This is a genomic window from Streptomyces sp. NPDC001348 (genome assembly GCF_053597535.1).
Genome location: NZ_JBSFIK010000049.1, coordinates 1 through 56,323, shown reverse-complemented (window position 1 = coordinate 56,323; position 56,323 = coordinate 1). Strand labels below are relative to the sequence as shown.

The 56,323-nt window shown below is 71.1% G+C and carries 53 protein-coding genes and 1 pseudogene (1 of these 54 cut by a window edge); 25 read left to right on the top strand and 29 right to left on the bottom strand.

The features are described from left to right. On the bottom strand, positions 1-398 hold the 5' portion of the coding sequence (locus ACWC21_RS35650) for a TetR/AcrR family transcriptional regulator (RefSeq protein ID WP_450888114.1). The gene continues 190 nt to the left of window position 1, outside the view; only the first 398 of its 588 coding nucleotides appear in the window; its start codon is at positions 396-398; the stop codon falls past the left edge of the window. 98 nt (positions 399-496) lie between these two features. Here ACWC21_RS35650 and ACWC21_RS35645 point away from each other — a divergent pair, with 98 nt between their 5' ends. Further along, the gene (locus ACWC21_RS35645) at positions 497-1,252 is read left to right on the top strand and encodes an SDR family oxidoreductase (RefSeq protein WP_450888112.1); all 756 of its coding nucleotides are present in this window, start codon (positions 497-499) and stop codon (positions 1,250-1,252) included. 25 nt (positions 1,253-1,277) lie between these two features. Here the strand turns inward: ACWC21_RS35645 and ACWC21_RS35640 are convergent, their stop codons facing one another. Together ACWC21_RS35640 and ACWC21_RS35635 are read right to left on the bottom strand one after the other, a co-directional pair. Next, complete coding sequence (locus ACWC21_RS35640; protein WP_450888110.1) at positions 1,278-4,721, bottom strand: nSTAND1 domain-containing NTPase; 3,444 nt, start codon at positions 4,719-4,721, stop codon at positions 1,278-1,280. A 170-nt stretch (positions 4,722-4,891) separates the two neighbouring features. Next, positions 4,892-6,466: an MDR family MFS transporter gene (locus tag ACWC21_RS35635; protein ID WP_450888108.1), complete on the bottom strand. Its 1,575-nt coding sequence runs from the start codon at positions 6,464-6,466 to the stop codon at positions 4,892-4,894. 120 nt (positions 6,467-6,586) lie between these two features. Here ACWC21_RS35635 and ACWC21_RS35630 point away from each other — a divergent pair, with 120 nt between their 5' ends. Together ACWC21_RS35630 and ACWC21_RS35625 are read left to right on the top strand one after the other, a co-directional pair. Then, positions 6,587-7,189, top strand: a complete 603-nt coding sequence (locus ACWC21_RS35630; RefSeq protein ID WP_450888106.1) for a TetR/AcrR family transcriptional regulator — start codon at positions 6,587-6,589, stop codon at positions 7,187-7,189. A gap of 105 nt (positions 7,190-7,294) precedes the next feature. Further along, positions 7,295-7,981 carry an HdeD family acid-resistance protein gene (locus tag ACWC21_RS35625; RefSeq protein ID WP_450888104.1) on the top strand — a complete coding sequence of 229 codons (687 nt, stop codon included), beginning with the start codon at positions 7,295-7,297 and terminating at the stop codon, positions 7,979-7,981. A 135-nt stretch (positions 7,982-8,116) separates the two neighbouring features. Here ACWC21_RS35625 and ACWC21_RS35620 read toward each other — a convergent pair whose 3' ends face one another. Then, a complete protein-coding gene (locus tag ACWC21_RS35620) occupies positions 8,117-8,716 on the bottom strand; it encodes a M23 family metallopeptidase (protein ID WP_450888102.1) in 600 nt (199 codons plus the stop codon). A gap of 363 nt (positions 8,717-9,079) precedes the next feature. Next, complete coding sequence (locus ACWC21_RS35615; RefSeq protein WP_450888100.1) at positions 9,080-10,000, bottom strand: alpha/beta fold hydrolase; 921 nt, start codon at positions 9,998-10,000, stop codon at positions 9,080-9,082. 119 nt (positions 10,001-10,119) lie between these two features. Here ACWC21_RS35615 and ACWC21_RS35610 point away from each other — a divergent pair, with 119 nt between their 5' ends. Next, positions 10,120-10,734, top strand: coding sequence for a TetR/AcrR family transcriptional regulator (locus tag ACWC21_RS35610; RefSeq protein WP_450888098.1), 615 nt, complete (start codon positions 10,120-10,122; stop codon positions 10,732-10,734). 260 nt (positions 10,735-10,994) lie between these two features. Further along, complete coding sequence (locus ACWC21_RS35605; RefSeq protein WP_450888096.1) at positions 10,995-11,504, top strand: DinB family protein; 510 nt, start codon at positions 10,995-10,997, stop codon at positions 11,502-11,504. Here the strand turns inward: ACWC21_RS35605 and ACWC21_RS35600 are convergent. Next, a complete protein-coding gene (locus ACWC21_RS35600; protein ID WP_450888094.1) occupies positions 11,501-11,908 on the bottom strand; it encodes an ATP-binding protein in 408 nt (135 codons plus the stop codon). The two genes, ACWC21_RS35605 and ACWC21_RS35600, sit on opposite strands and share 4 nt — an antisense overlap. A gap of 285 nt (positions 11,909-12,193) precedes the next feature. Here ACWC21_RS35600 and ACWC21_RS35595 point away from each other — a divergent pair, with 285 nt between their 5' ends. The 7 genes from ACWC21_RS35595 (at position 12,194) to ACWC21_RS35565 (ending at position 18,248) form a co-directional block, all read left to right on the top strand. After that, complete coding sequence (locus ACWC21_RS35595) at positions 12,194-13,096, top strand: helix-turn-helix domain-containing protein (RefSeq protein WP_450888092.1); 903 nt, start codon at positions 12,194-12,196, stop codon at positions 13,094-13,096. Beyond that, positions 13,093-13,290 (top strand): DUF397 domain-containing protein, encoded by a 198-nt coding sequence (locus ACWC21_RS35590; protein ID WP_450888090.1) that lies wholly within the window; start codon positions 13,093-13,095, stop codon positions 13,288-13,290. Before ACWC21_RS35595 ends, ACWC21_RS35590 begins: the two co-directional genes overlap by 4 nt. A gap of 46 nt (positions 13,291-13,336) precedes the next feature. Further along, positions 13,337-13,543, top strand: a complete 207-nt coding sequence (locus tag ACWC21_RS35585; protein WP_450888088.1) for a DUF1016 N-terminal domain-containing protein — start codon at positions 13,337-13,339, stop codon at positions 13,541-13,543. Positions 13,544-13,623: 80 nt separating this feature from the next. Then, complete coding sequence (locus tag ACWC21_RS35580; protein WP_450888086.1) at positions 13,624-13,857, top strand: DUF1016 N-terminal domain-containing protein; 234 nt, start codon at positions 13,624-13,626, stop codon at positions 13,855-13,857. Continuing rightward, on the top strand, positions 13,854-14,405 hold the full coding sequence (locus tag ACWC21_RS35575) for a PDDEXK nuclease domain-containing protein (RefSeq protein WP_450888084.1): 552 nt from the start codon (positions 13,854-13,856) through the stop codon (positions 14,403-14,405). The genes ACWC21_RS35580 and ACWC21_RS35575 overlap by 4 nt, the downstream gene beginning before the upstream one ends. 114 nt (positions 14,406-14,519) lie before the next feature. Beyond that, positions 14,520-15,128 (top strand): HAD family acid phosphatase, encoded by a 609-nt coding sequence (locus tag ACWC21_RS35570; protein WP_450888082.1) that lies wholly within the window; start codon positions 14,520-14,522, stop codon positions 15,126-15,128. A gap of 60 nt (positions 15,129-15,188) precedes the next feature. Continuing rightward, positions 15,189-18,248 carry an NACHT domain-containing protein gene (locus ACWC21_RS35565; RefSeq protein ID WP_450888080.1) on the top strand — a complete coding sequence of 1,020 codons (3,060 nt, stop codon included), beginning with the start codon at positions 15,189-15,191 and terminating at the stop codon, positions 18,246-18,248. 68 nt (positions 18,249-18,316) lie between these two features. Here the strand turns inward: ACWC21_RS35565 and ACWC21_RS35560 are convergent, their stop codons facing one another. Then, on the bottom strand, positions 18,317-20,839 hold the full coding sequence (locus ACWC21_RS35560) for an ATP-dependent Clp protease ATP-binding subunit (protein WP_388805277.1): 2,523 nt from the start codon (positions 20,837-20,839) through the stop codon (positions 18,317-18,319). A 457-nt stretch (positions 20,840-21,296) separates the two neighbouring features. Between ACWC21_RS35560 and ACWC21_RS35555 the strand changes: the two genes are divergently transcribed. After that, positions 21,297-21,914: an SCO3374 family protein gene (locus ACWC21_RS35555; RefSeq protein WP_450888077.1), complete on the top strand. Its 618-nt coding sequence runs from the start codon at positions 21,297-21,299 to the stop codon at positions 21,912-21,914. On the opposite strand, the gene ACWC21_RS35550 is transcribed toward ACWC21_RS35555, so the two are convergent. From ACWC21_RS35550 to ACWC21_RS35505, 10 genes are all read right to left on the bottom strand, one after another. Next, entirely contained in the window at positions 21,893-22,228 is a 336-nt protein-coding gene (locus tag ACWC21_RS35550; protein ID WP_388805272.1) for a histone-like nucleoid-structuring protein Lsr2, read from the bottom strand. The genes ACWC21_RS35555 and ACWC21_RS35550 overlap by 22 nt on opposite strands. Before the next feature lie 207 nt (positions 22,229-22,435). Continuing rightward, a complete protein-coding gene (locus ACWC21_RS35545) occupies positions 22,436-22,969 on the bottom strand; it encodes an amino-acid N-acetyltransferase (RefSeq protein ID WP_388805269.1) in 534 nt (177 codons plus the stop codon). A gap of 9 nt (positions 22,970-22,978) precedes the next feature. Then, entirely contained in the window at positions 22,979-23,395 is a 417-nt protein-coding gene (locus ACWC21_RS35540) for a BlaI/MecI/CopY family transcriptional regulator (protein ID WP_450888075.1), read from the bottom strand. 157 nt (positions 23,396-23,552) lie between these two features. Continuing rightward, positions 23,553-23,732, bottom strand: coding sequence for a hypothetical protein (locus ACWC21_RS35535; RefSeq protein ID WP_450888073.1), 180 nt, complete (start codon positions 23,730-23,732; stop codon positions 23,553-23,555). Between the two features lie 47 nt (positions 23,733-23,779). Then, on the bottom strand, positions 23,780-24,403 hold the full coding sequence (locus ACWC21_RS35530; protein ID WP_450888072.1) for a hypothetical protein: 624 nt from the start codon (positions 24,401-24,403) through the stop codon (positions 23,780-23,782). 319 nt (positions 24,404-24,722) lie between these two features. Further along, a complete protein-coding gene (locus tag ACWC21_RS35525; RefSeq protein ID WP_450888070.1) occupies positions 24,723-25,520 on the bottom strand; it encodes a type III pantothenate kinase in 798 nt (265 codons plus the stop codon). A 4-nt stretch (positions 25,521-25,524) separates the two neighbouring features. Further along, a complete protein-coding gene (gene nadC, locus ACWC21_RS35520; protein WP_450888068.1) occupies positions 25,525-26,502 on the bottom strand; it encodes a carboxylating nicotinate-nucleotide diphosphorylase in 978 nt (325 codons plus the stop codon). 5 nt (positions 26,503-26,507) lie between these two features. Further along, entirely contained in the window at positions 26,508-28,265 is a 1,758-nt protein-coding gene (locus tag ACWC21_RS35515; protein WP_450888128.1) for an L-aspartate oxidase, read from the bottom strand. Between the two features lie 23 nt (positions 28,266-28,288). Continuing rightward, on the bottom strand, positions 28,289-29,290 hold the full coding sequence (gene panC, locus ACWC21_RS35510; RefSeq protein ID WP_450888066.1) for a pantoate--beta-alanine ligase: 1,002 nt from the start codon (positions 29,288-29,290) through the stop codon (positions 28,289-28,291). A 70-nt stretch (positions 29,291-29,360) separates the two neighbouring features. Next, positions 29,361-30,317 (bottom strand): Rossmann-like and DUF2520 domain-containing protein, encoded by a 957-nt coding sequence (locus tag ACWC21_RS35505; protein ID WP_450888064.1) that lies wholly within the window; start codon positions 30,315-30,317, stop codon positions 29,361-29,363. A gap of 173 nt (positions 30,318-30,490) precedes the next feature. Between ACWC21_RS35505 and ACWC21_RS35500 the strand changes: the two genes are divergently transcribed. Then, the gene (locus ACWC21_RS35500; protein ID WP_450888062.1) at positions 30,491-31,708 is read left to right on the top strand and encodes a threonine aldolase family protein; all 1,218 of its coding nucleotides are present in this window, start codon (positions 30,491-30,493) and stop codon (positions 31,706-31,708) included. Positions 31,709-31,774: 66 nt separating this feature from the next. Here the strand turns inward: ACWC21_RS35500 and ACWC21_RS35495 are convergent, their stop codons facing one another. Together ACWC21_RS35495 and ACWC21_RS35490 are read right to left on the bottom strand one after the other, a co-directional pair. Next, positions 31,775-32,446 (bottom strand): response regulator, encoded by a 672-nt coding sequence (locus ACWC21_RS35495; protein ID WP_450888061.1) that lies wholly within the window; start codon positions 32,444-32,446, stop codon positions 31,775-31,777. A gap of 74 nt (positions 32,447-32,520) precedes the next feature. Then, complete coding sequence (locus tag ACWC21_RS35490; protein ID WP_450888059.1) at positions 32,521-33,726, bottom strand: sensor histidine kinase; 1,206 nt, start codon at positions 33,724-33,726, stop codon at positions 32,521-32,523. A 118-nt stretch (positions 33,727-33,844) separates the two neighbouring features. Here ACWC21_RS35490 and ACWC21_RS35485 point away from each other — a divergent pair, with 118 nt between their 5' ends. Continuing rightward, entirely contained in the window at positions 33,845-34,888 is a 1,044-nt protein-coding gene (locus tag ACWC21_RS35485) for an SAM-dependent methyltransferase (protein WP_450888057.1), read from the top strand. Here the strand turns inward: ACWC21_RS35485 and ACWC21_RS35480 are convergent. After that, positions 34,853-36,013: an NADH-quinone oxidoreductase subunit D gene (locus ACWC21_RS35480; protein WP_450888055.1), complete on the bottom strand. Its 1,161-nt coding sequence runs from the start codon at positions 36,011-36,013 to the stop codon at positions 34,853-34,855. The two genes, ACWC21_RS35485 and ACWC21_RS35480, sit on opposite strands and share 36 nt — an antisense overlap. 31 nt (positions 36,014-36,044) lie before the next feature. On the opposite strand from ACWC21_RS35480, the gene ACWC21_RS35475 reads away from it, so the two are divergent. Both ACWC21_RS35475 and ACWC21_RS35470 read left to right on the top strand, forming a co-directional pair. Continuing rightward, the gene (locus tag ACWC21_RS35475) at positions 36,045-36,545 is read left to right on the top strand and encodes a PH domain-containing protein (protein ID WP_450888053.1); all 501 of its coding nucleotides are present in this window, start codon (positions 36,045-36,047) and stop codon (positions 36,543-36,545) included. Further along, a complete protein-coding gene (locus ACWC21_RS35470; protein WP_450888051.1) occupies positions 36,542-37,888 on the top strand; it encodes a PH domain-containing protein in 1,347 nt (448 codons plus the stop codon). The genes ACWC21_RS35475 and ACWC21_RS35470 overlap by 4 nt, the downstream gene beginning before the upstream one ends. Before the next feature lie 256 nt (positions 37,889-38,144). Here the strand turns inward: ACWC21_RS35470 and ACWC21_RS35465 are convergent, their stop codons facing one another. After that, positions 38,145-39,254, bottom strand: a complete 1,110-nt coding sequence (locus ACWC21_RS35465) for a hypothetical protein (RefSeq protein WP_450888049.1) — start codon at positions 39,252-39,254, stop codon at positions 38,145-38,147. A gap of 77 nt (positions 39,255-39,331) precedes the next feature. Continuing rightward, positions 39,332-40,459 carry an alpha/beta hydrolase gene (locus ACWC21_RS35460; protein ID WP_450888048.1) on the bottom strand — a complete coding sequence of 376 codons (1,128 nt, stop codon included), beginning with the start codon at positions 40,457-40,459 and terminating at the stop codon, positions 39,332-39,334. Between the two features lie 229 nt (positions 40,460-40,688). Between ACWC21_RS35460 and ACWC21_RS35455 the strand changes: the two genes are divergently transcribed. The 6 genes from ACWC21_RS35455 (at position 40,689) to ACWC21_RS35430 (ending at position 45,786) form a co-directional block, all read left to right on the top strand. Beyond that, the gene (locus ACWC21_RS35455; RefSeq protein WP_450888046.1) at positions 40,689-42,509 is read left to right on the top strand and encodes a phosphatidylglycerol lysyltransferase domain-containing protein; all 1,821 of its coding nucleotides are present in this window, start codon (positions 40,689-40,691) and stop codon (positions 42,507-42,509) included. A gap of 101 nt (positions 42,510-42,610) precedes the next feature. After that, complete coding sequence (folP, locus tag ACWC21_RS35450; RefSeq protein WP_450888044.1) at positions 42,611-43,471, top strand: dihydropteroate synthase; 861 nt, start codon at positions 42,611-42,613, stop codon at positions 43,469-43,471. Further along, a complete protein-coding gene (locus ACWC21_RS35445; RefSeq protein ID WP_450888042.1) occupies positions 43,468-43,971 on the top strand; it encodes a nuclear transport factor 2 family protein in 504 nt (167 codons plus the stop codon). The genes folP and ACWC21_RS35445 overlap by 4 nt, the downstream gene beginning before the upstream one ends. Positions 43,972-44,245: 274 nt before the next feature. Beyond that, positions 44,246-44,605 (top strand): dihydroneopterin aldolase, encoded by a 360-nt coding sequence (folB, locus tag ACWC21_RS35440; RefSeq protein ID WP_450888040.1) that lies wholly within the window; start codon positions 44,246-44,248, stop codon positions 44,603-44,605. Then, positions 44,602-45,213: a 2-amino-4-hydroxy-6-hydroxymethyldihydropteridine diphosphokinase gene (folK, locus tag ACWC21_RS35435; protein ID WP_450888038.1), complete on the top strand. Its 612-nt coding sequence runs from the start codon at positions 44,602-44,604 to the stop codon at positions 45,211-45,213. Before folB ends, folK begins: the two co-directional genes overlap by 4 nt. 84 nt (positions 45,214-45,297) lie before the next feature. Further along, positions 45,298-45,786, top strand: coding sequence for a DUF3180 domain-containing protein (locus ACWC21_RS35430; protein WP_450888037.1), 489 nt, complete (start codon positions 45,298-45,300; stop codon positions 45,784-45,786). Positions 45,787-45,795: 9 nt separating this feature from the next. Here the strand turns inward: ACWC21_RS35430 and folE are convergent, their stop codons facing one another. From folE to dacB, 6 genes are all read right to left on the bottom strand, one after another. Continuing rightward, positions 45,796-46,401, bottom strand: coding sequence for a GTP cyclohydrolase I FolE (gene folE, locus ACWC21_RS35425; protein ID WP_450888035.1), 606 nt, complete (start codon positions 46,399-46,401; stop codon positions 45,796-45,798). 114 nt (positions 46,402-46,515) lie between these two features. Continuing rightward, a complete protein-coding gene (gene ftsH, locus ACWC21_RS35420; protein WP_450888033.1) occupies positions 46,516-48,555 on the bottom strand; it encodes an ATP-dependent zinc metalloprotease FtsH in 2,040 nt (679 codons plus the stop codon). Between the two features lie 195 nt (positions 48,556-48,750). Continuing rightward, positions 48,751-49,311: a hypoxanthine phosphoribosyltransferase gene (gene hpt / locus ACWC21_RS35415; RefSeq protein WP_450888031.1), complete on the bottom strand. Its 561-nt coding sequence runs from the start codon at positions 49,309-49,311 to the stop codon at positions 48,751-48,753. Between the two features lie 69 nt (positions 49,312-49,380). After that, positions 49,381-50,421 (bottom strand): tRNA lysidine(34) synthetase TilS, encoded by a 1,041-nt coding sequence (gene tilS, locus ACWC21_RS35410; protein ID WP_450888029.1) that lies wholly within the window; start codon positions 50,419-50,421, stop codon positions 49,381-49,383. Between the two features lie 193 nt (positions 50,422-50,614). Beyond that, positions 50,615-51,757, bottom strand: coding sequence for a zinc-dependent metalloprotease (locus ACWC21_RS35405; protein ID WP_450888028.1), 1,143 nt, complete (start codon positions 51,755-51,757; stop codon positions 50,615-50,617). 125 nt (positions 51,758-51,882) lie between these two features. Next, positions 51,883-53,490, bottom strand: coding sequence for a D-alanyl-D-alanine carboxypeptidase/D-alanyl-D-alanine endopeptidase (gene dacB / locus ACWC21_RS35400; protein ID WP_450888026.1), 1,608 nt, complete (start codon positions 53,488-53,490; stop codon positions 51,883-51,885). 79 nt (positions 53,491-53,569) lie between these two features. Between dacB and ACWC21_RS35395 the strand changes: the two genes are divergently transcribed. Together ACWC21_RS35395 and ACWC21_RS35390 are read left to right on the top strand one after the other, a co-directional pair. Next, positions 53,570-54,061, top strand: a complete 492-nt coding sequence (locus ACWC21_RS35395; protein WP_030342671.1) for an inorganic diphosphatase — start codon at positions 53,570-53,572, stop codon at positions 54,059-54,061. Between the two features lie 116 nt (positions 54,062-54,177). Further along, on the top strand, positions 54,178-55,836 hold the full coding sequence (locus tag ACWC21_RS35390) for a threonine/serine ThrE exporter family protein (protein WP_450888025.1): 1,659 nt from the start codon (positions 54,178-54,180) through the stop codon (positions 55,834-55,836). Between the two features lie 4 nt (positions 55,837-55,840). Here the strand turns inward: ACWC21_RS35390 and ACWC21_RS35385 are convergent. Then, positions 55,841-56,323 (bottom strand): annotated as a pseudogene (locus tag ACWC21_RS35385) (hypothetical protein); the annotation flags it as partial.

Genomic DNA, 56,323 nt, shown 5'->3' with positions numbered 1-56,323 from the left:
GTGAAGTCCCGCAGCAGCTGGGCCAGGTGGGCGTCACGGGCGGCCTCGGTGACGAGGGTGCGCAGGGCCGGCGCCGAGGGGGCGCGCTGGGACGCCTCGAAGGTGGCCGCCGCCAGGGCCCGTAGGTCCTCACGCAGGCTGCCGGTGTCCGGTGTGGGCAGTTCCTGGGCGGCGTATTCGGTGAGCGCGTCCAGCAGGACGGCGCCCTTGGAGGGCCACCAGCGGTAGAGCGTCTGCTTTCCGACCCCGGCCGCCCGGGCGATGGTGTCCACCGTCACCGGGGCGCCGTCGGCGTCGGAGAGCAGGTCCAGGGCGGCCTCGAGGATCGCCCGGCGGACGGCTTCGTTGCGGCGGCGCCCGGTGTGCGGGCGAGGTTCTCTGGTGTCCACGGGACTCATCCTCTCCGACGGTTCCTCCGGCCCCCGAAATCCCTTGACGAGACCGACGTTCTCGGCAAGGGGTCGAGGCCCGGTGAATCGCAGGAGAGAAGCCACTCATGAGCACTCCGAACCACGTCAACTCCCCCGCCCTGGCCGGTCGGCGCGTCGTCGTCATGGGCGGCAGCTCGGGCATCGGCGAGGCGGCGGCCGCGGCCTTCGCGGCGGACGGCGCGGAGGTGGTCATCACCGGCCGCGACCGGCAGCGGCTCGACGCGGCCGCGTCCCGCATCGGCGGCAAGACATCGGCGTACCGCCTGGACGCGGCCGACCGGACCGCCGTGGACGCCTTCTTCGACCAGTCCGGACCCGTCGACCACCTGGTCCTCGCCCTCAGCGGCGCCAAGGGCGGCGGCCCCTTCGCCGAACTCGACCTGGCGGACCTGGCCGCGGGCTTCGACGGCAAGTTCTGGCCGCACCTGCGCGTCCTGCAGGCGGCCCTGCCCCGGCTGCGCACCGACGGCTCGGCGACCCTGGTGACCGCCGCCTCCGCGCGGGCCGCGATGCCCGGCACCGCCGGCCTCGCCGCGATCAACGGCGCCCTGGAGGCGATGGTCCCGCCGCTCGCCGTGGAGCTGGCCCCGCTCCGGGTCAACGCGGTCTCGCCGGGCGTCGTCGACACGCCCTGGTGGGACGCCGCACCGGCCGAACAGCGCAGGGCCGTCTTCGAGGGGGTCGCGGCCACGTCCCCGGTGGGCCGGGTCGGCCGCCCCGAGGACGTCGCCCGGGCCATCCACCTGCTGGCCACCAACACCTTCGTGACCGGCGTGGTCCTGGACGTCACGGGCGGGGTGAACCTGGCGACGGGCCGCTGACGGCGCGGCCCGTGCGCCGGGCGGCTCAGGCCGGTGCCCGGTCCGGCAGCAGGAAGGCGCGCCGCTCGTCCGGACCGAGTTCGCGCAAGACCCGCTTCCGGGCCCGGCGCAGCAAGCCGTCGACGTCGTGATCCGCCAGCGTCCAGACACGTACGGTCCGGTCGCGGGAAGCGGTGGCCAGCCGTGTGCCGTCGGGGTGCCAGGCGAGGCCGTTCACCCAGTCGGCGTGGACGCCGAGGACGGCGACCTGGGCGGCGGTGTCCGGGTCCCAGAGCCGCACCGTCCGGTCCCGGGACACGGACGCCACGCGCGTTCCGTCCGGCGACCAGGCCACGCCCTGGACCCTGTCCTCGTGCCCGGTCATGACGGCGAGTCCGGTGCCGTCGGCGGGGTTCCACAGGCGGATCGTCCGGTCACGGGAGCAGGTGACGAGACGGCGGCCGTCGGGCGACCAGTCGGCCTTCCAGACGTAGTCCTCGTGGCCGCGCAGGGTGGCGACGACCGTGCCGTCGGCGGCGTCCCAGACGACGGCGGTGCGATCGGTGCTCGCCGTGGCGAGCCGGTGACCGTCCGGGGACCAGGCCACACCGCCGACCCAGTCCTGGTGGCCGCGCAGGACATGGACGGTGGCACCGGTGGCCGCTTCCCAGATGCGGGCCGTGCCGTCGCGGGAGGCGGTGGCCACACGGGTGCCGTCGGGGGACCAGGCCACGTCGGACAGTTCCCCGCCGTGCCCGGTCAGGAACATCCCGTCGTCACCGCCGTCCGCCCGCCATACGAAGGCCGCGCCGTCCCGCAGAGCGGCGACCAGGCGGGTGCCGTCGGGCGACCAGTCCACGTCGGACGTCTCGTGCACCTGCCGGCCGCCCGTCGTACGGCCGGTGGCGACGTCCCGGACGCGCACGGTGCCGTCCCGGGAGGCGGAGGCGATGAGCCTCCCGTCGGGTGACCAGGCGACGTTCACGACCGAGTCGTCGTGGCCGCCGAAGAGGTCCGTCCGCTCGGTGACGTCCCACACGGCCACGGTCCGGTCACGGGAGGCCGTTGCCAGCCGCTCGCCGTCGGGCGACCAGGAGATGCCGTAGACGGTGTCGGTGTGGCCGGTGAGCCGGAGCTCGCCCCCGGTGCCGCCGAGGCTCCAGACGCAGACCGTACGGTCCGCGTCGCCCCCGGCGAGGCGGGTGCCGTCCGGCGACCAGGCCAGGGAGTTGATGACGTCCGGGCCCCGCAGCGTCCGCTCCGCCTCCCAGCTGCCGGTGTTCCAGAGGAGCACCGTCCGGTCACCGGAGGCCGATGCGAGCCGGCTGCCGTCCGGCGACCACCGGACGGACTCGATGTTGCCCCGGTGGCCGGTGAGCGTCCGGACGACGGATCCGGCGGCCACGTCCCAGACCCGTACCGTGCCGTCCTCCCCGCCGCCGGCCAGGCGTGCCCCGTCCGGGGACCACGTCACGCTCCACACCATGCGCTCGTGCCCGCGCAGCACGGCCGTCTCGGTGAAGGAAGCGGCGTCCCAGATCCGTACCGCGCGGTCGCTGCCACCCGAGGCCAGGCGGCTGCCGTCGGGCGACCAGGCCACCGCGCCGACCCCCTCCTCCCGGTCGCCGGCCGCCGCCGCATGGCGCAGGACCGCCCGTTCGGCCCAGGTGTCGGTGGACCAGACGCGGACGGTGGTGTCCCTGCACCCGGCCGCGAGCAGGCGCCCGCCGGGAGACCAGGCCACCCCGAGCATCCAGGCGCCCTCCCCGGCGAGCACGACCGGCCGGTCGTCACTGTCCGGAGACCACACCCGTACGGTCCCGTCGTCGCTGGAGGCGGCCAGTCGCCGCCCGTCCGGGGACCAGGCCACCCCGGACGCGCCGCGTTCGAAGCCACGCAGCACCGCCCGCATCCGTGACGCGCCCAGGGCCGTGTGCAGCGCCTGGATCGCGCCCGGTGTGGGCGCGCACTCCTCGACCGCCGCCAGCGCGGCCGGCACCGCGGGTTCCGGCTCCCGGTCGACGCTCTCGAGGACCCGCACGGCCACCGCGTCCGCCACGCGTTCCATCGTCGCCCGGTCCGCCCGGACCGACCGGTCCACGAACGCGGCGATCAGCGGGTCCCTGCCGTCCTCCGCCCGCCATGTGCGGGCGGCGGCCAGCCGCTCTCCGGCGAGCAGGTAGGAGTCCGGCCGTCCCGCGTGCTCCCAGTCCTGTGCCCAGCGTTCCAGCTCCGTGCGGCGGCGCAGCTCCTCCAGGTGGGCGGCGACCGCCCGGCGCAGGGGCGCCCACTGACGGAACAGCGCCTCGTGGGCGACGCTCAGCACACCACCGTCGCTGGTGAGGAGGCGTCCGGCGACGAAGGCGTCGGCGACCTCCCGCTCCTGCGCGGTGAGGTCGGCGCGGCGCACACTGCGGCGGGTGGCCTCGTTCCGGTCGACGGTGACGAACCGCAACAGGGCGGAGATCACGGGTGCGTCGGCGAGTTCGGCGGCGATCCGGTCGGCCCGGTCGGACAGTGCGCCGGCGACGCCGCCCAGCGCGCGGTACATCTCGTCGCTCACCGTCCCACCCGCCCCTCCGGCGCGCAGGTACAGCTCCTGCAGGGTGTACGCGAGCAGCGGAAGCGCGTCGCCGCCTCCGCAGTCGTCGACCATCCGGGCCACGAGGCCCGGGGCGAAGGTCAGTCCGGCCTGCTCGGCGGGCTTCTCGATGACCTCGTACAGCTCGTCCCGGCCGAGCGCGCCGACCAGAGCCGGCTCGCGCACCAGCTCGGCGAAACCGGAGTCCAGGAACTGGGTGAGGAAGTCCGAGCGCAAGGTGGCCACGAACCACAGCCGCGGGTCGCCGCGCAGGGCGTCTCGTACAGCGGTGAGGAACGCCCTCCGTTCCTCGGGCCCGGCCAGGGTGAAGAGCTCCTCCAACTGGTCGACGACGACCAACGCGGGCCGGTCGTCGGGAAGTCGGCGCAAGCGCCCCTCCAGGGCACGGACCGGGTCCGCGCCGGGCGAGAACGGGGCCGCCACCGCCCACCGCCCGCGCCTGCGCGCGAGCGCGGGCAGCAGCCCGGCCCGTACCAGGGACGACTTGCCGCTGCCCGACGGACCGACCACCGTCACGAACCGCTGCGCCCGGTCCGGCACCACCGGGTGCAGTCGTCCGACCAGCTCGGCGATCTCCCGGTCGCGGCCGAAGAAGACGGCCGCGTCGTCCTCCGTGAACGATTCGAGCCCCGGGAAGGGCGGTTGTTCGGAGTCCCACGCTCCGCGCACCAGGGGCACCGGCCGGTCGAGGTGGTGCAACAGGACCTGCCCGGCCACGAGCAGCACCAGGGCGACGCCGATCAGCGGCACCGACCACTGCCGCAACAGGCGCAGAACCAGCGGGGCATGACCCGACTCGCCGGTCGCGTAGTTCGTCGCGATGCCCAGCATGGTGCCGACCAGCATGAGTGAGACATCGACTATGAGCTTGAGTGGCCGTCGGTCCATGGATCGACAACCTATCGACCGGAGTTGACCCGGAAGGACGTGTACCGGCACGGGAACCAGCGGCCCTGCGACCGGCCGGCCCGCTCCTCGGCCGGCCCGGCAGGCGCGGCACATGGCGAAGGCCCCCGGGGCGGACACCATCCGGGGGCCTTCGCTCCTGCACGGCAGGGTCACACAGCCGGTTCGGCTTCCGGCTTCTGCGGGCCGCCCCGGAGCGGGACCTCCTTGACGAAGACGGCCGCCACCAGCACGACCACGGCGACGATCGCGCCCAGCAGGAACGCCGAGTGCGTGCCCGAGGACACCGCGTGCTGGTACGCCTCGCGCGCCACGGCCGGCAGCTTCGCCAGGCTGGCCGCGTCGAGCTGGGCGGACTGCTCGGTCACCTTGGAGCCCAGCGCCCCGGCCCGCTCCGACATGACGTCCTGGACCCGGTTGTTGAACAGCGCGCCCATGATGGCGACGCCGAAGGAGGAACCGAGCGTACGGAACAGGGTGGTGGACGAGGACGCCACGCCCATGTCCTTCATCTCCACGCTGTTCTGCGCGACCAGCATGGTGATCTGCATCAGGCAGCCCATGCCGAGGCCGAGGACGGCCATGAACACCCCGGAGGTCAGCCGGGAGGTGCCCGTGTCCATCGTCGACAGCAGATACAGGCCGACGATCATCAGCGCGCCGCCGGCGATCGGGAAGACCTTGTAGCGCCCGGTGTTGGTGGTGACCCGGCCGGCGACCATCGAGGTCACCAGCATCGCGCCGAGCATCGGCAGGAGCAGCAGCCCGGAGTTGGTGGCGGACGCGCCCTGCACGGACTGCTGGTACAGCGGCAGGAAGAGCGTGGCGCCGAACATCACGAAGCCGGTGATGAAGCCGATGACCGACATCAGGGTGAAGTTGCGGCTGCGGAAGATGTGCAGCGGTACGACCGGCTCGGCGGCCCGGGTCTGCCAGAACGCGAACCCGACCAGTGCGGCGACACCGATGCCGATCAGCTCCATGATCCTGGCGGAGGTCCACGCGTACTCCGTGCCGCCCCAGGTGGTGACCAGCACGATCGAGGTGATGCCGACGGTCAGCAGCGTGACACCCAGGTAGTCGATGCGCGCCTTCGCCCGCTTCTTCGGCAGGTGCAGTACGGCACTGACCAGCGCCAGCGCGACCACGCCGAGCGGCAGGTTGATGTAGAAGGACCAGCGCCAGCCCCAGTTGTCGGTGATGGTCCCGCCGACCAACGGACCGCCGATCATCGCGAGCGCCATGACACCGGCCATCATGCCCGTGTACTTGCCGCGCTCCCGGGGCGGGATCAGGTCGCCGATGATCGCCATGACACCGACCATCAGACCGCCGGCCCCGAGTCCCTGAACGGCCCGGAACCCGATGAGCTCACCCATGTTCTGCGCCATGCCGCTGAGCGCGGACCCGATCAGGAAGATCACGATCGAGGCGAGGAAGGTGGCCTTCCGGCCGTACATGTCGCCGAGCTTGCCCCAGATCGGGGTCGCCGCGGCGGTCGCCAGTGTGTAACCCGTCACCACCCAGGACAGGTGTTCCAGACCGCCCAGTTCGCCCACGATCGTCGGCATCGCCGTGCCCACGATCATGTTGTCGAGCATCGCGAGCATCATCGCGATCATCAGAGCGAGCAGGACGACCCGCACACTCCTGGGCTTCTTGCCTTCTGTTTCCTTGCTCCGCGCTTCGACGCTCTCCGCGACTGGCGCGCTCTGCGTGTCCGCCATCGTCCCCACTCCCCGCGGGCCGCTTACTTGCCGCCCGGCTAGTTTTCACTACACTGCAAGGTAGCGATTTCACTAGCCGGGCGTCAAGTAAGTTTCCGAGGGAGTACGAGGAGTACGAGGATGGGCGTCACCATGGACGGCACCAAGCAACCGCGCCGCGGCAACACCCGCCAGCGCATCCAGGACGTGGCCCTCGAACTCTTCGCCGAGCAGGGCTACGAGAAGACATCACTGCGCGAGATCGCCGAGCACCTGGACGTGACCAAGGCAGCGCTCTACTACCACTTCAAGACCAAGGAAGAGATCATCGTCAGCCTCTTCGAGGATCTGACGCAGCCGATCCTGGAACTGATCGAGTGGGGCGCCGAGCAGCCGCACACGCTGGAGACCAAGCAGGAGATCGTACGGCGCTACAGCCAGGCCCTGGCCAGCGCCGAACCGCTCTTCCGCTTCATGCAGGAGAACCAGGCGACGGTGCGCGAACTGCGCATCGGCGACACCTTCAAGGACCGCATGCGCGGCCTGCGCGACATCATCATCGACCCCGACGCGCCGCTCGTCGACCAGGTCCGCTGCGTCAGCGCCCTGTTCACGCTGCACGCGGGCATGTTCATCATGCAGGACGTCGAGGGCGACCCCGACAAGAGGCGCGAGGCGGTTCTCGAGGTCGCCGTGGACCTGGTCACCCAGGCGCACATGGGGGCCCGGGAGGCGGGGGCCTAGCTTGTCCCGCACCCGGGGCGGGCTCGCCAGGCGAGGCCGGGCCGAACGGGGTGAAGATGGAGAAGAACCGATTCACCCACATCGCTACCGGAAGGGTGAGCTGGTATGACGTCTCCCTCCGATTCCCCGTCAGGGACCGGCGCCGCACCTCCGCACGGCACGCAGGCACAAGACACCTCCCTCGGCGGAAGCATGACGGCCTTGGCGAACATGGGCTGGCAGCTCGTGCTCACCGCGGGTCTCGCCGCCATCGCGCTCGGCATCGTGGTCCTCGCCTGGCCGGCGGAGACACTTCGGGTCGTCGGCGTGCTCTTCGGCATCTACCTGCTGCTCATCGGTGTCTTCCAGCTGGCCGCCGCCTTCGGCACCCACGTACCCGGACACCTGCGGGCGCTGCACTTCCTCACGGGTGCGCTCTGCGTCCTGGTCGGGCTGGTCTGCTTCCGCGGCACCCTGCAGTCGATCCTGCTGCTCGCCCTGTGGATCGGCTTCAGCTGGCTGCTGCGCGGCACCATGGTGACGGCCACGGCGGCCTCCGCTCCGGACATGCCGGGGCGGGGCTGGATGCTGTTCAGCGGGATCATCGGCATGCTGGCCGGCATCGTGCTGATCGTCTCCCCGTTCACCTCGATCGGTGCGCTGACCCTGGTGGCGGGCATCATGGCCATAGTCCTCGGCGTGACCGAGGTGTTCCACGCCATCAGGATGCGCATGGACGCCGGCCGCCTCGCCGCGGGCACCCCTACCGGGCGGCGGCCCATGTTCCGCGGCCAGCCGCATCCTCAGCACTGATCACGGGGCCCTCCCGATGGCCGGCGCTCGGACGCGCGCCCGGGCGGTGATCGTGAGCGATCCCCGCTCGGGCGGCGCGTCTCGTGAAGCGGCGCGGCTTCCGCTCCCCCTGGCAGTCGTGCCGGAGCGCGCGGCTCAGACCTTCACGCCCATGGCTCGCAGGAAGGCGACCGGGTCGATCGCGGAGCCGTAGTTCGGGGTCGTACGGATCTCGAAGTGCAGGTGCGGGCCGGTGGTGTTGCCGGTGTTGCCGGACTTGGCTATGTGCTGGCCGGTGGTGACGACCTGGCCGATCCTGACGTCGATCCGCGAGAGGTGGGCGTACTGCGAGTACTGCCCGTTGGCGTGCTTGATGACGATGGCGTTGCCGTAGGCGGGCCCGTCGCCGGCACCCCAGCCGCCGGCCTTGACCACGGTGCCGCCGTGCGCGGCGACGACGTCGGTACCGATCGGCACGGCGAAGTCCTGCCCGCTGTGCCGGTGCATCCAGTGGGAGCCGGCCTGGTCGAAGCCCGCGGTGAGCGTGTAGTTCTTCACGGGGTCGACCCAGGCGACAGCCTTGGCGGCAGGCTTCACGGCGGCGACCGTCGCGGCATGAGGGGCGGCGTGCGGGACGGCGGCACTGGCGACTCCGACCCCCAGCACGACCGAGGCGCCCACACCGGCGGCCAGGGCGGCGGCTCGGGTGCGCAGCGAGGAGGTACGGGGGAAGCGGAACGGGACGCGCTGGGACATCGAAACCTCGGGGAGTCGGGGACGGAAATCCACCCGACGCGACTGGCGTCCGCCGGGTGGGCGATCCCTTGCTACCCCGAGGGTTCATTCATCCCAAAACGGGCTAATTACTGCCGCGCGTAGTACTGAGCCGCGAAACTTTCACGCCTCTTGACAGGTCGGAGGCGTGACGAAAGCACGCTTTACCCATAGCCCCATGTCCGACTATCTATCCTAGTAACGGACATATCGCCTGTGCGGCATATCACTGACTTCCGAGATCGCCGAGCAAGCGAAAGTGAGAGGGGTCACGTACGCGCCAGAGCCCGGCTCCGTGCCGAGGGCCCCAGGGCCGTTCCTCGAACCCGCCGATCGAGGAGGCTGTCAGTCGACGGAGTCGACGGAGTCCATGAAGCTCAGCATGCGGCGGTTGATCTCGCCCGCGTGGTCGATCTGGGGTCCGTGGCCGGTGTCGGAGATGATTTCGGCGCGCGCGCTCGGCATCAGGCGTGGGACGCGCTCGACCTGCCTGTGCGGGTGCACGAGGAGGCTTCGCTCGCCGAGCGCCAAGTAGAGCGGCGTGCGGATGGTGGACAGTTCACCCTCGGACAGAGGCAGTGGGGCGGGACGGCGTATGCGGTAAGCGCGAGCGCCCACCCTGATCATGCTGCGCAGCTCCGGCATGACGAGGACCGGCTGTTGCAGCCACGCCGCCAATCGTGGGCGTAGCGCCTTGGGCGCGAAGGTCGCGAACAGGCTGACGAAGATCCACACGAAGAAGCGCAGACCCACTTTCTCCAGGCCGCCGGGGTCGAGGAGGGTGACCGAGGCGAGGCGGTCGGGCCTGCGATGCGCTTGGTTCAGAGCGAGCCATCCGCCATAGGAGGTGCCGACCAGGTGCACGCGTTCGAGCCCCAGCCCGGCAAGCGTCTCGTCCAACCACTGTGCGGCGCATTCGGGTTGGTGGATGGGTGCACGCTGGACACTGCGGCCGGGATCGCCCGGGGTGTCGATCGCGTAGACCTGGCGGGCGGCGCTGAAAGCAGGCGTGTTCGGGTACCACATGGCAGAGCAGGAGCCTGCTCCGTGCACCAGAACGACGGGGGTGCGCGACTGGGCGACCGGGTCCGTGGGGCCGTACTCGTAGACGTGCGTGGTACCGAAGGAAGTTTCCACGTCCGATTCAGCGCGAGCGGGAGCTCCCAGCGCGTACACCGCGTCGCAGGCCGCGAAATAGCGGTCACGCCAGGCATCGCTCACATAGCGGCCGACATCGGCCTGGGCGCGGGTCGCGGTCTGGGACATGCCCACCTCCGGGTGTCGATTCTTTGTGGTACGAACGTATCACGTTGATGATACAGCTGTATCATCACGATGGGCGGGACGAACCCGACCGGTGGAGACGGCGAGCGGAGATGCGGTCGATGCCCAAGCGCGTAGACCATGCAGAGCGGCGCACCGAGATCGCCGAGGCGCTCCTTCGGGTCGCGGCACGACGCGGCCTGCATGCCGTGGGCATGCGTGATGTGGCAGCGGAGGCAGGCATTTCGCTGCGACTGGTGCAGTACTACTTCGAGACCAAGGAGAAACTGCTGCTCTACGGGCTGCAGCAGCTGGCCGAGAGATTCGGGGAGCGGGTCACAGCCCGGATTCGGGCCGCCGGCCACGATCCGGGTCCGCGCGCGATGATCGAGGCGATGCTGACGGCGGCGTTGCCGACCGACGAGGAGAGCCGTGCCTTCCACCTCGTCTACACCTCGTACGCCGTTCTGTCCGTCACCGACAAGGCGCTCGCCGCCCAGCCCTTCATCACGAACCCCGATGCCGCCGAGAGCGCCCTCGCCGAGCTCCTCCAGCAAGCAGAAGAAAGCCATCTCATGCAGCCCGGCGTGGACGCGCGCCTGGAAGCCGTCAGCCTGCTCGCCATGTCCGCGGGACTCGGCACCAGCGTCCTTGTCGGCCAGCGCAGCCCGGAGTCGGCCGCCGAAGTCCTGGCCCATCACCTGGACCGGATCTTCCGAGGCAGCCTTGCCCGATGAGTACGGGGACTTCCGCCTCTGGTTGCGGGTGAATGCGGAACCGTCCGTTCTGCGGGGTGCCGGGCGTGACCACGGCCGGGCCGGCACTGAAGCGGAGTCGATTCACCGCAACAGGTCGCGATGAGTTTTCGGGGGCGCAGGCGGTCACAGCACTGTTGCTCACGCCCCAGGAGGAAGGTATGGCTCAACAGGCCCTGCCAACCCGGCCCGGCCCGAGCGGCGTGACAACCCATCCGTCCCGGGAAAGTGACGAGGCGAGCATGAGCGAGACAACTCCCAGCAGTGAGATCACGGCCCTCCTCAGGGTCTTGGACGGACAGCGGCGCCACGTCCTCGGCATCCTCGACGGGCTCACCCCAGAGGCTTTGCGGCAGCCCGTACTGCCCTCCGGATGGCACTGCCTGGGACTGGTCCAGCACCTCACGCTGGACGTCGAGCGCTTCTGGTTCCGCGCGGTCGTCGCCGGGGACGAGGAGACGATCCGCGACCTCACGAGCGGCGACGAAGCTTGGCGGGTGGCCCCGGAAGTACCGGCCGCCGACGTGCTCGACCGGTACCGGCAGGAGACGGGACTCGCCGACGCCGTCATCGCGACGACGCCCGCCGACGCCCCCCTGGCCTGGTGGCCGCACGACCTGTTCGACGAACCGCACCTGCACACCCTGCGCGACGTCCTGCTGCACGTCATCACCGAGACCGCGTGCCACGCCGGCCACCTGGACGCGGCCCGCGAACTCCTCGACGGGCGCCGCTGGCTGGTCCTGACCTAGGGGCGAGGCTGCACTTGCGGCTCGCCGGCGTCGAGCCGGAACCAGACGCCTTTGCCCCGCTCGGCCCCGGTCACCCCGAACCCGTCGGCGAGCGAGGCCACCAGCAGCAGCCCGCGCCCGGACTCGGCGTCGCCGCCGACCCGCCCCTGCGGACGGGGCGGCAGGTGACTCCCGTCGTACACGGCAACACGAACTCCCGCCGCTTCGACGGTGGCTCTCAGGTGCACTTCGCCTCGCACGTGCTGGTGCACGTTGGTCACCAACTCGGAGGTGCACAGGGCTGCCGTGTCGGCGAGGTCGCCGAGCCCGAGCGTCTGCAGCGTGGACCGGACGAAGTCCCGGCAGACCTTGGGTGAGGTGGCGACGGCAGGGGTGAAGAGGGTGTAGGTGAGCGGACGTTGCACGGCGGACGCCTCCAAGGCGCGGAGCGGTACTGATACGTGGGTGTCGAAGAGCCCGGTCGACGAGTGCCGCTCGCGGTGTCTCTGCCGCCCCTCCGGCGGTGCGCTTCCGCGACGCGGGGTGTGTGCGCATACGTCGACGGCGAGGCTTCCGGCATCTCTGCGTGAGCGTCGCCACACTCAAAGTAGCGGCTCAGGGATGACTTGTTCAACCTGAAGTCCAACCTCAGTGGACCTTGCCGCCCCCTCAGGGGCAAACTGACCTCCACCCGCGAAGGAGAGAGCCCGTTGGCACTGCGAACTATGCCCACCGAGCGGCAACTTCGCCTCGGCGCAGAGTTGAAAAGGCTGCGAGAGCTCAGCGGGCTGACCGTGCAGGACGCCGGGGCCGCCATCGGCATGGGGCGCGTACACCTCACTCATGTCGAGAACGGGCGTACCGCGATTTCCGCCGACCGGATCCGCACGCTCTGCGAGGCCTATGGGGGCACTAGTTCAACCTACGTTGAGGCCCTGGTGAGTCTGGCGGAGTCCTCCGGAAAAGGCTGGTGGAGCGAATACAGACATCAACTACCGGCTTCCGCATTGGACTTGGCCGAACTCGAAGCACGAGCGACCCATCTACGCTCGTACGAGTCACTGTTCCTGCCCGGCCTCTTCCAGGTGGCGGGCTACACCCGCGCCATCTTCCAGGCGAGCGACGCTGTGAGCACAGCAGAGGAAATCGACGCCGCTGTCCGCTTCCGCGGCGAACGCCAGCGCATCCTCACCGCCGACAACCCGCCACAGGTCCACGCGGTCATCCACGAAGCAGCGCTGCACATGCGCTTCGGTGGCACGGACATCATGCGCCAGCAGCTCCTGCGCCTGGTCGAGCTCGCGGAGCTCCCACACGTCACGATCCAGATCATGCCGTTCACGGCAGTGGCGGTGTCGGCGCTCACGACACCGTTCTGCCACCTCGCGTCACACCACGGCGCCCTGGAAACGGTGCTGATGGAGCACCCGGCACGGTCGGCCTACCTGCACGGCGAAGACGACGTGGCCAAGTACCGCCACCAGTTCAGCCGACTCGGCAACGCGGCGCTGCCCGCCGTCGACGCCACCGTCATCCCCGTCAAACACTCGACCCGGGACTCCCTGGGTCTCATCCAGCACATCCTGTACACCCTTCAGGGAGTATCTGCATGACTGTCCTCGACTGGCAGAAATCCTCCTTCAGCGGCGACCAGGCCAACTGCCTGAACCTCGCCGCCCCCACCCCCGCCGGTCCCATCCACCTCCGCGAAAGCGACCAACCCGACACGATCCTCACGACGACTCCCGCCGCCCTGGCCGCCCTCATACAGGCGCTCGCCCCAAACTCACACGTTCGGATGACCTGAGCGGATTCACCCGCGCGCGAAGATCACCTGCGCAACCCTCACGGTCATGAACAGCAGCACTGAGGCGTCCAACGCCACCGTCCCCACCCAGCTCGGATCGCTCCCGTCCTGGTACGGCGATCTCCTGGGCGAGATCAAGGAGACGGTCTCCGGCGCACGCCTGCGCGCCCAGCGGGCCGTGAACACCGAACTGGTCCGCATGTACTGGCAGATCGGCAAGCTGATCCTCGCCCGGCAGGAACAGAAGGGCTGAGGCACGAAGGTGGTGGCCCGGCTCGCGGCGGATCTGAAGGCGGCCTTTCCGGGGCAGCGCGGCTTCTCCCGACGCAATCTATGTATATGCAGAAGATGGCCCGAACCTGGCCGGAGCCAATTGTGCAACAGCCTGCTGCACAATTGCCGTGGGGCCACGTCACCGTCCTCATGGACAAGCTCGAAACCCGCTCCGAGCTGGACTTCTACGCCACCGAAGCCGTCCGCAACGGCTGGTCCGCGCCCTGCTGGACCGCTTCATCCACCAGGGCCTGCACCGCACCCAGGGCTCCGCGGCCACCAATGTCGCGGTGACGGTCCCCGACGAATCGGCCGTGCTGAAGGAACTGGCCCGGGACCCCTACCGTCTCGACTTCCTGGGCCTTGACGAACACCACGCCGAGCACGAACTCGAAGAGGCGATCGTCGCCAACATGGTCCGCTTCCTCACGGAACTCGGCGTCGGCTTCGCCTTCGTCGGCCGCCAGTACCCAGTGCTCATCGACGGCGAGGAATACCGCATCGACCTGCTCTTCCACCACCTCAAGCTGCATCGCTACTTCGTCTTCGAGCTCAAGACGAAGGACGTACGACCGGAGCACGTCGGCAAGCTCAACTTCTACGTCAGCGTGGTCGACCGGATGGTCCGCGACCCGGAGCGCGACGACAGCACCATCGGCTTCCTGATCGGGGCCCACCACAACAAGGCCGCGGTCCAACTCGCCCTCGACGCGAGCAACAACCCGCTGGCCATGGCCAATTACTCGACGCTCTCGCCCGCAGGGCGTCGACTCGTCCCCACCGAAGAGGACTTGTCCCGAGTGGTCCAGCAGGCCATCGACGGAATTCACGGCGGGATGTGACGCACACCTCTGTACGCCTACCCCCCAGTAACCCTACGGTTCCCCTCGCGCCACCCTCACGCACGATCATGCCCACGACATCGGCAGCGTATGGAGTGAGAGGACCCCCCACCGATGAGCAGACCACGCCCCTGGGCGCTGCGCGTTTCCGCGACCGCCGTATCCGCGGCCGCCCTCGTCGCGATGGCCGCCCCGGCCGACGCCGCGACGACGAGCACCACCGCCGCCAAGGTGGACTACGCGACCTGGCAGAAGGACTGCCAGGCGGTGATGGACCAGGCCCTGCCGTACCTGGAGCAGCGCATCGCCGCCGCCAAGCCGGGTGAGAAGCAGGCCATCGTCTTCGACATCGACAACACCACGCTGGAGACCGACTTCGGCTTCAGCTATCCGTCCCCGGCCAACAAGCCCGTGCTGAACGTCGCCGAGTACGCCCAGGAGCACGGCGTCTCCCTCTTCTTCGTCACCGCCCGCCCCGGCATCATCAAGGCCGCCACCGAGTACAACCTCGAGCACGACGGCTACGACGTCTCCGGGCTCTACGCCCGCGGCCTGCTCGACCTGTTCAAGGACGTCGCCGCCTACAAGACGGCCCAGCGCGTCGACATCGAGAACAAGGGCTACACGATCATCGCGAACATCGGCAACAGCGCCACCGACCTCTCGGGCGGCCACGCCGAGAAGACGTTCAAACTGCCCGACTACGACGGACAGTTGTCCTGACCCTTCCGGGCGAGTCCAGGTAGCCTCACCTCCGTTCGCACGCGTACGGGGGTGAGGCGGATGGATCCGGCGTTCATCGGCGGAAAACTGGCGGGGGCCCTGATGGGCCCGCTGGCGAAGAAGGTGGTTCCTTCGCAGCAGCCGGGCGCCGGGCTGGTCGACAAGCCCGTACGGCTGACGGATCTCGTTCCGCTCCCGGGTGAGAAGCGCGTTCTGCGCGAGAAGGAACTGCGCCGGCTCGCCGAACGGCTGGTCGGCCAGGCGGTGGAGCGGCCGGGCGAGTCGCCCTTCCCGCCCGACGAGCGGGCCGCCGTCGCCGAAGCCCTGACCCGTCGCCTCCTCGCCCTCGGCGACCTGGACATGGACGCCGTGCACGCCGTCCGCCTGGGCGAGCGGGAGCTGGCCGTACGGCTGCGGCGCGGCGCCCCGGCGGCCGACGGGCTGTCCACGGACGCCTGCCTCTTCCTCGACTCCGCGACCGAAGCGGCGTGCCTGCACATCCTGGAGTTCTTCACTCGGCGGTCGGCCTTCGTACCGCGTGCCCTGGTCGAACAGGCCCGGGGGCAGGCCGAGACGGACCGCAAGGTCGACGAACTGATCGCGCGGACCCCGCGCCCCGGTGACCGTGACACCGCCTTCGAGCACCGCTACCTGTCGTACGTCGCCGAGCACCACAACCACATCACCATCTACGGCATCGACCTGCGCGACTCCCCCGACCGCTGGCCTCTCGAAGTGGCCTACCTCAGCCTGGAGGCGACCACCGCGGAGGAGGTGTCGCGCGACATGTCCCCGGACGAGCGGCCACCCGCGGCGGCAGGCCGGCTGCCCGCCGAGGAGGCGCTGCTCACCGACTCCCGCGTGCTGTTGCGCGGCGACGCCGGATCCGGGAAGACGACCCTGGTGCAGTGGCTGGCGGTCACCGCGGCCCGGACCGGCGACCGCGTCCCCTACGTCCTCCCCCTGCGCACCCTGATCCGCACCGGCCCGCTCCCGACCCCTGCCGACTTCCTCAAGCCGGTGAGCTGTCCGCTGACCCCGCCGGAGGGCTGGGCCGAACGCGTCCTGACGGCAGGCCGCGCCCTGGTCCTCGTGGACGGCCTGGACGAAATTCCGGCCGCCGACCGCAACCGCACCCGTGACTGGCTCCGCGCCCTGCTCCAGGCCTACCCCGGCAACCACTGGCTCGTGACCTCCCGCCCGACGGCCGTACGCCCCGACTGGCTGGCCCAGGAGGGCTTCCGGGAACTGGCACTTGCTCCGATGCGCCGCTCCGAGGTCAGGACGTTCGTGCGGCGCTGGCACAAGGCGGCACAGGCTGCTGAGTACGAGACCGCTCTTCTGGACGCCCTGCGCACCAAGCGCGACTTGGCCCGGCTCGCCACCAACCCCCTGATGTGCGGCCTGATCTGCGCGCTACACCGCGAGCGTCGTGGTTATCTTCCCACCGGACGGAAGGAGTTGTACGACGCTGCCCTCGCGATGCTCCTCGCCCGCCGCGACCGGGAGCGAGGCATGAGCGCAGTGGACGGCGTGGAGCCGGGCGAAGAGGCCCGACTGGAGCTGTTGCAGCGACTGGCCTACGCGCTGGTGCTCAGCGGCCGTACCGAGATGGCCCTGGAGACGGCCGAGGGGATCGTGGAGCGCTCACTGCCCACGGTAGCGTCGGCGGCAGGGCAGGGTGACGCGGCGACGGTACTGCGGACGCTGCTGCTGCGCAGCGGCCTGCTCCGGCAGCCGGCCGAGGGGGTCCTGGACTTCGTCCACCGCACCTTCCAGGACTACCTGGGCGCGCGCTACGCCGTGGAGGAGGGCCACCTCGACGTCCTCGTCAGCCACGCCGACGACGCCCAGTGGGAGGACGTCATCCGCATGGCGGTGGCCCACGCCCGGCCCCGTGAACGGGCCTCGGTACTACGGCAACTGCTGGCCCGGGACACTCCTCGGCTCACCTTGCTGGCGCTGGCCTGTCTTGAGCATGCGGCGGCTCTTGATCCGATGGTCCGGGCGGAGGTGGAGTCGCGGGCCGCCGCGCTGATCCCACCGCGCACAACGGAGGATGCGCGGGCTCTCGCCGAAGCCGGACCGCTGGTGCTGGAGCTGCTGCCGGGGCCCGGCGCATTGACGAACGAGGAGGCCCGGGGCGTTACGGTCACGGCCTCGATCCTGGGCGCCGAGGAACCGGAGGGGGCGCTGGCGGTCCTGCGGCGGTTCCGGGAGCATCCGGACCTCGACGTACGAAGCCAGCTCGTGGGGACCTGGGGGCGCTTCGCCACCGAGGAGTACGTCGCCGAGGTGCTGGACCACCTGGACACGACAGACCTGCTGCTGACCTGCGAGTCGGCCGAACAGCGCCGGGCCCTGGCCGGGATGCGTCCTTGGCCCCGGCTCTCCTTCCAGGGCCCGCATCGGATGGAAGACATTCTGGCCGTCATACCGGTACCCGAAGCGGTGACGGCGATCGATCTGCAGAAGAATCCACACCTCACCGATCTGGGCGCCCTGCTGCCCTTCAGCTCGCTTGATCAACTGTGGCTGAGCGAGTGTCCGGCGGCAATGGGCTTGGAGAGCCTGTCCGCGCTGCCACTGCGCGGTCTCTCCTGCGACGGCATCAACGAGTTGAGAGGGCTTCGATCCTTGCGGTCACTCGCCCGCCTCTCCATGACCCAGGAGCTGTCAGGCACCGAACTGACGGACACCCTGCCGGTCGACGCACCGTTGGAGTTCCTGTACCTGGGCGGCAACAGCATCGACAACACGGGGCTGCGCGGACTACCGCACTGGGCCGGTTTGCAGACGCTCAGCCTGGGACCGCTGAAAAACGAACTGACGGCCGCCGACTGGCAAGCCGTCGCTGAACTACCCGAACTCACCGATCTGTATCTGAACGGATGGATCATCAGGGAATTCCCGCACTGCATCGAGCTGATGCCCGAAATGCCCAGTATCAAGTTGCTACGGGTCTACGCGATGCACGGAGCCGAGGATCTTTCGGCCTTGGCGCCTAAGCTGCCGGGACTGCGCTCGGTGATCCTGAGTGGCCAGGGCGGGCACTCCTTCCCGGTCTCTCGCTTCGAGAGAGTCTTCCCCGGGGTGCGAATCAGGCTCTACCGGAACTGAGAACGCGGAGAGGGGCCGGTGCTGTCCAAAAGCACCGGCCCCTCTCATTCAGCCAATCCGCCGGAGGCCTACTCCTTGCTCAGGTTGGGCCCAGCCCCACCCGCGGCCTGCTCGATCGGCGGGACGTCCGGGAGGGCCGACTTCTCCTCGCCGCGGAAGGTGAAGGTCTTGGTCTCGCCCTCGCCCTCGGTGTCCACGACCACGATGTGGCCGGGGCGCAGCTCGCCGAAGAGGATCTTCTCCGACAGGGAGTCCTCGATCTCGCGCTGGATGGTGCGGCGCAGCGGCCGGGCGCCCAGCACGGGGTCGTAGCCCTTCTTGGACAGCAGCTCCTTGGCGGACTGGGAGAGCTCGATGCCCATGTCCCGGTCCTTCAGGCGCTCGTCCACCTTGCCGATCATCAGGTCGACGATCCGGAGGATGTCGGTCTGGGTCAGCTGCGGGAAGACCACCACGTCGTCGACGCGGTTGAGGAACTCAGGGCGGAAGTGCTGCTTGAGCTCGTCCGAGACCTTGTTCTTCATGCGCTCGTAGTTGGTCTTCGTGTCGCCCGAGGCCGCGAAGCCCAGGTTGAAGCCCTTGGAGATGTCCCGGGTGCCGAGGTTGGTCGTCATGATGATGACCGTGTTCTTGAAGTCCACGACCCGGCCCTGGGAGTCGGTCAGGCGACCGTCCTCCAGGATCTGCAGCAGGCTGTTGAAGATGTCCGGGTGGGCCTTCTCGACCTCGTCGAAGAGGACCACCGAGAACGGCTTGCGGCGGACCTTCTCGGTCAGCTGGCCGCCCTCTTCGTAGCCCACGTAGCCGGGGGGCGAACCGAAGAGCCGGGACACCGTGTGCTTCTCGCTGAACTCCGACATGTCGAGGGAGATCAGCGCGTCCTCGTCGCCGAAGAGGAACTCGGCGAGCGCCTTGGACAGCTCCGTCTTACCGACACCGGACGGGCCGGCGAAGATGAACGAGCCACCCGGACGCTTCGGGTCCTTCAGACCGGCACGGGTGCGGCGGATCGCCTTGGACAGCGCCTTGACGGCGTCGTCCTGGCCGATGACCCGCTTGTGGAGCTCCTCCTCCATGCGCAGCAGGCGGGAGGACTCCTCCTCCGTGAGCTTGAAGACCGGGATGCCGGTGGCCGTGGCGAGGACTTCGGCGATCAGCTCGCCGTCGACCTCGGCGACGACGTCCATGTCGCCGGCCTTCCACTCCTTCTCCCGCTTGGCCTTGGCGGCCAGGAGCTGCTTCTCCTTGTCGCGCAGGGAGGCGGCCTTCTCGAAGTCCTGCGAGTCGATCGCGGACTCCTTGTCCCGGCGGACGGCGGCGATCTTCTCGTCGAACTCGCGCAGGTCCGGCGGCGCGGTCATCCGGCGGATGCGCATCCGGGAGCCGGCCTCGTCGATCAGGTCGATCGCCTTGTCGGGGAGGAAGCGGTCCGAGATGTAGCGGTCGGCCAGGGTGGCGGCCTGGACCAGCGCCTCGTCCGTGATGGAGACGCGGTGGTGCGCCTCGTACCGGTCGCGCAGGCCCTTGAGGATCTCGATCGTGTGCGGCAGGGACGGCTCGGCGACCTGGATGGGCTGGAAGCGGCGCTCGAGGGCCGCGTCCTTCTCCAGGTGCTTGCGGTACTCGTCCAGCGTGGTCGCACCGATGGTCTGGAGTTCGCCGCGGGCCAGCATCGGCTTCAGGATCGAGGCGGCGTCGATCGCGCCCTCGGCGGCGCCCGCACCGACCAGCGTGTGGAGCTCGTCGATGAACAGGATGATGTCGCCGCGGGTGCGGATCTCCTTCAGCACCTTCTTCAGGCGCTCCTCGAAGTCACCGCGGTAGCGGGAGCCGGCGACCAGCGCGCCGAGGTCCAGGGTGTAGAGGTGCTTGTCCTTGAGGGTCTCGGGCACCTCGCCCTTGACGATGGCCTGGGCGAGGCCCTCGACGACGGCGGTCTTGCCGACGCCGGGCTCACCGATCAGGACCGGGTTGTTCTTGGTACGGCGGGACAGCACCTGCATGACCCGCTCGATCTCCTTCTCGCGCCCGATGACCGGGTCGAGCTTGGACTCACGAGCGGCCTGGGTGAGGTTCCGGCCGAACTGGTCGAGGACCAGGGACGTCGAGGGCGTGCCCTCGGCAGGCCCGCCGGCGGTGGCGGTCTCCTTGCCCTGGTAGCCGGAGAGCAGCTGGATGACCTGCTGCCGCACCCGGTTGAGATCTGCGCCCAGCTTGACGAGGACCTGGGCGGCGACGCCCTCGCCCTCGCGGATCAGGCCGAGCAGGATGTGCTCCGTGCCGATGTAGTTGTGGCCCAGCTGAAGGGCCTCGCGGAGCGACAGCTCCAGGACCTTCTTGGCACGGGGGGTGAAGGGGATGTGCCCGGACGGGGCCTGCTGGCCCTGGCCGATGATCTCCTCCACCTGCTGGCGGACCGCCTCGAGCGAAATCCCGAGGCTCTCAAGGGCCTTGGCGGCGACACCCTCACCCTCGTGGATCAGGCCCAGGAGGATGTGCTCGGTGCCGATGTAGTTGTGGTTGAGCATCCGGGCTTCTTCCTGAGCCAGGACGACAACCCGCCGCGCGCGGTCGGTGAACCTCTCGAACATCGTTAATCGCTCCTCAGAGCGGTCAGGCAGTGGGGGGAACTTCCCCTCCCTGTCCTTCCGCAGCTTAGTCCCGCAAGCGGGGACCGCTCATTCCAACTGCCGACACCGTCGATGGCCTCCTGACCCCGAACGCCGACATCTGCTCCAACCTGATGGTGCGAGACGATGTTCCCGCAGGCCAGGCAGTTACCCCTGTCGCCAGTACGCCGATGGCGAACGTGAGACAGCCCCGTCCTGCGCGTCGCCCCCTCCCACTAGGGATGTCTTACCCGCAGGCGCTGACAGTCCATGCCGCGCGCACCGGTTCGCTCCGCTATGGGCGAACAACCCCGCGTCCCCCCGCACCTCCCGCGCGCCCCCTTTCGGGCACTGCGCGCAGTCGCCTTGACACCCAGCGTAACTCGGAGCCGTTTCGGCTGTTGCTCTTGTCATGGTTGGCACTGCCCCCGTGATTCCCATGATCCCCCTACCTCGTCGACCGCTCGACCCGGAGGCCGGAATCCGGCACTGGTACGAGGACGAACTGGGCTGGGCCACGGTCCCCGGCTCTCCGGTACGGCTGGTCACCGGTCTGCGCTTCGACGTCCTGGACGTGCCGGCCGAGGCGGGCACGGCCGCGCTCGGGCGCCTGGCGCCGGGCTCTCCGGTGGCCGTGCAGGGCGACCGGATGCGGCTGCTGGTGGCCGCGGGCAGCGCGGAGGAGCTACCGGGGCTGCTGGAGTGGCTGGAGTGGGGCTCGCTGGCCCTGGATCTGGTGGCGCTGGGCGCGGACGGGCACATCGAGGCGCCCGCGCCCCTGGAGCCGGTCCCCACCGGGGTGCGGCCGCTTCCCGTGGGCGGCTGGGATGCTCCCGCCGTCCGGGGCGGACCGCGGGAGGCCGCCTTGCGGGGGGCCGCCGTATGGCTGCGGCCCCCCGAGCCGGGACGCGACGTCGAGTCGTCGCTGCCGACGCTCGCGGCCCTTGGGGGCGGTGTGGGCGCCCCCGATCTCGTACGACTGGTGGACACGGTGGCGGCGCACTGTCACCGGGTCCGGCTGCGGCGCGTGAGCGCTCAGCGGTTGGCTTCCTCGTAGGCCTCGCGGATGGTCGCGGGAACACGGCCGCGGTCATTGACCTCGTAGCCGTTCTCCTTGGCCCAGGCGCGGATCTGCGCGGTGTCCTGGCTGCCGCCGGAAGCGGCGCGGGCCTTTCCGCGCCCGCCCGCGGAACGGCCTCCGGTACGACGACCACCCTTCACATAGGGCTCGAGAAGTCCGCGCAGCTTGTCCGCATTGGAAGTGGTGAGATCGATCTCGTACGTCTTGCCGTCCAGCGCGAACGTCACGGTCTCGTCCGCCTCGCCGCCGTCGAGGTCGTCGACAAGAAGGACCTGAACCTTCTGTGCCACCGGATTTCCTTTCATCGATAACGTTAGGGCCGGGGTGTGCGGCGTCCGCCGTTTCGCCGCCCCCTGTTATATGCAGTACTGCAGTACGTCGGAAAGCAAACCGCTTTTGCCGGAAAAACACAAACCCCTGGCAGAGACTCAGGGGGCCGGACCGGGCGGGAAACATGCGCGTTTCGGACATAGGGAGCAGCCGGCAATGGCCGATGATCACAGATGCAGAAGCATCCTGCTGTTGCCCAAGGTGTTCGGTTTCACTCGTTCGAGACCCAGGAACTCCGCGACGCCCTCGTCATAGGAACGCAACAGCTCCGCGTAGACATCGGTGTCGACGGGTGTCTCCCCGATCTCCACGAAGCCGTGCTTCCCGAAGAAGTCGACTTCGAAGGTCAGACAGAAAACGCGGCGAACGCCGAGCCAGCGGGCGGTGTGAAGCAACTTCTCCAGCAACTGGTGGCCGACGCCGGCGCCCTTCAGACCGGGCTTCACGGCGAGAGTGCGCACTTCCGCGAGGTCTTCCCACATCACGTGCAGTGCGCCGCAGCCGACGACCTCGGCGTTGTCGTCGCGTTCCGCGACCCAGAACTCCTGGATGTCCTCGTAAAGCGTCACGGTCGCTTTGTCGAGCAGGATGCGGTCACGGACGTACGCGTCGAGGAGACGGCGCACGACCGGGACATCGCTGGTCCTCGCCCGCCGGACGGTGATGGCTTTTGCGGTGACTTCGGGGCGCTCTGCTGACATGAGCGGACGCTATCGCCCGCGGCGCTCCTGTGCCGAGCCGGGGTTCTCGCCGTCCGTATCGGGGGCGGTATGGGGGCCGGTATCCCCCGGAGCGCTATCCGCGGGCCCCTGGACGATGCGTACGGCGTCACTGAGGGCCTGGCGCTGCTCGTCGCTCATCATCCCGAAGAACGCCACGAGAGCCGCGGCCGGGTTGTCGCTCTGCGACCAGGCGTCGTTCATCAGGGCGGCGGCGTAGGCGGCCCGGGTGGAGACGGCCTCATATCGATAGGCCCGGCCTTCCGCTTCGCGGCGCACCCAGCCCTTCTGATGGAGATTGTCCAAAACGGTCATGACCGTGGTGTACGCGATGGACCGTTCCTGCTGAAGGTCTTCCAGGACTTCTCGAACGGTCACCGGGCGGTTCCACTTCCACACCCGCGTCATGACCGCGTCTTCGAGTTCTCCCAATGGGCGAGGCACAGCTCAGACAATAGTGGGAGATCCCGCCAATGGCGTGCCCAACGTCCACTTTCCGCGATGAACATGGACAAAAAGGGCACGCACCCCGTGCCGGACGGCAGCGCTCCTCGCGGGGCGCGCCTCAGGCGTCGGTGCCGGCGGAGGTCGGCCGGGCCCCTTCGGCGGACGCGAGCACGGCGTCGACGGCCGCGTCCTCCTTGGCCTTGGCGGCGCCGCCCTGGGTCTTCACGATCACCCTGACCACACCGATGAAGAAGACGGCCATGACGACCGGGGGAACGAGCGCGGAGACGTAGTCCATGCCTCCAGGGTAGCCACGGGCCTTCACCCGGAGCGGCAGGGGTGCGCTCAGACGGCGGCGAGCCGCCGGGACGGGTCTTCGGACGGCGGGGCCGGCTTGCGGCGCGGGAAGACCTCGCCCGGGGTCGGGATGGGCCGGGACGGCCGGGGCGCGGCGGGCTCGCCGGCCGGTCGCTCCGCGGGTCTGCGGGTGGGCCTCTCCTCGGGCTTCTCGGCGGGCTTCTCGGCGGGCTTCTCGCCACCGTCGCCGCCGGACGCGGACCGGCCGCCGGGGAGGGCCTGCAGTGGTGTGCGGCAGGCCGGGACGACCGCCGCGGTCCGCTCCAGCAGTGCGGCCGCCATCGGGTTCCCGCGCAGCGCCCCCAGTGCGGCCAGGTCGTCGGGCAGCGGACGGTGTCCGGCGTCCAGGGCCTCCCGCAGGAGCGCGAGGTAGCCGGCGGCCGTGCCGGGCAGCGCGGCACGGTACCGGGCCAGGTCGGCCACCAGGAAGGCGCGCAGCCGGGCGCCCTCGCGCATCGCCTCGTCGAGCTGCCCGGCAAGCCGGAGGCAGTCCTGAACATCCTCGGCCGAGGCCGGGCCGGGGTGAAGGGCGAGAGCGAGAGCGCGGCGGAGCACACGCAGCTCCTCCGCACCGAACGCCATGCCGCCGCGGGATCCGTAGGGCGTGGGCATACGCCGACGATACGCGCTAATCAGACAAAACAGACACAAGAGGCTGGTGTGGCGCGGCCGCGCCACCCACGTGGGTCCCTGGCCGGGTGCGGCGCCGGGCCCGGGTCCCCTCGGCGGGGCACAGGTGCAGCAGCCCCGTCGGGGCCTGGGGCACGACCCAGCCGGGCACGACCCAGCCGGGCGCGACCAGGGCGGCGTCCCGAGCCCCGCGAGCTGCCGGGCCGACCGCCCAGCCGGGCCCTGGGGCACAGCCCCCAGGGGGTTCCCCTCGGGACGGGAGGGGCGGCGGAGGCGAGGAAAGCCGCCCCGCCGGCCCGTGTCAGAGGCGGGACACGTTGCGTTCGTACACCAACCGCAGCCCCACCAGCGTCAGCCACGGCTCGTGTTCGTCGATCACCGAGGACTCGCCGAGGACCATGGGCGCCAGCCCACCCGTCGCGATCACGGTCACCTCGTCCGGGTCGTCCGCCAGTTCCCGCGCCATCCGGCTGACCACCCCGTCGACCTGGCCCGCGAACCCGAACACGATCCCGGCCTGCATCGCCTCGACCGTGTTCTTGCCGATCACGCTCCGCGGCCGGGCCACCTCGATCTTGCGCAGCTGTGCGCCCTTGACGCCGAGCGCCTCGACCGAGATCTCGATGCCCGGCGCGATGACCCCGCCCACGTACTCCCCACGAGCGGACACCGCGTCGAACGTCGTCGCCGTGCCGAAGTCCACGACGATGGCCGGCCCGCCGTAGAGCTCGACCGCCGCCACCGCGTTGATGATCCGGTCGGCGCCGACCTCCTTGGGGTTGTCGGTGAGGATCGGCACCCCCGTCTTCACCCCGGGCTCCACCAGCACCGCGGGTACGTCGCCGTAGTAGCGCCGCGTCACCTCGCGCAGCTCGTGCAGCACGGACGGCACGGTCGCGCAGATCGCGATCCCGTCGATGCCGTCCCCGAGCTCGTCGCCGAGCAGCGGGTGCATGCCCATCAGGCCCTGCAGCAGCACCGCCAGCTCGTCCGCCGTGCGGCGCGCGTCCGTGGAGATCCGCCAGTGCTCGACGATGTCCTCGCCGTCGAACAGACCGAGGACCGTGTGCGTGTTGCCGACGTCGATCGTGAGGAGCATCGCCCTACTCCGCCTCGCGCAGGTCCAGGCCGATGTCCAGGATCGGCGAGGAGTGGGTCAGGGCCCCCACGGCGAGGAAGTCGACGCCGGTGGCCGCGTACGCCCGCGCGTTGTCCAGGGTGAGCCGGCCCGACGCCTCCAGCAGCGCCCGCCCGTCGACGATCCCCACGGCCTCCGCGCACTCCATCGGCGTGAAGTTGTCCAGGAGGATGAGGTCGGCGCCCGCGTCGACTACCTCGCGCAGCTGGTGCAGGGTGTCCACCTCGACCTCGATCGCCAGGTCGGGGAACGCCTCCCGTACGGCCTTGAAGGCCTGCGCGATGCCGCCCGCGGCGACGACGTGGTTGTCCTTCACCAGCGCCGCGTCCGACAGCGACATGCGGTGGTTGACGCCCCCGCCGCACCGCACCGCGAACTTCTCCAGCGCCCTGAGGCCCGGCGTGGTCTTGCGGGTGTCCCGCACCTTCGCCTTGGTGCCCTCCAGCACGTCCGCCCACGCGCGCGTGGCGGTCGCGATGCCCGACAGGCGGCACAGGATGTTCAGGGCGCTGCGCTCCGCGGTCAGCAGGTCGCGCGTGCGCGTGGTGACCGACAGCAGCTTCTGCCCGGCCGCCACCCGGTCGCCGTCGTCGACGTGCCGCTCGACCTCGAACTCGTCCGTGCAGACCACGGATACGACGGCCTCGGCGACCCTGAGGCCCGCCACCACGCCGGCCTCGCGGGCGGTGAAGTCGGCGGTGGCCACCGCGTCCTCGGGGATGGTCGCGACCGTGGTCACGTCCACGCCGTGCGCGAGGTCCTCCTGGATGGCCACGTTGGCGATGTCCTCGACCTCCACGGGGTCGAGTCCCGCGTCGGCCAGGAGCTCGGCGAGCGCGGGGTCGAGCCCGCACTCCAGGTACTCCGCGTCCGTGTCCGCGCCGCAGGCGCAGCCGTCGCCGCAGCCTCCGGCCGGGGCGAGGGGAAGGTCGTCGGTACTCACTGCTGTCACTGCTCCTGGGGACGGTGCTGCCGGGTCGGGGGGAAGTCTGCGGTGTCGGTGGTGTCCACGGCCAGCGTCCGGTCGGGATTCAGCCGTACGACGATGTGGCGGCGCCAGTTCGCGTCGTCGCGGTCGGCCCGGTCCTCGCGCCAGTGGCAGCCGCGGGTCTCCTCGCGCAGCAGCGCGGCGGCGACCAGGACGCGTGCCACGCACAGGAGGTTGGTGGCCTCCCACGTGTCGACGCCGGGCTCGGCGGTCTTGCCGTTCTCGTCGAGGGCCTCCCGGGCCTCGGAGTGCAGCCGCTGGAGCTGGTCGGCGGCCCTGGCGAGGGACTCCGCGGAGCGCAGTACGCCCGCGCCCTCGGTCATGATCCGCTGGATGGCGAAGCGGGCCTCGGCGGCGAGCAGGGGGTGGGCCGGCCGCTCCGGCTCCGGGACGGGCTCGGGCACGCGCGCGTGCGCGCCCTCCGCGCCATGGCCGGCCGCGATGTCGGCGGCGATGCGCTCGGCGTAGACGAGACCTTCCAGGAGGGAGTTGGAGGCGAGCCGGTTGGCGCCGTGCACACCGGTGCAGGCGACCTCGCCGCACGCGTACAGGCCCGGCACGGTGGTCCGGCCGTGGGAGTCGGTGCGCACGCCCCCGGAGGCGTAGTGGGCGGCCGGGGCGATCGGGATGGGCTCGGTGACCGGGTCGATGCCGTTCGCGCGGCACGCGGCCAGGATCGTCGGGAAGCGGTGCTCCCACATGTCGGCGCCGAAGTGCCGGGCGTCGAGGTACATGTGCTCGGCGTCCTGCTCGATCATCCGCCGCAGGATGCCCTTGGCGACGATGTCCCGGGGCGCCAGCTCGGCCAGCTCGTGCTGCCCGACCATGAAGCGCACGCCGTCGCCGTCGACCAGGTGGGCGCCCTCGCCGCGCACCGCCTCGGAGACGAGCGGCTGCTGCCCCTCCGCCTCCGGGCCGAGGAACAGCACGGTCGGGTGGAACTGCACGAACTCCAGGTCGGAGACCTCCGCACCCGCGCGCAGCGCCAGCGCCACGCCGTCGCCGGTGGACACCGACGGGTTGGTGGTCGCGGAGAACACCTGGCCCATGCCACCGGTCGCGAGGACGACGGCGGGGGCGTGCACGGCGCCCACGCCGTCGTGCTGGCCCTCGCCCATCACGTGCAGCGTGACACCGGCCGTACGGCCCTCGGCGTCGGTCAGCAGGTCCAGTACGAGCGCGTTCTCGATCGTGCGCACCCCGCGCGCGTGCACGGCCTCCACGAGCGCCCGGGAGACCTCCGCACCGGTGGCGTCGCCGCCCGCGTGCGCGATCCGGCGCCGGTGGTGGCCGCCCTCGCGGGTGAGGTGGATGTCGCCTTCGTCGTCGGTGTCGAAGCGGGCCCCGGTGGAGATCAGCCGCCGTACCGCGCCCGGGCCCTCGGTGACGAGGATCCGGACGGCCTCCTCGTCGCACAGGCCCGCGCCCGCGACCAGGGTGTCGTCCAGGTGCTGTTCGGGGGTGTCGCCCTCGCCGAGGGCCGCGGCGATGCCGCCCTGCGCCCAGCGGGTGGAGCCGTCGTCGAGGCGGGCCTTGGTGACCACGACCGTCGTCAGGCCCGCCGCCTCGCAGCGCAGGGCCGCGGTGAGGCCGGCCACGCCGGAGCCGACGACCACGACGTCCGCGGAGATGGACCAACCGGGGGCGGGCGCGAACAGGCGGGGGCGAGCGCGAAGCGCTCCCGCTTGAGGGTGGTGGTGGGCGACGGGCGGGCGTATGCCTGTGCTGGTGCCTGTGCTGGTCACGAGGCGGCTCCGAGGGTTCCGAAGGTGAGCGGGATGTTGTCGATCAGCCGGGTCGTCCCGACCCGGGCGGCGACCGCGAGGACGGCTTCGCCGGTGAAGTCGTCGCCGATCTCGGTGAAGTCGGACGGGTCGACCAGCGCGAGGTAGTCCAGTTCCAGCGGCGGGTCGAGACGGGCGGCCTCGTCGAGCACCAGTCGGGCCGCCGCGCGAACGGCCGCCGGACCTCCGGGGGCCGCCTTGGCGACGGCGTGCGCGTCGGCAGCCGCGCGGGACTCCCCTATGGCGCTGAGCGCCTCCGCACGGGCGTGCGTGGCGGGCACCTCGAGGGCACGCGCGCGCAGCGCCTCCTGTGCGGCGTGCCGGTCACGGCCCGCGAACAGGGCCTCGGACAGGGCGAGGGCCGTGCGCCGTTCCTGGGGCGAGAGGTAGCGGTTGCGGCTGGACAGGGCCAGGCCGTCGTCCTCCCGCACCGTCGGTACGCCGACGATCTCCACGCCGAAGTTCAGGTCCCGCACCATGCGGCGGATCAGGGCCAGCTGCTGGGCGTCCTTCTGGCCGTACAGGGCGACGTCGGGGCGGGTGAGGTGCAGCAGCTTGGCGACGACGGTGAGCATGCCGTCGAAGTGCCCGGGGCGGGAGCCGCCCTCCAGGCGCTCGCCCATGGGGCCCGCGCTGATGCGCACCTGGGGTTCGCCGCCCGGGTACACCTCGTCCACGGCGGGAGCGAACACGGCGTCCGCGCCGGACTGCTCGGCGAGCTTCAGGTCGGCGTCGAGGGTGCGCGGGTAACGGTCGAGGTCCTCGCCTGCGCCGAACTGCAGCGGGTTGACGAAGACGGTGACGACGACCTCGCCGTCCGGCCCGGCGATGTCCCGCGCGGTGCGGATCAGTGTCGCGTGGCCCTCGTGCAGGGCGCCCATGGTCATCACGACGGCACGGCGGCCCCGGCGCACGCGCGCGTGCAGCTCGGCGGCGGTGCTCAGCAGGGCGGTGGTCATCGCTGGTCTCCGTTCCCGGGCGCGCACGTCGCCGGGCGGCCCTGCTTCGCGGTGTCGGTCCCGGACCGGGTCATCGGGCGTCTCCCTCGGTGCCGTCGGCTCCGCCGGACCCCGTGGCCCCGGCGGCTCCGTCCGCGAGTACCCCGAGGAGGTCCTCGGCCAGTTCCGGCTTCAGCAGACCGTGGGCGAGCGCCCGGTCGGCGGTGGCGCGGGCCATCGCCAGGTACCCGGCGACGGTCTGCGGGGCGTACGCGCGCAGTTCCTCGACGTGCGCGGCGACGGTGCCCGCGTCGCCGCGGGCGACCGGCCCGGTCAGTGCCGCGTCGCCGGAGCGCAGGGCGTTGTCCAGGGCGGCGCCGAGCAGCGGGCCCAGCATCCGGTCGGGGGCCCCGACGCCGGCCGTGCGCAGCAGCTCCATGGACTGGGCGACCAGCGTGACCAGGTGGTTGGCGCCCAGGGCGAGGGCGGTGTGGTAGAGCGCCCGGTTCTCCTCGGCGATCCACTCGGGTTCGCCGCCCATCTCGATCACGAGGGCCTCGGCGGCGAGACGCAGCTGCTCAGGGGCGGTGACGCCGAATGAGCAGCCGGCGAGCCGCTGGACGTCGACCGGAGTGCCGGTGAACGTCATCGCGGGGTGCAGGGCCAGCGGCAGGGCGCCCGCGCGCAGGGCGGGGTCCAGCACCTTCGCGCCGTACCGCCCGGAGGTGTGCACGAGCAGTTGTCCCGGACGGACCGCGCCGGTCCCGGCGAGGCCCGTGACGAGGCCGGGCAGGGTGTCGTCCGGGACGGTCAGCAGGACCAGGTCGGCCCGCTGGAGGACCTCGGCCGGTGGCACCACCGGCACGTCGGGCAGCAACTGCGCGGCCCGCCGCCTGGAGGTGTCGGAGACGGCGGAGACGGCGACCGGGCGGTGCCCGGCGAGCTGGAGGGACGCGGCGAGCGCGGGACCCACCCGGCCGGCGCCGACGACGCCGACGGTGAGCCGCGCGGGGCGGTCCTTGGAGTCTTGCTGGTGGACTGTACTCACGCGACGGCGGCCTTCCCGTTCCAGTCCGCTCTGGGTACCGGACGATTTCTCGTCATGTTAACGCTATCGGGTCGAGGGCCGGTCCGTCGTCCACAGGCTGTGGACTTCCGCACGTTCCCCGGGACCGGTTAAATCGGGTGCCCGGGCAGGACGGGGCACGCCATGATCCGGGCATGAGCGATACGGCGGAGCAGGACACGGAGCGGGGCGCGCGGCAAGGCACGGAGCAGGGCGGCACGAAGTCGGTGCAGGAGCGGTTGCGGGAGCGGCGCGCGGCCGTCTTCCGGAAGGCGCCGCGCCTGCTGGCGCGCGCGGGCTTCCGGACCACGATCGGGGAGCATCTGACGCGGCTGCAGGAGGCCGCTGCCGACGTGTACGACCTGGACGCGTGGCCCGACATGTACGGCGACGGGGTGGTGGGCGCCCTCGAGGAACGGGTCGCCGCGCTGCTGGGCACCGAGGCGGCCGCGTTCTTCCCGACCGGCACGATGGCCCAGCAGGTGGCCCTGCGCTGCTGGGCGGCCAGGACCGGGAACCCCGCCGTGGCCCTGCACGCGCTGGCCCACCCCGAGGTGCACGAACGGCATGCGTTCAGCGAGGTCAGCGGGTTGCGCCCGGTCCGGGTGACCGACGAGCCCCGGCTTCCCACGGCCGCGGAGATACGCGACTTCGAGGAGCCCTTCGGCGCCCTGATGCTGGAGCTGCCCCTCAGGGACGCCGGTTTCGTGCTGCCCACCTGGGAAGAGCTCACCGAGGTCGTGGCGGCGGCCCGGGAGCGTGACGCGGTGGTGCACTTCGACGGCGCGCGCCTGTGGGAGACCACCGTCCACTTCGGACGTCCCCTGGACGAGATCGCGGGTCTGGCCGACAGCGTCTACGTGTCGTTCTACAAGTCGCTCGACGGGCTCGGGGGCGCGGCGCTGGCCGGCCCGAAGACGCTGGTGGAGGAGGCGAAGACCTGGCGGCACCGTTACGGCGGCATGGTCTTCCACCAGTTCCCCACGGCGTTGTCGGCGCTGGTCGGGCTGGAGCGGGAGCTGCCCCGGCTGCCGGAGTACGTGCGGCACGCGCGCGTGGTCGCCGCGGCGATGCGCGAGGGGTTCGCCGCGGCCGGGGTGCCCTGGGTACGCGTCCATCCCGAGGAGCCGCACACGCACCAGTTCCAGGTGTGGCTGACCCACGAGCCGGACGTCCTGGCGGAGGCGGCGGTGCGGCAGGCCGAGGAGACGGGGACGCTGCTGTTCCCCATCGGCTGGATGCGCGGCGGCCCGGGACTGGGCTGGACCGAGGTCACCGTTGATTCCCCGGGACTGGAGTGGACCGCGGCCGAGGTCGAGGCGGCGGTCGCGGACTTCGTGGCCCGGCTGCCGGAGGAGAGGCAGCGGGGGTGAGGGGGTCGTCGAGGACCTCGACGACCCCCGCCGCAGGTAGGTCGGGTCCTGGGAGTCCGTGCGGAGTCAGCCGAGTCCGCCGGCCCGGACGAGTCCCGTCTCGTACGCCAGGACCACGACCTGCACCCGGTCCCGGAGGCCCAGTTTGGTCAGGATGCGGCCCACGTGGGTCTTCACGGTCGCCTCGGACAGCACCAGCCGGGCGGCGATCTCACCGTTGGACAGCCCCTGGGCGACCAGCACCATGACCTCCCGCTCACGGTCGGTGAGCCGCTCCAGCTCCCGGTGCTGCGGCTCCTTGCCGGCCGAGGGCAGCATGGGCGCGAAGCGGTCCAGCAGGCGGCGGGTGGTGGACGGCGCCACGACGGCGTCGCCGCTGTGCACGGAGCGGATGGCGGCCAGCAGGTCGCCGGGCGGCACGTCCTTGAGCATGAAGCCGGAAGCTCCCGCCTTCAGCCCGGAGAAGGCGTACTCGTCGAGGTCGAAGGTGGTCAGGATCAGCACCTTCGGCGGGTCGGGCTCCAGGCAGATGCGCCGGGTGGTCTCCACGCCGTCCAGCTTCGGCATGCGTACGTCCATCAGGATCACGTCGACCGCGGTGGAGCTCAGCACCTGCAGGGCCTCGACGCCGTCGCCCGCCTCCGCGACGACCTCCATGTCCGGCTGGGCGGCGAGCACCATCCGGAACCCGGTGCGCAGCAGCACCTGGTCGTCGACGAGCATCACGCGGATCGTCATCGGGGGCCTCTTCCGTGAGTCAGCAGGGGGCGTGCGGGGGTGTGACAGGTGTCAACGAGGGGCGTACGGCGGCGTCAGTGCGCCGGTTTGAGGGGCAGCAGGGCACTGATGCGGAAGCCTCCACCGGGGCGCGGGCCCGCGTCCAGGGTGCCGCCGACCATACCGACCCGCTCCCGCATGCCGATCAGGCCGTGGCCCTGGCCGTCGACGCCGCCCTCCTCGTACAGCTCGTGCGGGGCCCCCTTGCCGTCGTCCTCGACGAGCAGGCCGAGCCCGTCGTCGAAGTAGACCAGCCGCACGCTCGCGCCCGCGTTGGGGCCGCCGTGCTTACGCGTGTTGGTGAGCGCCTCCTGCACGATGCGGTACGCCGTGAGTTCGACGCCGCTGGGCAGCGGACGCGGGGTGCCCTCCACCTTGAAGTCGACGGGCAGGCCGGAGCTGCGGCACTGCTCGACCAGGTCGTCGATCTGCTCGACGTCGGGCTGCGGGACGTACTCGCCGCTCTCCTGGTGCTCGCCGGTGCGCAGCACTCCCAGCAGGCGGCGCATCTCGGCGAGGGCCTGGCGGCCGGTGGAGGAGATCGTCTCCAGGGCCTTCTTCGCCTGGTCGGGCGCGGCGTCCAGGACGTAGGCGGCGCCGTCGGCCTGCACCACCATCACCGACACGTTGTGCGCGACCACGTCGTGCAGCTCGCGCGCGATCCGGGCGCGCTCGGCGGCCACCGCGACCTTGGCCTGCGCCTCGCGTTCCTTCTCCAGGCGCGTGGCGCGCTCCTCCAGCTGCGCGAAGTAGGCGCGACGGGTGCGCATGGAGTCACCGAGCACCCAGGCGAGGGCGAACGGCACCGTCTGGAACACCACGATCGCGACTCGGGCCAGGGCACTGGGCCCGTCACCCGGCCAGCGCAGCTGCGCCAGGGTCGCCGCGCCCAGGCTGATCGCCAGGGCGAACCGGGAGGCCCAGCGCGCACCTTGCGTCGCGACCGTGTAGGTGATCACCAGCATGGCGAAGTCGGCGGCGGTCGTCTCGACGTCCAGGACCAGCTGGGCCAGGCCGGTCGCCGCGGCCAGCAGCAGCATCGGCTCCGGGAAGCGGCGGCGCAGCGCGACGACCAGGCACAGGACGGCGGAGACGGCCAGCCCGGCGGCGACGGAACCGTGGTGCTCCGGCCTCCGGTTGACGCTCGTCACGCTCACGCCGGAGATCCCGAACAGGACGACGGCCCAGAAGACGTCGACCCACGTCGGGTGCCTGCGGAGGAAGTCATAGAGGCGCTGCACGTAACCCAGAGTAGGGAAGCGCGAAGTGTGCGGGAGTCAACCGGAGGGCCGATCCGTCCGTGACCGGCGTACTCCGCAAGGTGGAGGACGTGATCGCCTGTGCGCCTAGTCTGTTCCGGTGAGGGACGAGGACTCCGGTGAGTGGCGGGGCTGGCGGACGGCCACCGAGGCGGCCCTGTACGGGCCGGGCGGCTTCTACCGGCGGCCGGAGGGACCGGCGGGGCACTTCCGTACCTCCGTGCACGCGTCGCCGCTGTACGCGCGCGCCGTGGCCCGGCTGCTGTGCCGGGTGGACGAGGCGCTGGGGCGGCCCGGGACCCTGGACTTCGTCGACATGGGGGCCGGGCGGGGCGAGCTGGTCGCCGGTGTGCTGGCCGAGCTGCCGGAGGGCGTGGTCTCCCGCGTCCGCCCGTACGCCGTCGAGCTGGCCGGCCGGCCGGCGGGGCTCGACGACCGGATCACCTGGTCGAGCGAAGCACCGGAGGGGGTCCGCGGGGTGCTGTTCGCCAACGAGTGGCTGGACAACGTGCCCGTGGAGGTCGCGGAGGTGGACCCGGAGGGCGTGCCCCGGCGGGTGCTCGTGCGCCGGGACGGGCGGGAGCGGCTCGGGGACCCGGTGTCGGGGGCGGAGGCCGAGTGGCTCGCGAGGTGGTGGCCGCTGCCGCCGGAGGAGGGGCTGCGCGCGGAGATCGGGCTGCCCAGGGACGAGGCGTGGGCGTCCGCCGTCGCGTGCGTCGAGCGGGGGCTGGCGGTCGCCGTCGACTACGCGCACACGGTGGCCACGCGGCCGCCCTTCGGGACGCTCACCGGCTTCCGGGAAGGGCGCGGGACGGCGCCCGTACCGGACGGGACGTGTGACATCACGGCGCATGTCGCACTGGACGCGTGCGCCGCGTTCACCACGGCGCGCACCCTCCCCGGCGCGCATCTGCTCACGCAGCGCGATGCCCTGCGCGCCCTCGGCGTGACGGGTGCGCGTCCGCCGCTCGCCCTCGCCTCCACGAACCCGTCGGAGTACGTACGCGCTCTCGCGGGCGCCGGTGCGGCCGCCGAGCTCACCGCGCCGGGCGGACTCGGTGACTTCGGGTGGCTGCTGCAGCCGATCGGGACCGTGGCCGTGCCGGCCCTATTTGTCGATGTCCCCGACCACGAAGAACATTGAGCCGAGGATCGCCACCATGTCCGCCACCAGCGTCCCGGGCAGCAGCTCGGTCAGCGCCTGGATGTTGTTGTACGAGGCCGAGCGCAGCTTCAGCCGGTACGGGGTCTTGTCGCCCTTGCTGACCAGGTAGTAGCCGTTGATGCCCAGCGGGTTCTCGGTCCACGCGTAGGTGTGGCCCTCGGGCGCCTTGAGGACCTTCGGCAGGCGCTGGTTGACCGGGCCGGGCGGCAGCTCGGCGAGCCGGTCGAGGCAGGCGTCGGCCAGGTCCAGCGCGTTGTGCGTCTGGGCCAGGAGGCACTCGAAGCGGGCGAGGCAGTCGCCCTCCTCCCGGGTGACGACCTCCAGCACGTCCTGGAGCTGCCCGTACGCCAGGTACGGTTCGTCGCGGCGCAGGTCGAAGTCGACGCCCGAGGCGCGCGCGAGGGGCCCGCTCACCCCGTACGCGTGCACGGTCTCCGGCGCCAGCGCCCCCACGCCCCGGGTGCGTCCGCGGAAGATCTCGTTGCCGAGGACCAGGTCGTCGAAGACGTCCATGCGCGAGCGGACGGCGGCGACGGCGGCACGCGCGCGTGCCGCCCAGCCGGCCGGCAGGTCCTCCTTGAGGCCGCCGACGCGGTTGAACATGTAGTGCATGCGTCCGCCGGAGACCTCCTCCATGACGTTCTGCAGCACCTCGCGCTCCCGGAACGCGTAGAAGACCGGGGTGATGCCGCCCAGCTCCAGCGGATAGGAGCCCAGGAACATCAGGTGGTTCAGCACCCGGTTCAGCTCGGCCAGCAGCGTGCGCGTCCACACCGCCCGCTCGGGGACCTCCATGCCGAGCATCCGCTCCACGGCGAGCACGACGCCCAGCTCGTTGGAGAAGGCCGACAGCCAGTCGTGGCGGTTGGCGAGCATGATGATCTGACGGTAGTCACGCGCCTCGAAGAGTTTCTCCGCGCCCCGGTGCATGTAGCCGATCACCGGTTCCGCGTGCACGATGCGTTCACCGTCCAGCACGAGCCTGAGCCGCAGCACACCGTGGGTGGACGGGTGCTGGGGGCCGATGTTCAGCACCATGTCGGTGCTCTCGGCGGCACCGCCGATCCCGACCGTGGTCCGAGTCGTGGGAGTGGTGGACGTCATGCGCACAGTCTCCCCTACGTAGGCTGGCCGCATGGAGACGGGGAGCGGGGAGGGCGGCTCGGCGGCGGACGAGCCGGTGTGGCGGGGACTGCCTCCGGGGCTGCTGCGGATGCGGCGGCTGCTGCTGGTGGTGTGGCTGGGAGTGGCGGCGCTGGCCGTGGGCCTGCTGCCGGGGCTGCTGGCCGGGCCCGCCTGGGCCGCCTTCGCGCTGCTGCCGCTGGCGGCGATGGCGTGGGGCTGGGTACTGCTCGGCCGCAACTGGCGCTCCTGGCGCTATGCCGAACGGGCCGACGACCTGCTGATCAGCCGTGGTGTGCTGTGGCGCGAGGAGACCGTCGTACCGTACGGGCGGATGCAGCTGGTCGAGGTGACCTCCGGGCCGGTGGAGCGGCACTTCGGGCTGGCGAGCGTGCAGCTGCACACGGCGGCGGCCGCGACCGACGCGGCCATCCCGGGCCTGGAACCGGCCGAGGCGGAGCGGCTGCGGGACCGGCTCACCGAGCTGGGCGAGGCCCGTTCGGCGGGGCTGTGACGGCGCCGGAAGCCGCCGGCGGCATATCCGGGGCGCGGCCCGTGGCCGAGCGGCGGCTGCACCCGGTGACGCCGTTCCGGCGGGCGTGGGCGCCGGTCGCCGTGCTCGTCGGGTGGGCCGCGCACGACCCGAACCAGGCGCAGGAGCAGCTGACGAGACTGACCACGACGATGCTGCTGGCCGGGCTCGCCGTGCTGGTCCCGGCGGCCTCCCTCTACGGGTTCCTGTCCTGGTGGTTCACGCACTTCGCGGTGACCGACTCCGAGCTGCGCATACGTACGGGTCTGGTGTTCCGGCGCACCGCGCACATCCGGCTCGAGCGGATCCAGGCCGTCGACGTCACCCAGCCGCTTCTCGCGCGCGTGGCGGGGGTCGCCAAGCTGCGGATCGACGTCGTCGGGGCGCACAAGAAGGACGAGCTGGCCTTCCTGGGCGAGGACGAGGCACGTGTGCTGCGGGCCGAGCTGCTGGCGCGCGCCGCCGGTTTCGCACCGGAGACGGCGCACGAGGTGGGTGAGGCGCCGGCGCGGGAGCTGATGCGCGTGCCGCCGCGGGGGCTCGCGCTCGCGCTGGTGCTCACCGGCGCCAGCTGGGTCTCCCTGGCGGCCGTCCTCGTCGTACCGCCGGTGCTGTGGCTGGCCACGCACAGCGTGTGGACGGTCCTCGCCATCGGGCTGCCGCTGCTCGGCGGCGCGGGTGCGCGGAGCGCGGGGCGGTTCGTCGCGGAGTACGACTGGCGGGTGGCCGAGTCCCCGGACGGGCTGCGGATCGACCACGGGCTGCTGGACCGCACGCACGAGACGGTGCCGCCGGGGCGGGTGCAGACCGTACGGATCGTCGAGCCGCTGTTGTGGCGGGGCCGGGGGCGGGGCCAGGGTTGGGTGCGGGTGGAGCTGGACGTGGCCGGTTCGTCGAACTCGCTGCTGGTGCCGGTGGCGCCGCGCGCGATCGCGGAGTCCGTCGTCGCGCGCGTACTGCCCGGGGTGACCGTGCCGTCGCCGTCGGCCCTGGTCCGGCCACCGCGCCGGGCCGGGTGGTGTCTGCCGGTGTGGTGGCGGGGCCACGGCATCGCCGTCACGGACACCGTCTTCGCCGCCCGGCACGGGCTGCTGCGGCGCCGGCTGTCCCTCGTTCCGCACGCCAAGGTCCAGAGCGTACGGCTCACCCAGGGGCCCTGGGCGCGGCTGTGGGGCGTCGCCGACGTCCATGTGGACACGGGGGCCGGCAAGACGGTCACGGCCCGTCTACGCGACGCACGGGAGGCGGCGGCCCTGCTCCACGCCCAGGCGGAACGCTCCCGGACCGGGCGCCGGGGGGCGGGGCCGGAGCGCTGGATGAGCTGACGCATACGGCAGTCAGGACGCCGGGGGCGCCGCCCCCGGGCTCCCGGCCTGTCCCCACCCACCACCCGTGCGGGCCGGCTGGGAGCGCGGCTCTGGGGGTGCCCCTTCCGGGGGAGTTCGCGAACGAGGCCGTTCAGTCCGAAGGGGGGTCTGGGGGCGGAGCCCCCGCGGGGGCGAAGGGGCGGAGCCCCTGGGGACGGGAACGGGTAGGGGCGGCGGGGGCGGAGAACGCTCTTCCCCCGCCCCTCGGCAACGCTCAGGAAGCCGCGCTGCGGAGGCCGTGCAGGTCGATGTGTTCGGTTTCGTCATGGGCCGTCAGGTCGATGACCTGGCCGACGCCGCGGAACTCCTCGTCGGCGGGCTTGAAGCCGGCCTCCGACTCGGCCTTGTGGACGGCGAGGGCCTCCTGGCCGACCACGTCGGCGAGGTCCTCGTTCTGCACGGCGTCCAGCGCGTCGGACGGCGTGTCCTTCTGCGTACCGAAGAAGTCGAAGCCGCCCTCGACCGCCGGACGCCGTACGGGCGAGGCCGGTACGACGGCCACCGCGGTCGGCACCGTGAAGTGCCCCGTGGACCGGGTCCCGGCCTCGGCGGGCTCGGCGGGCTCGGCGAACCCAGTGGGCTCCACTGACTCCCGGGCGGCGCCCTCCGTCACTCCCTCGTCGAGGCCTTCTCCTTTGGCGGCTCCGGCCGCTCCGGCCGTTTCATCCCCTTTGGCAACGGCATCGGCATCGGCCTCCGCCGTCTCGTCCCCGGTGCCGAACCGGGCCAGTGCCGCCATGGCCCGCATGAACAGCTGGGAGCCCTCCGGCGAGAACACCCCGGTGACCGCCGGCCCGGCCTCGGCCTCGGCGACGTCGGTCTCCGCCGCGCGCGCCGGCGGCAGTGCCGGCGTCTCCGGCACGGGAGCCCCGGCCTCGATCTCGAGCAGTCGCCGTCCTTCCAGCGCGCTGGCCCGCTCGGTCTCCGCCGTCGCGTACCGCCGCAGCAGCGCGGCGTGCTCGTTGCGCAGACCCGCCAGCTCCGCCCGCTTGGCCCGCAGCCGCTGCTCCAGCTTGCCGCGCAGCTCGCGGGACTCCTCGATGTCGCCCTCCAGTTCGGCGACCCGCTCCTCGAACCGCCATTCGTCACTGGCACGCGCGCGTGCGAGGTCGGCTACCTGCTTGCCCGCATGTATGTCCCAGCGGCGCATGACGACCGCGCCGATGACAGCCGTCGCCGCGGCGGCCGCGGCGAGGGAACGGAGCGCGGCCTGCTCCGAGAACACCCAGGGGCCAATCGCGCAGACGACGGAAACGCCTGCGATCGCCGACGGAGGCAACAGCCTGTGCAGAGGAGGTGAATGGCGGTGACGTCCACGTGGCATGGCCAGAAACTTACCGCGAGTAGGCGAATCTTGGCGCCCCACCCCGTAAAAACACCGCCTTGACGAAGTCTTCACCATCAACGGTCACTGAGCCGCCCGCTCATCCACTGCAGCGTCGCCGGGATCTCCCGCCGCCAGGTGTTGAAGTTGTGGCCGCCGCTCTCCAGGATGATCGACGAGATCCTGGTCAGGTTCGTGGCCTGCACCCGGTCGATGAATTTCAGGGTGTCCTTGTAGTTCGATTCGCCGATCTTGCTGCTGGTGACGAGCAGTGAGGTATCGGGAGCGGCCTCGTGCTTGAGGAACCACCACAGGTCAGAACGATTCCGCAGGCTGCTGTCACCATGGAAGAGGTCGCCCGTGGTGGGGTCGATCGGCGCCTTGTAGTAGGGCGACAGGCCCGCGCCGGCCGCGTACACGCCCGGGTGGTGCATGGCCAGCTTCAGTGCGCAGTAACCGCCTGTGGAGTCACCGATGATCCCCCAGCTGCCCGGCTTTCTGCCCACTCTGTAATGGGCCAGGACCGCGTCGGGCAGATCCTTGGCGAAGAACGTCTCGGTCTGCGGTCCGCCGGGAACGTCCACGCATTCCGTGTCGCGCGGCGGCGCGACCGTCGGCCGCAGCATGATCAGGATCATCGGCTGCATCCGCCCGTCCTTGGCCAGTTGCCGCGCCGTGCTCGGGTAATGCAGTTTGTCCACCAGAGCCTGCGCGGTGCCCGGATATCCGGTGAGGACGACGGTCGCGGGGAACGTACGCGTGCGGTACTGCGGCTGGAAGTACTCCGGCGGCAGATATACGTACGCCGGTGTGGGGATGTGGGTCGTACGGCCCACGATGTCGACCTTCTGGACCTGCCCGGCCGTCTGCGGCCGGGTCCCGCCGGCCCCGTTCAGCCCCGCCGTGGTGAGCACCTGCAGGGGGCCGGCCGTGCCGCCGCTCGCCGTGTGGTTCACGACGACACCCTGCGCGGTCTCCCGGCCGAAGAGGTCCGCCCAGCTGGCGTAGAACCCGAAGGCCTGGTTGGCGGCGACGCCCACACAGGCGAAGAGTGTCATCTGGGTGGCAAGGAGCAATCCGACCCGCCCGCTGACGGACCGCCAGTCGCGCCGGGCCAGCCGCGGCCACAGCCAGACGGTGCCGACGAACAGTAAGGCGGCGACCGCGATCGCCACCACCAGCACTTTGTTGCTCGTGAGACCCATGGGCTCTTCCTGCCTGCGCTTTCCGCCCACGGCACGCGGACACGATCGTCGCGAGCGCTTGCCCTGGGCTTTCCTTGGGCTTTGAACCGGCTTTCCGACGAGGAAGGAACCTCCTTCCCCAAGACACCGTCCTAGAGGGCGCAATGTCGCCGGATGCCCGAAACGGTCACCGGACTCAAGGTCTCTCGCAGAACTATGGGATGCGATGTCTGTCAGGATAGATGGGGAAATGTCGGGCGGGGTTCCGAGCCGATCAAGCCGGGTGCGGCGCATGGTCCGTGGTCCGCGCCCCGAGGCCGCCCCCGCACTGGTCGGCAGGGCCTGCGCGGTCGTCGGGCTCCTGGACATCGCCGCGGGCGTGTTCCCGCGCTTCCGTCACAGCCGTATGCACGCCCTCGCGGAGGTGCTGCCGGGCTCCTTCGGCCCCTTCGCCGCGGCGCTCTCGCTCAGCGCGGGTGTGCTGCTGCTGCTCCTCGCGCACGGGCTCAAACGGCGCAAGCGCCGGGCGTGGCGGGCCGCGGTGGCGCTGCTGCCGGCCGGCGCGGCCGCGGAGTTCGTGTACCGGCACTCCGTCATCGGCGTGCTGATCTCGCTCGCGCTGCTCGTGCCGCTGCTGCGGCACCGCGACGAGTTCCGCGCGCTGCCCGATCCGCGCAGCCGGTGGCGCGCGCTCGCGAACTTCGTCCTCATGGGCGCCGGTTCCCTCGTACTCGGACTGGTCATCGTCAGCGTCCACCCGGACCGCATGGTCGGCGACCCGAGCCTCGCCGATCGGCTGACCCACGTCCTGTACGGCCTGTTCGGCTTCGAGGGCCCGGTGGACTACCAGGGCAACACCTCCTGGACGGTCGCCTTCTCCCTCGGCGCCCTCGGCTGGATCACCGCCGCCACCACCATCTACCTGGCCTTCCGCCCCGAACACCCGGCCGCACGGCTGACCGAGGACGACGAGAACCGGCTGCGGGCCCTGCTGGCCAAGCACGGCGGCCGCGACTCCCTCGGCCACTTCGCGCTGCGCCGCGACAAGGCGGTCGTCTTCTCGCCCAGCGGCAAGGCCGCGGTGACCTACCGCGTCGTCTCCGGCGTGATGCTCGCCAGCGGCGACCCCATCGGCGACGTCGAGGCCTGGCCCGGCGCCATCGAGCGGTTCATGGACGAGGCCAAGGCCCACTCCTGGACCCCGGCCGTCATGGGCTGCTCGGAGACCGGCGGCGAGGTGTGGACGCGCGAGACCGGCCTGGACGCCCTGGAACTGGGCGACGAGGCGGTGGTGGACGTCGCGGATTTCTCGCTCGCCGGACGCGCGATGCGCAACGTGCGACAGATGGTCAAGCGCATCGAGCGGGCCGGCTACGAAACCCGGGTACGGCGTATCCGTGACCTCGGCGAGGCCGAACTGGACCGTATCCGGCGCGCGGCGGAGGACTGGCGCGGCACCGACACCGAGCGCGGCTTCTCCATGGCGCTCGGCCGCATCGGCGACGCCTCCGACGGCGACTGCCTCATCGCCACCGCCCACAAGACCGACGACCAGCCCGGCCCCTACGGCGACCTCAAGGCCATTCTGCACTTCGTGCCCTGGGGTGACGATGGAGTCTCGCTGGACCTGATGCGCCGCGACCGCTCGGCCGACCCCGGCATGAACGAACTGCTGATCGTCGCCGCGCTCCAGGCGGCCCCGAAGCTCGGCATCGCCCGGGTATCGCTCAACTTCGCGATGTTCCGCTCCGCCCTCGCGCGCGGCGAGAAGATCGGCGCCGGACCGGTGCTGCGCGCCTGGCGCGGACTGCTGGTGTTCCTCTCCCGCTGGTTCCAGATCGAGTCCCTGTACAAGTTCAACGCCAAGTTCCAGCCCCGCTGGGAGCCCCGCTTCGTCGTCTACCGGGCCTCCGGCGACCTGCCCCGCATCGGCTTCGCCGCCATGCAGGCCGAGGGCTTCGTCAACCTCGCCCTGCCCCTGCCCCGCTTCCTGCGCCGCGCCGCCGCCCCCGCCCGCCCGTGCTCCCACACACTCGCGGAACACGAGGTCCCGGACGTACGCCCGGCGTGACCGGAACGGCCCGAACGGAAGCCCGGGGCGAAACCCCCTCCGCCCCGGGCTTCCGTTCGGGCCGCGCGTGGGCGTTCCGGGGCTGGGCCTAGGCTGAACGTATGAGCAACCAGAGCGGGCGCGGCACGGTGGCGGGGCTTCCGGCATGGGACCGGTGCGCGGTCATGGGGGTCGTGAACGTGACCCCGGACTCCTTCTCCGACGGCGGCCGCTTCTTCGACACCACCGCCGCCGTCAAGCACGGGCTCGAACTGGTCGCCGAGGGCGCCGACCTGGTGGACGTCGGCGGCGAGTCCACCCGCCCCGGCGCCACCCGCGTCGACGAGGACGAGGAACTGCGGCGCGTCATCCCCGTCGTCCGCGGCCTCGCCTCCGAGGGAGTCGTCGTGTCCGTCGACACCATGCGCGCCTCGGTCGCCGCCCGGGCCCTCGCGGCCGGCGCCGCCCTCGTCAACGACGTCAGCGGCGGCCTCGCCGACCCCTCGATGATCCCGGTGGTGGCCGAAGCCGGTGCCCCCTTCGTCGTCATGCACTGGCGGGGCTTCCTGCAGGGTGGCAACGTCAAGGGGATGTACGAGGACGTCGTCACCGAGGTCGCCGACGAGCTCCACGCACGCGTGGAGGCCGTCATGGCCGGCGGCATCGCACCCGACCGCATAGTCGTCGACCCGGGGCTCGGCTTCTCCAAGGAGGCCGGGCACGACCTCACCCTCCTGGCCAACCTGGACCGTCTGCGTGGCCCGGGCCGCCCCCTGCTGGTCGCCGCGTCCCGCAAGCGTTTCCTCGGCCGTGTCCTCGCCGGCCCCGAGGGCGCCCCGCCCCCCGCCCGGGAACGCGACGCCGCCACCGCCGCCGTCTCCGCCCTCGCGGCCCACGCCGGCGCCTGGGCGGTCCGCGTCCACGAGGTACGCGCCACGGCGGACGCGGTCCGGGTGGCGCGGGCGGTGGAGGGGGCTCGGTGAGCGCCCCGCACACCGACGTCGAGCAGGTCGAGCTCGCCAACACGGCCTTCTACGAGGCGATGGAGCGCGGCGACTTCGAAGAACTGTCCGCCCTCTGGCTCGCCCCGTCCGACCTGGGCGTCGACGAGACGTACCACGACCCGGCGGACGTCGGGGTGATCTCCTGCGTGCACCCGGGCTGGCCGGTGCTCACCGGCCGCGGCGAGGTCCTCAGGTCGTACGCGCTGATCATGGCGAACACCGACTACATCCAGTTCTTCCTCACCGACGTGCACGTCTCGGTCACCGGCGACACCGCCCTCGTGACCTGTACGGAGAACATCCTCAGCGGGGGTCCGGCCCCCGAGGGCGGCGAGGAGCTCGGGCCCCTCGTCGGCCAGCTCGTCGTGGCCACCAACGTCTTCCGCCGCACACCCCTCGGCTGGAAGCTCTGGTCCCACCACGCCTCCCCCGTTCTGGCCGAAAACGACGAGAACGAGGACGACGACACACCCGCCTGAGTGGGTAGGCGGCCCGCAGGGACCAAGAAGTGGTTGGAATCACGAACTGACGGGTAGATGCGGCTACCGGCCCGTAAGCCACCGGATTCCGCTGGGGAAACGCACGATGAACCCTCCTGGCCCCGACGCCGCCCCACGCCCGGCGGCCCGGTCCCGTCCGGGCCCGCGGGTAGATTCGTCCGAGGCCGGTGTGCCGCCCGCACACGGCACGGACCGGCTGGGATCCGGGGTGTCCCGGGATATGTACTGTCCGACGACTGCAGGAGTGATTCGCGTGGATCGTGTCGCGCTGCGCGGCCTGAAGGCCCGTGGGCACCACGGCGTGTTCCCCAAGGAGCGCGAGGAGGGCCAGACCTTCATCGTGGACATCGTCCTGGGCCTGGACACCCGGCCGGCCGCCGCCGACGACGACCTGACGAAGACCGTGCACTACGGCATCGTGGCCGAGGAGGTCGTGGCCGTGGTCGAGGGCGAGCCGGTGAACCTCATCGAGACACTCGCCGCGCGCATCGCCGAGACCTGCCTGAAGCACGACGGGGTACAGGAGGTCGAGGTCAGCGTCCACAAACCGGACGCCCCGATCACCGTCCCCTTCGACGACGTCACCGTCACCATCACCCGGAGCCGAGCATGACCGCATCCTTCACGCAGGGTCCCACCGACCCGACCGTACAGCCGGTGCCCGCCTCCGTCGTGGCACAGGTCGACGCCGCCGACACCACCCTGCAGAACCCGAAACGGGCCGTGCTCTCCCTCGGCTCCAACCTCGGCAACCGCCTGGAGATCCTGCAGGGCGCCGTCGACGCCCTCGAGGACACCCCCGGCGTCCGCATCAAGGCGGTCTCCCCCGTCTACGAGACGGAGCCGTGGGGCGTGGAACCCGGCAGCCAGCCGTCGTACTACAACGCGGTCGTGGTCCTGCGGACCACCCTGCCGCCGGCCTCCCTGCTGGAGCGCGCGCACGCCGTCGAGGAGGCCTTCAACCGCGTACGGGACGAGCGCTGGGGTCCGCGCACCCTCGACGTCGACATCGTCGCCTACGCCGACGTCACCTCCGACGACCCGAGCCTCACCCTCCCCCACCCGCGCGCCCACGAACGCGCCTTCGTCCTGGCGCCCTGGCACGACGTGGACCCCGACGCCCAGCTGCCCGGCCGGGGCACGGTCGCCGACCTGCTCGGCGCCGTCACCCGCGAGGGTGTCGAGGCCCGGGGGGACCTGGAACTCCGGCTGCCCGAGTAGTCGTTAAGGTCAAGACGACCGGCACACGGGCACACTGAGTGGGCCGCCACGACCACAGCGGTCCGGGGGAGCTGAAGGGACATCGTGAAAGAGCTGCGCATCAGGGTGCTGGTCGGGGTGTTCGTCGTGGCCGGCATCCTGTCCTGGGCGGGTGCCCGCCTGTGGAACTCGGTCGGGACCCTGCCCAGTGTCCCCGTGGCCGCGCCCATCGTCCTGGCCGTGATCGCCGTGATCCTGCTGTCCACGGCGTTGTCCCTGCGTGCCCGCCTCAGGGCCCAGCGTGAACGCCGTCCCGAGGCGAAGGGTGTCGACCCCCTGATGGCCGCCCGTGCGGTCGTTTTCGGCCAGTCCAGCGCGCTGGTCGCCGCCCTCGTGGCCGGCATGTACGGCGGCACGGGCGTGTTCCTCCTGGAACTCCTCGACATCCCCGCCCGCCGCGACCAGGCCATCTACGCGGCCTTCTCGGTGCTGGCGGGCATCGCCGTCATAGCGGCCGCCCTGTTCCTGGAGCGGGTGTGCAAACTCCCCGAGGACGACGACGAGAACCATCCGGGTGCCGAACCGGTGGCGTGAGCGAACGCGCTATCGCGCCATGATCAGGCTCATCGCCTCATTGCGCGTCGCCGGGTCGCGAAGCTGACCGCGCACCGCCGAGGTTATGGTCTTCGCCCCCGGCTTCCGGACGCCCCGCATCGACATGCACATGTGCTCGCACTCGACGACGACGATCACGCCCCGGGGCTCCAGGATCTCCATCAGGGAGTCGGCGATCTGCGTGGTGAGTCGTTCCTGCACCTGCGGACGGCGGGCGTAGACGTCCACGAGCCGGGCCAGTTTCGACAGGCCCGTGATCTTGCCGTCGGTGGACGGGATGTACCCGACATGGGCGACTCCGACGAACGGCACGAGGTGGTGTTCACAGCTGCTCAGGACCTCGATGTCCTTCACGAGCACCATCTCGTCGTGTCCGAGGTCGAACGTCGTGGTCAGCACGTCCTCGGGCTTCTGCCACAGCCCGGCGAAGATCTCCTTGTACGCCCGCGCCACCCGCGCCGGAGTCTCCCTCAGGCCCTCGCGGTCCGGGTCCTCGCCGACCGCGATCAGGAGTTCACGGACGGCGTTCTCGGCGCGCTTCTCGTCGAACTCGCCGATTCTGCCCTCGCCGTCCAGCGTCACGGGGTCGGTCATGGTGAAGCCTCGTTCCTTCGTCACTCAGCGGCGGGCATGTGAAACGCCGCGCCCCCCAGGCTAGAACCTGGGGGGCGCGGCTTACAGTCCGGGCCGGTGAGCTCGGGGGACGCCTCAGTTCTCCGGGCGTTCCTCCGGGGCCGGCTCGGTCGCCGGGGCGGAGTCCGTGGTGGTGGACTTCACCGTGCTGATGGCCGGTCCCGCGCCGTTCGCTCCGTTCGTCAGTGCGAGCTCCTTCGGGGAGAGCACCGGCGGGCGGGTGGACGGCGTGCGGCGGGAGGAGCCGGTCCAGGCGGGCCGCGGCGGGCGCTTGACGATGGGGGCGAAGATCTCGGCGATCTCCTCCTTGCCCAGGGTCTCCTTCTCCAGCAGCTGCAGCACCAGGTTGTCGAGGACGTCACGGTTCTCGACCAGGATCTCCCAGGCCTCGTTGTGCGCGTTCTCGATGAGCTTCTTGACTTCCTCGTCCACCAGCGCGGCGACCTCTTCCGAGTAGTCCCGCTGGTGAGCCATCTCACGGCCGAGGAAGGGCTCGGTGTTGTCGCCGCCGAACTTGATGGCACCCAGGCGCTCGGTCATGCCGTACTGGGTGACCATCGCGCGGGCGGTGGCGGTGGCCTTCTCGATGTCGTTCGCCGCGCCCGTGGTCGGGTCGTGGAAGACGAGCTCCTCGGCCGCACGGCCGCCCAGCATGTAGGCCAGCTGGTCCAGCATCTCGTTGCGCGTGGTCGAGTACTTGTCCTCGTCCGGGAGCACCATCGTGTAGCCGAGGGCACGGCCTCTCGACAGGATCGTGATCTTGTGGACCGGGTCGGAGTTCGGAGAGGCCGCCGCGACCAGGGCGTGACCGCCCTCGTGGTACGCGGTGATCTTCTTCTCCTTGTCCGACATGATCCGGGTCCGCTTCTGCGGGCCCGCGACCACGCGGTCGATCGCCTCGTCCAGCATCTTGTTGTCGATGAGCTTCTGGTCGCTGCGGGCCGTGAGCAGAGCCGCCTCGTTCAGCACGTTCGACAGGTCGGCGCCGGTGAAGCCCGGCGTGCGGCGGGCGACCGCGGCCAGGTCGACGTCCGGGGCGACCGGCTTGCCCTTCTGGTGGACCTTGAGGATCTCCAGACGGCCCTGCATGTCCGGGCGGTCGACCGCGATCTGGCGGTCGAAGCGGCCGGGCCGCAGGAGGGCCGGGTCGAGGATGTCGGGCCGGTTCGTGGCGGCGATGAGGATCACACCGCCCTTGACGTCGAAGCCGTCCATCTCGACGAGCAGCTGGTTCAGGGTCTGCTCGCGCTCGTCGTGACCGCCGCCGAGGCCGGCGCCGCGGTGGCGGCCGACCGCGTCGATCTCGTCGACGAAGACGATCGCCGGGGCGTTCGCCTTGGCCTGCTCGAACAGGTCACGGACCCGGGAGGCACCGACACCGACGAACATCTCGACGAAGTCGGAACCGGAGATCGAGTAGAAGGGCACACCCGCCTCGCCCGCGACGGCGCGCGCGAGCAGGGTCTTGCCGGTGCCGGGCGGGCCGTACAGCAGCACACCCTTGGGGATCTTGGCGCCGACGGCCTGGAACTTGGCCGGCTCCTGCAGGAACTCCTTGATCTCGTGGAGCTCCTCGACTGCCTCGTCCGCACCCGCGACGTCGGTGAACGTCGTCTTCGGGGTGTCCTTGGTGATGAGCTTCGCCTTGGACTTGCCGAAGTTCATGACCCGGGAGCCGCCGCCCTGCATCTGATTCATCAGGAACAGGAAGACGACCACGATGAGGACGAAGGGGAGCAAGGAGAGCAGGACACCCAGGAACGGGTTCTGCTTGGACGGCGACACCGTGTAGCCGTCCGGGATCTGCTTGTCCTGGTACTTGTTCTGCAGCGTGCTGGCGATGGCCACGCCCTGGTCGCCGATGTAGCTCGCCTGGATCTTCGAGCTGCCTTCGACCTTCACACCGTCCTTGAGCGTGACCTTGACGGTCTGCTCGTCGCCGGTGGTGAGTTTCGCCGACTCGACCTTGTTGTCATTGATCGCTGCCACGACCTGGCCGGTGTCCACCGTCTTGTAGCCGCCGGACGAGCCGACGACCTGCATCAACACGACCACGGCAAGGACGGCCAGCACGATCCACATGACCGGCCCACGGAAGTATCGCTTCACGTCCATCCATACGGAGCGGTGCCGCCCCGTCCCTCCTGCCATAGTGAGTTTGATAAGACAGTTCTTCTGACGGTACCCCAGCATTGTTGTCCGAAGCCGCATGAAGCTGTTCGGACGGCCGGCAATCCCGTCTCTGCAAGCTCAACGGCGAGCAACCCGCTGGGGTTCCCGATCGTCTTACGTGCTTGAGCCCTCTGGAGCTCAGCCGCCGTAGACGTGGGGCGCGAGCGTACCGACGAACGGGAGATTGCGGTACTTCTCGGCGTAGTCCAGGCCGTAGCCCACCACGAACTCGTTGGGGATGTCGAAGCCGACCCACTCCACGTCGATGGCGACCTTCGCGGCGTCGGGCTTGCGCAGCAGCGTGCACACCTTCAAGGAGGCGGGCTCGCGCGAGCCGAGGTTGGAGATCAGCCAGGACAGGGTCAGGCCGGAGTCGATGATGTCCTCGACGATCAGGACGTGCTTGCCCTTGATGTCGGTGTCGAGGTCCTTGAGGATCCGCACGACTCCGGAGGACTGGGTGCCCGCGCCGTACGACGACACGGCCATCCAGTCCATCGTGACGGGGGTGGACAGCGCCCGGGCGAGGTCCGCCATGACCATCACCGCGCCCTTGAGCACACCGACGATCAGCAGGTCCTTGCCCTCGTACTCAGCGTCGATCTTCGCGGCCAGCTCGGCCAGCTTCGCGTCGATCTCTTCCTTGGTGATGAGTACCTCTTTGAGGTCGGCACCCATGTCTTTCGCGTCCACCCGCATCACTTTCGGTCGTCCCGCAATTACGGCCTGCGGCTGCCCGAGCCCGCCGACCCTCCGGGAGGTGCGGACTCAGCCTTGCCGAATCACCAGTCTGCCACCCTGCCGCTGGGCGACGACCCTGCCGGGCAGATTGATGGCCCCCTGGCCGCGCCAGCCCGTGATCAGCCGGTCGACCTCCTCGATGTGGCGGGCGAACAGCGAACCGGCCGGTGCGCCGGCCTCGATCGCGGCGCGGCGCAGGATGCGGCGGCGGACGGCGGGCGGGAGGGCGTACAGCTTGGCGCACTCCAGCAGACCTGCGGCGTCGCGGACGGCGGCCTCGGCCTGGCGGGCCCAGGTGTCGAGGGCGTCGGCGTCGTCGCGGGAGAGCTGGGCGGTGCGGGCGAGGGCCTCGACGACCCCCTTGCCGAGCGCCTTCTCCAGGGCGGGCAGGCCCTCCTGGCGGAGCCGGGAGCGGGTGTAGGCGGGGTCGGCGTTGTGAGGATCGTCCCAGACGGGGAGGGACTGGACCATGCAGGCCTTGCGGGCGGTCTGCCGGTCGAGCTGGAGGAAGGGGCGGCGGTAGCGGCCGCCGGCCCCCGAGACCGCGGCCATCCCGGACAGGGAGCGGATGCCGGAGCCGCGGGCGAGGCCGAGCAGGACGGTTTCGGCCTGGTCGTCGCGGGTGTGGCCGAGGAGGATCGCGGCGGCGCCGTGGCGGACGGCCGCGTCGTCGAGGGCGGCGTAGCGGGCGTCGCGGGCGGCGGCTTCGGGGCCGCCCGCGCGGCCGACGGTCACGGCGGCGGACTCCACGGGGTCGAGGCCGAGTTCACGCAGCCTGAGGACGACTTCCTGGGCGCGCAGGTCGGAGCCGGGCTGCAGGCCGTGGTCGACGGTGACACCGCCGGCGCGGACGCCGAGCTTGGGGGCCTCGAAGGCGAGGGCGGAGGCGAGTGCCATGGAGTCGGCGCCGCCGGAGCAGGCGACGAGCACGAGCGGGGAGGCCGTGGAGGGGGGACGCTCGGCCGGTCCGTCCGGAGTCCGGAGGGAGGTCTGCTGGTCGTTGAGGATGTCGTGAAGGACGCGGCGGACCGCCAGGCGTATCGCCGCGACCGCAGGATGGGGACCCATGTCCGGTTCCCTTCATGAAGTTGTCGGGGGGTGAGCCCGAGATTCGGTCACTCAGAGTGTGTAGATGGTGACAGAAGCGGGCCGTTCCCCGAGCATTGCACGCCTACGCATGGCTCACGGTCCCTCGGACGGGTGATAAGAGGGGCGTTCGCCTGCCGTCGGCCGGATTTGCTTCACGACTTCCCCGCCGGTTTCACGACTCGGCCTTGCGGTGCACCCGCGCGACCCAGTCCGCCGGTTTGGCGATCTCCGCCTTGGTGGGGAGGGTGTTCGGGGAGGTCCACACCCGGTTGAAGCCGTCCATGCCGACCTGGTCGACGACGGCCCGCACGAAGCGTTCGCCGTCCCGGTACTGCCGGAGCTTGGCGTCCAGGCCCAGCAGCTTGCGCAGGGCGACGTCGAGGCGGGAGGCGCCCTTGGCGCGGCGCTGCTGGAACTTCTCGCGGATCTCCGCGACGGTCGGTACGACCTGCGGGCCGACCCCGTCCATCACGAAGTCGGCGTGGCCCTCCAGAAGCGACATCACGGCGGTGAGCCGGCCCAGGATCTCGCGCTGGGCCGGGGACTGCACCAGTTCCACGAAGGACCGGCCGCCGTCGTCCTCCTCGCCCTCGGGGCGGCCCCCGGCGAGCGACTGCGCGGCTTCCCGGACGCGTTCCAGGACGGTCATCGGGTCGACGTCGGTCTCCGCCAGGAAAGACTGGATTTCACCCTCGAGGTGGTCGCGCAGCCAGGGCACGGCGGTGAACTGCGTGCGGTGCGTCTCCTCGTGCAGGCACACCCACAGACGGAAGTCGTGGGGCTCGACGTCGAGTTCACGCTCCACGTGGACGATGTTCGGCGCGACCAGCAGCAGCCGGCCGCCGCCGTTCGGCGACCCCGGGGAGCCGCCCGCCGGGAGGTCGCGGGTGGCGGGGGCGAAGGTCTCGTACTGGCCGAGGACCCGGGAGGCGAGGAAGGACAGCAGCATGCCCAGTTCCACGCCGGTCACCTTGCCGCCGACGGTGCCGAGGACCGCACCGCCGGGAGTGTTGCCGCGCCGCTCCTGCATCTTCTCCAGCAGCGGCTTGAGGATCTCCCGGAACCCGGCGACGTTGGCCCGGACCCAGCCCGGGCGGTCGACGACCAGGACGGGCGTGTCATGGCCCTCGTCGGTCTCCATACGAGTGAAGCCCCGGACGTGTTCCTCCGAGGCTTTGGCGTGGCGGCGCAACTCCGCGACGACGGCCCGTGCCTCGTCGCGGCTGACGTCGGGGCCCGGCCGTACGAGCCGGGTCGCGGTCGCCACCGCGAGGTTCCAGTCGACCATCCCTGAAGAGGCACCGATGCTCGTCATGTGTCAACCGTACGTTAGCGCTGCCGCTGGGGGCAGGGCGTCGGGGATCGGCAGGGCCGCGGGGAGCTGTCGGGAGCCCGGGGTGCTCGAGGTCGGCAAGGGCTGGGGCGCGATGGGCGCCGGGACTAGCCGCAGCCGCAGCTCGCCAGAGCCGAAGCCGTGCGGTCCAGGGTCTTCTGGGCCTGGTCCGGGTCCGTCGTGTCGGAGGTGAGGAAGGCGAAGGCCAGGAGGCGGCCGTCCCGGTCGACCACGGTGCCCGCCAGGGTGTTGACGCCGGTCAGCGTGCCCGTCTTGGCGCGGACCAGGCCGGCGGCTCCGTCCGTGTAGCGGCCGGCCAGGGTGCCGGTGAAGCCCGCGACGGGGAGACCGGTGAGGACGGGCCGGAGTTCGGGGTGCGAGGGGGACCCTGCCTCGACGAGCAGGGCCGTGAGAAGGTCCGCCGTCAGCCGGTCGTCGCGGTTCAGTCCGCTGCCGTCGTGGAAGACCGCGCCGGTGACCGGCAGGCCGAGCGTGCGCAGCCGGGCGGCGATCGCCGCCGCGCCGCCGTCGAAGGTCGGGCGTTTGCCGGTCGCGAGGGCGGTCTGCCGGGCCAGGGCCTCGGCGATGTCGTTGTCGCTGTTGGTCAGCATGCGCTCGACCAGCGCGGACAGCGGCGGCGAGGAGACGGTGGCCAGGGTGTTCGCGCGACCGGTCGCCTTGGACGGGCCGGGGGACGTCGTCCTGATCCCGGCGTCGGCCAGGAACGCCGCGAACTTGCGGGCCGCGTCGGCCGCCGGGTCGGTCACCCGGGTCACCGGGCCGCGGGCGGAGTCGTCGGTGCGGCCCTCGTCGGCCATCAGGGCGCTGACGGGGGCGAGGTTGTCGTTCACGCCGATGGGGTGCAGTGCGGGGCCCGCGTAGAGGGTGGTGTCGTAGGAGAGGGTGACCTTGCGGACTCCGCGCCTGTCCAGCGCGGCGGCGGTGTTCCGGGCCAGTGTGCGCAGGCTGGCCCAGCCTCCCTCGGCCTCGTCGTGGGCGGTGAGGGTGGGGTCGCCGCCGCCCACCAGGACGAGCTCCCCGGTGTCCGGTTCGAAGGCGGCGCGGGTGGTGAGGCGGTGGTCTGCGCCGAGTGCGGACAGGGCGGCGACGGCGGTGGCGATCTTGGTGGTGGAGGCGGGGGTCATGGCCCTGCCCGCGCCGGCGGCGTACAGGCGCCGGCCGGAGGCCACGTCGACGACGGCCGCGGTGGGGTCCCGGCCGAGGGCCGAGGAGTCCAGCAGGGGCTTCAGGACGCCCGTGAGGGCCTTCCCGGCGGGCGCCGACTTCACGGTGGCAGTGGCGCTCCCGAGGCCCGTCAGGACGGACGCGGCGCTCGGCGCGGGGCGCGGGCCGTCGCCGGTCCGGCCGGAGCCGCCGCCGTGATCTGTGCCACCTGACCGCTCCAGGGCGGCCGCCCGGTGCCGCTCGGCCGTACGCTGACCGTCGGCGTCCCAGGGGCCGGCCGCGGTCACCGCGCCGCAAGCCAGTGCCAGTCCGGCGACGGCGGCGCACACGATGTACTGCAAGGTCGTGACGGGCCGCGGACGAGGGGGTCGTACGAGCGCCGCGAGCCGTGGTCCGACGGCCCGCGTCACCCGCGCGACCCGCGGTTTCGTGGCTGTCGCGGCCTGTGCCAGTAGCGGTCGTACGGCGTTCGCGAACCGCTCCACATGCGGTCTCGCGGCTCGCCAAGGCCTCAGCTCTGGCACTACCACCAGCCCCTTTCGCGATCACACACCTGCGTGAGGGACACTTAACCACCAGAACTATGTGCTGATCATGGAGGAGCCACCGGTGGAGTTCGACGTCACGATCGAGATCCCGAAGGGTTCGCGGAACAAGTACGAGGTGGACCACGAGACCGGTCGGATCCGCCTGGACCGTCGTCTCTTCACCTCGACCGCCTACCCGACCGACTACGGCTTCGTCGAGAACACCCTCGGCGAGGACGGCGACCCGCTGGACGCGCTGGTCATCCTCGACGAGCCGACCTTCCCGGGCTGTCTGATCCGGTGCCGTGCGATCGGCATGTTCCGGATGACGGACGAGGCGGGCGGCGACGACAAGCTGCTGTGCGTGCCGGCCACCGACCCGCGTGTGGAGCACCTGCGTGACATCCACCACGTGTCCGAGTTCGACCGCCTGGAGATCCAGCACTTCTTCGAGGTCTACAAGGACCTGGAGCCCGGCAAGTCGGTCGAGGGTGCCAACTGGGTGGGGCGTACGGACGCCGAGGTGGAGATCGAGCGGTCCTACAAGCGCTTCAAGGAACAGGGCGGCCACTGACCGACCTGACGGTTTGATGATCGCGGGCCGCGGCAACCCGATGGGGTGCCGCGGCCCGCTCGCGTGGTCATGCGCATACTGGCTTACGCAGACGGTCGTCCAGGGAGACAGCAGGAGTGACGGAGGCGGAGGAACGCAAGCCTCGTTCGGACGAGGCGAGGAGCTCGTACGACCCGGAGATGACGTCCGAGTTCGCCATCCCGGCCGGGCTCGCCCTGTCCAGGACGGGTGACGAGTCCGAGACCACCTCCGAGTTCGCCGTGCCGCGGGGGCTGGGCACGCCGCAGCCGCCGGGTCCCGACCCGGAGGGTTCGGCGTTCAGCCCGCCCAGCACCTACAGCGCCCAGACGCCGCCCGCCTTCACCCCGCCGAACGGGATACCGGCGGTCAGCCTGGTCAAGGACGCACCCTGGCAGGACCGGATGCGCACGATGCTGCGCATGCCGGTGGCGGAGCGGCCCGCGCCGGAGCTGGTGCAGAAGGTGGACGAGGGCGGCCCGGCGGTTCCGCGCGTGCTCGACCTGACCCTGCGTATCGGTGAGCTGCTGCTCGCGGGCGGTGAGAACGCCGAGGACGTGGAGGCCGCGATGTTCGCGGTGTGCCGCAGTTACGGGCTGGACCGGTGCGAGCCGAACGTCACGTTCACTCTGCTCTCCATCTCGCACCAGCCGTCCCTGGTGGACGACCCGGTCACCGCGTCCCGGACGGTGCGGCGCCGGGGCACCGACTACACGCGGCTCGCGGCGGTCTTCCGGCTCGTGGACGACCTGACCGACCCCGAGACCAGCATCTCGCTGGAGGAGGCCTACCGGCGTCTCGCCGAGATCCGCCGGAACCGGCACCCGTACCCCGGCTGGGCGCTCACCCTGGCCGCGGGGGGGCTGGCGGGCGCGGCCTCCCTGCTGGTCGGCGGCGACGTGATCGTGTTCGTGCTGGCGGCGCTGGGCGCGATGCTCGGCGACCGGCTGGCGTGGCTGTGCGCGGGACGCGGACTGCCGGAGTTCTACCAGTTCACGGTGGCCGCTATGCCGCCCGCGGCGATCGGCGTGACGCTCACGGCGACCCACGTCGACGTGGTGGCCTCCGCGGTCATCACCGGTGGGCTGTTCGCGCTGCTGCCCGGGCGGGCGCTGGTGGCGGGCGTGCAGGACGGGCTGACCGGGTTCTACATCACGGCCTCCGCACGGCTGCTGGAGGTCATGTACTTCTTCGTGGGCATCGTCACCGGCGTGCTGGTGGTGCTGTACTTCGGAGTGAAGTTCGGCGCCAAGCTCAATCCGGACGCGTCGCCGAGCCTCGCCCAACGCCCGGTGCTGGAGATCGCCGCGTCGATGCTGCTGTCGCTGACCTTCGCCGTGCTGCTCCAGCAGGAACGGTCCACCGTGCTGGCCGTGACCCTCAACGGCGGGATCGCCTGGTCGGTGTACGGGGCGATGCGCTACGCCGGCGACATCTCACCGGTGGCCTCCACGGCCGTGGCGGCGGGCCTGGTCGGCCTGTTCGGGCAGCTGCTGTCCCGGTACCGGTTCGCCTCCGCCCTGCCGTACACGACAGCGGCGATCGGGCCACTGCTGCCGGGTTCGGCCACCTACTTCGGGCTGCTGGCGATGGCCCAGAACCACATGGACAAGGGCCTGGTGTCGCTGGCCAAGGCGGCGTCGCTCGCCATGGCCATCGCGATCGGGGTGAACCTGGGAGCGGAGATCTCCCGCCTGTTCCTGCGGTTCGGCTCCGCGGAGGGGCGGCGCGCGGCCAAGCGGACCAGGGGCTTCTGAGGCCCTACTGGCGGTAGTTGCCCTGGTTGTAGTCCTGCGGGTACTGCTGCTGGTCGTACTGGTGAGGGTACTGCTGCTGGTCGTACTGCTGCTGCTCGTACTGCTGCGGGTGCTGCTGGTCGTACTGCTGCTGCTCGTACTGCTGCGGGTGCTGCTGCTGCCCGTGCCGCTGCTGGTCGTAGTACTGGTCGTCGTAGCCCTGGTTCCAGCCCTGCTGCTCCTGCTGGTAGGGGTCGTACTGCTGGTCCGGCTCGATGCGGCGCAGCCGGGTCGTCGCGTCGTCCATGACGGGGGGCTGCTGCCGGGCCGGCTCGGCGGGCGGGGCGTTCCCGGCCTTGGAGCGGGCCCGGAGGAACTCGATGGCGATCGGGATCACCGAGACGAGCACGATTAGGATGAGGATCAGCTCGATGTGCTTGTTGACGAAGCCGACGTTGCCCAGCCAGGAGCCGAGCAGGGTCACGCCCGCGCCCCACAGGACGCCGCC

Bases quoted from the DNA above. Each gene is read 5' to 3' on its own strand.
- ACWC21_RS35545 (WP_388805269.1), bottom strand. From the start codon at position 22,969: ATGTCAGCAGAGCGCCCCGAAGTCACCGCAAAAGCCATCACCGTCCGG.
- ACWC21_RS35630 (WP_450888106.1), top strand. From the start codon at position 6,587: ATGGGCGTCACCATGGACGGCACCAAGCAACCGCGCCGCGGCAACACC.
- folK (WP_450888038.1), top strand. From the start codon at position 44,602: ATGACCGCATCCTTCACGCAGGGTCCCACCGACCCGACCGTACAGCCG.
- ACWC21_RS35620 (WP_450888102.1), bottom strand. From the start codon at position 8,716: ATGTCCCAGCGCGTCCCGTTCCGCTTCCCCCGTACCTCCTCGCTGCGC.
- ACWC21_RS35475 (WP_450888053.1), top strand. From the start codon at position 36,045: ATGGAGACGGGGAGCGGGGAGGGCGGCTCGGCGGCGGACGAGCCGGTG.
- ACWC21_RS35540 (WP_450888075.1), bottom strand. From the start codon at position 23,395: ATGACGCGGGTGTGGAAGTGGAACCGCCCGGTGACCGTTCGAGAAGTC.
- ACWC21_RS35625 (WP_450888104.1), top strand. From the start codon at position 7,295: ATGACGTCTCCCTCCGATTCCCCGTCAGGGACCGGCGCCGCACCTCCG.
- ACWC21_RS35455 (WP_450888046.1), top strand. From the start codon at position 40,689: ATGTCGGGCGGGGTTCCGAGCCGATCAAGCCGGGTGCGGCGCATGGTC.
- ftsH (WP_450888033.1), bottom strand. From the start codon at position 48,555: ATGGACGTGAAGCGATACTTCCGTGGGCCGGTCATGTGGATCGTGCTG.
- ACWC21_RS35480 (WP_450888055.1), bottom strand. From the start codon at position 36,013: ATGACGTCCACCACTCCCACGACTCGGACCACGGTCGGGATCGGCGGT.
- ACWC21_RS35565 (WP_450888080.1), top strand. From the start codon at position 15,189: ATGGATCCGGCGTTCATCGGCGGAAAACTGGCGGGGGCCCTGATGGGC.
- ACWC21_RS35570 (WP_450888082.1), top strand. From the start codon at position 14,520: ATGAGCAGACCACGCCCCTGGGCGCTGCGCGTTTCCGCGACCGCCGTA.
- hpt (WP_450888031.1), bottom strand. From the start codon at position 49,311: ATGCGGGTGGACGCGAAAGACATGGGTGCCGACCTCAAAGAGGTACTC.
- ACWC21_RS35645 (WP_450888112.1), top strand. From the start codon at position 497: ATGAGCACTCCGAACCACGTCAACTCCCCCGCCCTGGCCGGTCGGCGC.
- ACWC21_RS35585 (WP_450888088.1), top strand. From the start codon at position 13,337: ATGAACAGCAGCACTGAGGCGTCCAACGCCACCGTCCCCACCCAGCTC.
- folP (WP_450888044.1), top strand. From the start codon at position 42,611: ATGAGCAACCAGAGCGGGCGCGGCACGGTGGCGGGGCTTCCGGCATGG.
- ACWC21_RS35460 (WP_450888048.1), bottom strand. From the start codon at position 40,459: ATGGGTCTCACGAGCAACAAAGTGCTGGTGGTGGCGATCGCGGTCGCC.
- ACWC21_RS35580 (WP_450888086.1), top strand. From the start codon at position 13,624: ATGTATATGCAGAAGATGGCCCGAACCTGGCCGGAGCCAATTGTGCAA.
- ACWC21_RS35560 (WP_388805277.1), bottom strand. From the start codon at position 20,839: ATGTTCGAGAGGTTCACCGACCGCGCGCGGCGGGTTGTCGTCCTGGCT.
- ACWC21_RS35605 (WP_450888096.1), top strand. From the start codon at position 10,995: ATGAGCGAGACAACTCCCAGCAGTGAGATCACGGCCCTCCTCAGGGTC.
- ACWC21_RS35530 (WP_450888072.1), bottom strand. From the start codon at position 24,403: ATGCCCACGCCCTACGGATCCCGCGGCGGCATGGCGTTCGGTGCGGAG.
- panC (WP_450888066.1), bottom strand. From the start codon at position 29,290: ATGACCACCGCCCTGCTGAGCACCGCCGCCGAGCTGCACGCGCGCGTG.
- ACWC21_RS35525 (WP_450888070.1), bottom strand. From the start codon at position 25,520: ATGCTCCTCACGATCGACGTCGGCAACACGCACACGGTCCTCGGTCTG.
- ACWC21_RS35495 (WP_450888061.1), bottom strand. From the start codon at position 32,446: ATGACGATCCGCGTGATGCTCGTCGACGACCAGGTGCTGCTGCGCACC.
- ACWC21_RS35615 (WP_450888100.1), bottom strand. From the start codon at position 10,000: ATGTCCCAGACCGCGACCCGCGCCCAGGCCGATGTCGGCCGCTATGTG.
- ACWC21_RS35555 (WP_450888077.1), top strand. From the start codon at position 21,297: ATGATCCCCCTACCTCGTCGACCGCTCGACCCGGAGGCCGGAATCCGG.
- ACWC21_RS35590 (WP_450888090.1), top strand. From the start codon at position 13,093: ATGACTGTCCTCGACTGGCAGAAATCCTCCTTCAGCGGCGACCAGGCC.
- ACWC21_RS35465 (WP_450888049.1), bottom strand. From the start codon at position 39,254: ATGCCACGTGGACGTCACCGCCATTCACCTCCTCTGCACAGGCTGTTG.
- ACWC21_RS35500 (WP_450888062.1), top strand. From the start codon at position 30,491: ATGAGCGATACGGCGGAGCAGGACACGGAGCGGGGCGCGCGGCAAGGC.
- ACWC21_RS35405 (WP_450888028.1), bottom strand. From the start codon at position 51,757: ATGACGAGCATCGGTGCCTCTTCAGGGATGGTCGACTGGAACCTCGCG.
- ACWC21_RS35610 (WP_450888098.1), top strand. From the start codon at position 10,120: ATGCCCAAGCGCGTAGACCATGCAGAGCGGCGCACCGAGATCGCCGAG.
- ACWC21_RS35535 (WP_450888073.1), bottom strand. From the start codon at position 23,732: ATGGACTACGTCTCCGCGCTCGTTCCCCCGGTCGTCATGGCCGTCTTC.
- ACWC21_RS35640 (WP_450888110.1), bottom strand. From the start codon at position 4,721: ATGGACCGACGGCCACTCAAGCTCATAGTCGATGTCTCACTCATGCTG.
- ACWC21_RS35635 (WP_450888108.1), bottom strand. From the start codon at position 6,466: ATGGCGGACACGCAGAGCGCGCCAGTCGCGGAGAGCGTCGAAGCGCGG.
- folE (WP_450888035.1), bottom strand. From the start codon at position 46,401: ATGACCGACCCCGTGACGCTGGACGGCGAGGGCAGAATCGGCGAGTTC.
- tilS (WP_450888029.1), bottom strand. From the start codon at position 50,421: ATGGGTCCCCATCCTGCGGTCGCGGCGATACGCCTGGCGGTCCGCCGC.